49 protein-coding genes, 1 rRNA gene, 1 other RNA gene, 1 pseudogene and 1 riboswitch (2 of these 53 cut by a window edge) are annotated in these 56,461 nt (G+C 66.0%); of the genes and pseudogenes, 29 read left to right on the top strand and 23 right to left on the bottom strand.

The window, feature by feature from the left end; translation table 11 throughout:
- From FLL57_RS17690 to FLL57_RS17670, 4 genes are all read right to left on the bottom strand, one after another.
- Nucleotides 1–159, bottom strand: the 5' end (the start) of a protein-coding gene (locus FLL57_RS17690; protein ID WP_142883562.1) for a small ribosomal subunit Rsm22 family protein. 810 nt of this gene lie to the left of the window's left edge; the window shows 159 of its 969 coding nt (coding positions 1–159); it begins with the start codon at nt 157–159; the stop codon falls past the left edge of the window.
- A 107-nt stretch (nt 160–266) separates the two neighbouring features.
- Nucleotides 267–3,731 (bottom strand): chromosome segregation protein SMC, encoded by a 3,465-nt coding sequence (smc, locus tag FLL57_RS17685; RefSeq protein WP_142884244.1) that lies wholly within the window; start codon nt 3,729–3,731, stop codon nt 267–269.
- Between the two features lie 534 nt (nt 3,732–4,265).
- Nucleotides 4,266–4,469, bottom strand: a complete 204-nt coding sequence (locus FLL57_RS17675) for a type II toxin-antitoxin system HicB family antitoxin (protein ID WP_142883561.1) — start codon at nt 4,467–4,469, stop codon at nt 4,266–4,268.
- 77 nt (nt 4,470–4,546) lie between these two features.
- Nucleotides 4,547–4,861: a hypothetical protein gene (locus FLL57_RS17670; protein ID WP_235677163.1), complete on the bottom strand. Its 315-nt coding sequence runs from the start codon at nt 4,859–4,861 to the stop codon at nt 4,547–4,549.
- On the opposite strand from FLL57_RS17670, the pseudogene FLL57_RS17665 reads away from it, so the two are divergent.
- Together FLL57_RS17665 and FLL57_RS17660 are read left to right on the top strand one after the other, a co-directional pair.
- Nucleotides 4,852–5,288: pseudogene (locus FLL57_RS17665) on the top strand (transposase); the annotation flags it as partial. The gene FLL57_RS17670 and the pseudogene FLL57_RS17665 overlap by 10 nt on opposite strands.
- Before the next feature lie 530 nt (nt 5,289–5,818).
- On the top strand, nt 5,819–6,475 hold the full coding sequence (locus tag FLL57_RS17660) for a hypothetical protein (RefSeq protein ID WP_142883560.1): 657 nt from the start codon (nt 5,819–5,821) through the stop codon (nt 6,473–6,475).
- A 743-nt stretch (nt 6,476–7,218) separates the two neighbouring features.
- On the opposite strand, the gene FLL57_RS17655 is transcribed toward FLL57_RS17660, so the two are convergent.
- Both FLL57_RS17655 and FLL57_RS17650 read right to left on the bottom strand, forming a co-directional pair.
- Nucleotides 7,219–7,452 (bottom strand): hypothetical protein, encoded by a 234-nt coding sequence (locus FLL57_RS17655; protein ID WP_142883559.1) that lies wholly within the window; start codon nt 7,450–7,452, stop codon nt 7,219–7,221.
- A complete protein-coding gene (locus FLL57_RS17650; RefSeq protein WP_142883558.1) occupies nt 7,449–7,682 on the bottom strand; it encodes a hypothetical protein in 234 nt (77 codons plus the stop codon). Before FLL57_RS17650 ends, FLL57_RS17655 begins: the two co-directional genes overlap by 4 nt.
- A 227-nt stretch (nt 7,683–7,909) precedes the next feature.
- On the opposite strand from FLL57_RS17650, the gene FLL57_RS17645 reads away from it, so the two are divergent.
- Nucleotides 7,910–9,079: an IS481 family transposase gene (locus tag FLL57_RS17645; RefSeq protein WP_142884189.1), complete on the top strand. Its 1,170-nt coding sequence runs from the start codon at nt 7,910–7,912 to the stop codon at nt 9,077–9,079.
- 179 nt (nt 9,080–9,258) lie between these two features.
- Here the strand turns inward: FLL57_RS17645 and FLL57_RS17640 are convergent, their stop codons facing one another.
- Together FLL57_RS17640 and FLL57_RS17635 are read right to left on the bottom strand one after the other, a co-directional pair.
- Complete coding sequence (locus tag FLL57_RS17640; RefSeq protein WP_013504334.1) at nt 9,259–9,933, bottom strand: DsbA family protein; 675 nt, start codon at nt 9,931–9,933, stop codon at nt 9,259–9,261.
- Nucleotides 9,934–10,077: 144 nt separating this feature from the next.
- Entirely contained in the window at nt 10,078–10,557 is a 480-nt protein-coding gene (locus tag FLL57_RS17635) for a DUF721 domain-containing protein (protein ID WP_013504333.1), read from the bottom strand.
- Between the two features lie 28 nt (nt 10,558–10,585).
- Here FLL57_RS17635 and mutY point away from each other — a divergent pair, with 28 nt between their 5' ends.
- The 10 genes from mutY to FLL57_RS17585 all read left to right on the top strand — a co-directional run bounded on the left by mutY (nt 10,586) and on the right by FLL57_RS17585 (nt 21,450).
- Nucleotides 10,586–11,719 (top strand): A/G-specific adenine glycosylase, encoded by a 1,134-nt coding sequence (gene mutY / locus FLL57_RS17630; protein ID WP_185966156.1) that lies wholly within the window; start codon nt 10,586–10,588, stop codon nt 11,717–11,719.
- Between the two features lie 205 nt (nt 11,720–11,924).
- Nucleotides 11,925–12,458, top strand: a complete 534-nt coding sequence (locus FLL57_RS17625) for a PAS domain-containing protein (RefSeq protein WP_142883557.1) — start codon at nt 11,925–11,927, stop codon at nt 12,456–12,458.
- A gap of 10 nt (nt 12,459–12,468) precedes the next feature.
- Nucleotides 12,469–13,743: a methyl-accepting chemotaxis protein gene (locus FLL57_RS17620; RefSeq protein ID WP_283811125.1), complete on the top strand. Its 1,275-nt coding sequence runs from the start codon at nt 12,469–12,471 to the stop codon at nt 13,741–13,743.
- Nucleotides 13,744–13,910: 167 nt separating this feature from the next.
- Nucleotides 13,911–14,447 carry a PAS domain-containing protein gene (locus FLL57_RS17615; protein WP_013504329.1) on the top strand — a complete coding sequence of 179 codons (537 nt, stop codon included), beginning with the start codon at nt 13,911–13,913 and terminating at the stop codon, nt 14,445–14,447.
- The gene (locus tag FLL57_RS17610) at nt 14,410–15,732 is read left to right on the top strand and encodes a methyl-accepting chemotaxis protein (RefSeq protein WP_047308915.1); all 1,323 of its coding nucleotides are present in this window, start codon (nt 14,410–14,412) and stop codon (nt 15,730–15,732) included. The genes FLL57_RS17615 and FLL57_RS17610 overlap by 38 nt, the downstream gene beginning before the upstream one ends.
- Nucleotides 15,733–15,948: 216 nt before the next feature.
- Entirely contained in the window at nt 15,949–17,055 is a 1,107-nt protein-coding gene (locus tag FLL57_RS17605; protein WP_142883555.1) for an efflux RND transporter periplasmic adaptor subunit, read from the top strand.
- Complete coding sequence (locus FLL57_RS17600; protein ID WP_142883554.1) at nt 17,056–20,151, top strand: efflux RND transporter permease subunit; 3,096 nt, start codon at nt 17,056–17,058, stop codon at nt 20,149–20,151.
- Entirely contained in the window at nt 20,148–20,453 is a 306-nt protein-coding gene (locus tag FLL57_RS17595; RefSeq protein ID WP_142883553.1) for a DUF3240 family protein, read from the top strand. The genes FLL57_RS17600 and FLL57_RS17595 overlap by 4 nt, the downstream gene beginning before the upstream one ends.
- 108 nt (nt 20,454–20,561) lie before the next feature.
- Nucleotides 20,562–21,038, top strand: a complete 477-nt coding sequence (locus FLL57_RS17590) for a methyltransferase family protein (RefSeq protein ID WP_142883552.1) — start codon at nt 20,562–20,564, stop codon at nt 21,036–21,038.
- Nucleotides 21,039–21,060: 22 nt separating this feature from the next.
- Complete coding sequence (locus tag FLL57_RS17585; protein WP_013504323.1) at nt 21,061–21,450, top strand: rhodanese-like domain-containing protein; 390 nt, start codon at nt 21,061–21,063, stop codon at nt 21,448–21,450.
- A gap of 216 nt (nt 21,451–21,666) precedes the next feature.
- On the opposite strand, the gene FLL57_RS17580 is transcribed toward FLL57_RS17585, so the two are convergent.
- On the bottom strand, nt 21,667–22,215 hold the full coding sequence (locus FLL57_RS17580; protein WP_185966155.1) for a recombinase RecQ: 549 nt from the start codon (nt 22,213–22,215) through the stop codon (nt 21,667–21,669).
- 82 nt (nt 22,216–22,297) lie between these two features.
- Here FLL57_RS17580 and FLL57_RS17575 point away from each other — a divergent pair, with 82 nt between their 5' ends.
- Entirely contained in the window at nt 22,298–22,477 is a 180-nt protein-coding gene (locus FLL57_RS17575; RefSeq protein ID WP_142883550.1) for a cadmium ABC transporter ATPase, read from the top strand.
- Nucleotides 22,478–22,489: 12 nt separating this feature from the next.
- On the opposite strand, the gene FLL57_RS17570 is transcribed toward FLL57_RS17575, so the two are convergent.
- On the bottom strand, nt 22,490–22,954 hold the full coding sequence (locus tag FLL57_RS17570; protein ID WP_013504320.1) for a hypothetical protein: 465 nt from the start codon (nt 22,952–22,954) through the stop codon (nt 22,490–22,492).
- Nucleotides 22,955–23,110: 156 nt separating this feature from the next.
- Here FLL57_RS17570 and ssrS point away from each other — a divergent pair.
- The 3 genes from ssrS (at nt 23,111) to FLL57_RS17555 (ending at nt 24,775) form a co-directional block, all read left to right on the top strand.
- Nucleotides 23,111–23,271: non-coding RNA, 6S RNA (gene ssrS, locus FLL57_RS17565), on the top strand.
- Between the two features lie 81 nt (nt 23,272–23,352).
- Nucleotides 23,353–23,946, top strand: a complete 594-nt coding sequence (locus FLL57_RS17560) for a 5-formyltetrahydrofolate cyclo-ligase (protein ID WP_142883549.1) — start codon at nt 23,353–23,355, stop codon at nt 23,944–23,946.
- 1 nt (nt 23,947) lies between these two features.
- Nucleotides 23,948–24,775 carry a TIGR00282 family metallophosphoesterase gene (locus FLL57_RS17555; RefSeq protein WP_013504318.1) on the top strand — a complete coding sequence of 276 codons (828 nt, stop codon included), beginning with the start codon at nt 23,948–23,950 and terminating at the stop codon, nt 24,773–24,775.
- 80 nt (nt 24,776–24,855) lie between these two features.
- Here the strand turns inward: FLL57_RS17555 and FLL57_RS17550 are convergent, their stop codons facing one another.
- The 4 genes from FLL57_RS17550 to FLL57_RS17535 form a co-directional block, all read right to left on the bottom strand.
- On the bottom strand, nt 24,856–26,334 hold the full coding sequence (locus FLL57_RS17550; protein WP_142883548.1) for a pyridoxal phosphate-dependent decarboxylase family protein: 1,479 nt from the start codon (nt 26,332–26,334) through the stop codon (nt 24,856–24,858).
- Nucleotides 26,331–27,566 carry an ATP-grasp domain-containing protein gene (locus FLL57_RS17545; protein WP_142883547.1) on the bottom strand — a complete coding sequence of 412 codons (1,236 nt, stop codon included), beginning with the start codon at nt 27,564–27,566 and terminating at the stop codon, nt 26,331–26,333. The genes FLL57_RS17550 and FLL57_RS17545 overlap by 4 nt, the downstream gene beginning before the upstream one ends.
- Nucleotides 27,556–29,151, bottom strand: a complete 1,596-nt coding sequence (locus FLL57_RS17540; RefSeq protein ID WP_142883546.1) for a cysteine desulfurase — start codon at nt 29,149–29,151, stop codon at nt 27,556–27,558. The genes FLL57_RS17545 and FLL57_RS17540 overlap by 11 nt, the downstream gene beginning before the upstream one ends.
- A gap of 221 nt (nt 29,152–29,372) precedes the next feature.
- Nucleotides 29,373–31,064 (bottom strand): methyl-accepting chemotaxis protein, encoded by a 1,692-nt coding sequence (locus FLL57_RS17535; RefSeq protein WP_013504314.1) that lies wholly within the window; start codon nt 31,062–31,064, stop codon nt 29,373–29,375.
- Nucleotides 31,065–31,605: 541 nt separating this feature from the next.
- Between FLL57_RS17535 and FLL57_RS17530 the strand changes: the two genes are divergently transcribed.
- The 5 genes from FLL57_RS17530 to FLL57_RS17510 all read left to right on the top strand — a co-directional run bounded on the left by FLL57_RS17530 (nt 31,606) and on the right by FLL57_RS17510 (nt 33,824).
- A complete protein-coding gene (locus FLL57_RS17530) occupies nt 31,606–31,953 on the top strand; it encodes a hypothetical protein (protein WP_013504313.1) in 348 nt (115 codons plus the stop codon).
- Nucleotides 31,865–32,584, top strand: coding sequence for an RNA polymerase sigma factor (locus FLL57_RS17525; RefSeq protein ID WP_049800224.1), 720 nt, complete (start codon nt 31,865–31,867; stop codon nt 32,582–32,584). Before FLL57_RS17530 ends, FLL57_RS17525 begins: the two co-directional genes overlap by 89 nt.
- Nucleotides 32,581–33,000: a hypothetical protein gene (locus FLL57_RS17520; RefSeq protein ID WP_142883545.1), complete on the top strand. Its 420-nt coding sequence runs from the start codon at nt 32,581–32,583 to the stop codon at nt 32,998–33,000. Before FLL57_RS17525 ends, FLL57_RS17520 begins: the two co-directional genes overlap by 4 nt.
- Nucleotides 32,997–33,440 carry a periplasmic heavy metal sensor gene (locus tag FLL57_RS17515; RefSeq protein ID WP_047308929.1) on the top strand — a complete coding sequence of 148 codons (444 nt, stop codon included), beginning with the start codon at nt 32,997–32,999 and terminating at the stop codon, nt 33,438–33,440. Before FLL57_RS17520 ends, FLL57_RS17515 begins: the two co-directional genes overlap by 4 nt.
- Nucleotides 33,441–33,536: 96 nt before the next feature.
- Nucleotides 33,537–33,824 carry a cysteine rich repeat-containing protein gene (locus tag FLL57_RS17510; protein ID WP_234713365.1) on the top strand — a complete coding sequence of 96 codons (288 nt, stop codon included), beginning with the start codon at nt 33,537–33,539 and terminating at the stop codon, nt 33,822–33,824.
- A gap of 48 nt (nt 33,825–33,872) precedes the next feature.
- Here the strand turns inward: FLL57_RS17510 and FLL57_RS17505 are convergent, their stop codons facing one another.
- Both FLL57_RS17505 and FLL57_RS17500 read right to left on the bottom strand, forming a co-directional pair.
- Nucleotides 33,873–34,712: a DUF1499 domain-containing protein gene (locus FLL57_RS17505; protein ID WP_142883544.1), complete on the bottom strand. Its 840-nt coding sequence runs from the start codon at nt 34,710–34,712 to the stop codon at nt 33,873–33,875.
- Between the two features lie 234 nt (nt 34,713–34,946).
- Complete coding sequence (locus tag FLL57_RS17500; RefSeq protein ID WP_142883543.1) at nt 34,947–36,575, bottom strand: fatty-acid--CoA ligase; 1,629 nt, start codon at nt 36,573–36,575, stop codon at nt 34,947–34,949.
- A 117-nt stretch (nt 36,576–36,692) separates the two neighbouring features.
- Between FLL57_RS17500 and FLL57_RS17495 the strand changes: the two genes are divergently transcribed.
- Complete coding sequence (locus tag FLL57_RS17495; protein ID WP_142883542.1) at nt 36,693–37,763, top strand: extensin family protein; 1,071 nt, start codon at nt 36,693–36,695, stop codon at nt 37,761–37,763.
- A gap of 290 nt (nt 37,764–38,053) precedes the next feature.
- On the opposite strand, the gene FLL57_RS17490 is transcribed toward FLL57_RS17495, so the two are convergent.
- Complete coding sequence (locus FLL57_RS17490; RefSeq protein ID WP_013504305.1) at nt 38,054–38,740, bottom strand: L,D-transpeptidase; 687 nt, start codon at nt 38,738–38,740, stop codon at nt 38,054–38,056.
- Nucleotides 38,741–39,086: 346 nt separating this feature from the next.
- Here FLL57_RS17490 and FLL57_RS17485 point away from each other — a divergent pair, with 346 nt between their 5' ends.
- Nucleotides 39,087–40,067 carry a magnesium transporter CorA family protein gene (locus tag FLL57_RS17485; RefSeq protein ID WP_047308932.1) on the top strand — a complete coding sequence of 327 codons (981 nt, stop codon included), beginning with the start codon at nt 39,087–39,089 and terminating at the stop codon, nt 40,065–40,067.
- Nucleotides 40,068–40,218: 151 nt separating this feature from the next.
- Here the strand turns inward: FLL57_RS17485 and FLL57_RS17480 are convergent, their stop codons facing one another.
- The 3 genes from FLL57_RS17480 to FLL57_RS17470 are packed head-to-tail and all read right to left on the bottom strand — an operon-like array spanning nt 40,219 to nt 43,143.
- Nucleotides 40,219–41,160 carry a prephenate/arogenate dehydrogenase family protein gene (locus FLL57_RS17480; protein ID WP_142883541.1) on the bottom strand — a complete coding sequence of 314 codons (942 nt, stop codon included), beginning with the start codon at nt 41,158–41,160 and terminating at the stop codon, nt 40,219–40,221.
- Nucleotides 41,157–42,254, bottom strand: coding sequence for a histidinol-phosphate transaminase (gene hisC, locus FLL57_RS17475; RefSeq protein WP_142883540.1), 1,098 nt, complete (start codon nt 42,252–42,254; stop codon nt 41,157–41,159). The genes FLL57_RS17480 and hisC overlap by 4 nt, the downstream gene beginning before the upstream one ends.
- Before the next feature lie 43 nt (nt 42,255–42,297).
- Nucleotides 42,298–43,143, bottom strand: coding sequence for a chorismate mutase (locus tag FLL57_RS17470; protein WP_142883539.1), 846 nt, complete (start codon nt 43,141–43,143; stop codon nt 42,298–42,300).
- Nucleotides 43,144–43,447: 304 nt separating this feature from the next.
- A riboswitch (SAM riboswitch) is annotated at nt 43,448–43,527 on the top strand.
- Between the two features lie 103 nt (nt 43,528–43,630).
- Here FLL57_RS17470 and metX point away from each other — a divergent pair.
- From metX to FLL57_RS17455, 3 genes are all read left to right on the top strand, one after another.
- Complete coding sequence (metX, locus tag FLL57_RS17465) at nt 43,631–44,833, top strand: homoserine O-acetyltransferase MetX (protein ID WP_142883538.1); 1,203 nt, start codon at nt 43,631–43,633, stop codon at nt 44,831–44,833.
- 2 nt (nt 44,834–44,835) lie between these two features.
- Nucleotides 44,836–45,531 (top strand): methionine biosynthesis protein MetW, encoded by a 696-nt coding sequence (metW, locus tag FLL57_RS17460; protein WP_013504299.1) that lies wholly within the window; start codon nt 44,836–44,838, stop codon nt 45,529–45,531.
- A 222-nt stretch (nt 45,532–45,753) separates the two neighbouring features.
- Nucleotides 45,754–46,500 (top strand): TIGR02594 family protein, encoded by a 747-nt coding sequence (locus tag FLL57_RS17455; RefSeq protein ID WP_013504298.1) that lies wholly within the window; start codon nt 45,754–45,756, stop codon nt 46,498–46,500.
- A 57-nt stretch (nt 46,501–46,557) separates the two neighbouring features.
- Here the strand turns inward: FLL57_RS17455 and FLL57_RS17450 are convergent, their stop codons facing one another.
- Nucleotides 46,558–47,346, bottom strand: a complete 789-nt coding sequence (locus FLL57_RS17450; RefSeq protein ID WP_047308183.1) for an MOSC domain-containing protein — start codon at nt 47,344–47,346, stop codon at nt 46,558–46,560.
- Nucleotides 47,347–47,571: 225 nt separating this feature from the next.
- Between FLL57_RS17450 and clpB the strand changes: the two genes are divergently transcribed.
- Nucleotides 47,572–50,211, top strand: a complete 2,640-nt coding sequence (gene clpB / locus FLL57_RS17445; protein WP_142883537.1) for an ATP-dependent chaperone ClpB — start codon at nt 47,572–47,574, stop codon at nt 50,209–50,211.
- A gap of 150 nt (nt 50,212–50,361) precedes the next feature.
- On the opposite strand, the gene FLL57_RS17440 is transcribed toward clpB, so the two are convergent.
- Together FLL57_RS17440 and FLL57_RS17435 are read right to left on the bottom strand one after the other, a co-directional pair.
- Nucleotides 50,362–51,990: a Vgb family protein gene (locus tag FLL57_RS17440; RefSeq protein WP_142883536.1), complete on the bottom strand. Its 1,629-nt coding sequence runs from the start codon at nt 51,988–51,990 to the stop codon at nt 50,362–50,364.
- Nucleotides 51,991–52,140: 150 nt separating this feature from the next.
- Nucleotides 52,141–54,186, bottom strand: coding sequence for a M23 family metallopeptidase (locus FLL57_RS17435; protein WP_041807536.1), 2,046 nt, complete (start codon nt 54,184–54,186; stop codon nt 52,141–52,143).
- Between the two features lie 947 nt (nt 54,187–55,133).
- Here FLL57_RS17435 and FLL57_RS17430 point away from each other — a divergent pair.
- A 16S ribosomal RNA gene (locus FLL57_RS17430) occupies nt 55,134–56,461 on the top strand (it continues 161 nt past the right edge of the window).

The following is a 56,461-nucleotide window of genomic DNA, read 5'->3' as shown; positions in this document are numbered from 1 at the left end:
CAGCGCGTCGGCCTCGCTGGTGATCGGCGCCGAGGTGCCGCCGCCGCGATAGGTCAGCGAAATCCGCTCCGCCCGCGCGGCCGCGTCGGCACGTTGCGTGCCGTGTAGCAACTGCTCCAGCACGGCTTTGAGATCGGCGGGGAGGGATGGGGGGATCATGCCTGACATGCCTTACCCTCCCCCTCCAGGGGAGGGTGAAGCGAGAGCCGGAGTAATGGCCCGAGGGCTTGCATCTGCGATTGCCCTCCCCAGCAGGGGCGGGGAAATCACGCCACGTTCTGATCCAGAATATCCACCGCGCCCTGCAGGTCGACCGAGACGAGCTGGGAGACGCCGCGTTCGGCCATGGTGACGCCGAACAGGCGGTTCATGCGGGCCATGGTGATCGGGTTGTGGGTGATGATGATGAACCGCGTCTCGGTGGTTTCCCGCATCTGCTGCAACAGGTCGCAGAACCGTTCGACGTTGTGGTCGTCGAGCGGTGCGTCGACTTCGTCCAGCACGCAGATCGGCGACGGGTTGGTGAGGAACACCGCGAAGATCAGCGCCATCGCGGTCAGCGCCTGCTCGCCGCCCGACAGCAGCGACAGCGACTGCGGCTTCTTGCCCGGCGGCTTGGCGATGATCTCGAGGCCGGCTTCGAGCGGGTCGTCGCTTTCGATCAGCTTCAGCTCGGCCTCGCCGCCGCCGAACAGCGTGGTGAACAGCCGCTTGAAGTGACCGTTGACGACCTCGAACGAGGCCAAGAGGCGTTCGCGGGCTTCCTTGTTCAGGCTCTGGATGCCGGTGCGCAGCTTCTTGATCGCTTCGACCAGGTCGTCGCGCTCGGCCGCCAGCGTGCCGTGCTGGGTCTCGACCTCGTTCAGCTCTTCCTCGGCGCGCAGGTTGACGGCGCCGAGCCGTTCGCGGTCGCGGCGCAGCTTTTCCAGGTTCTCCTCGATTTCGGCGAGCGGCGGCAGGTCGGCGCCCTCGGCGATCTCGGCGAGCTGGGCCGCGGCCTGCGGTTCGACCTCGAGCATGTCGCGGATTTCGCGCTCGATGTCCTCGAGCCGGCGGCGGGCCGCCTCCATCCGCTCCTCGGCACGGGCGCAGGCTTCGCGGGCGCTGGAGAGCTGTTCGAGCGAGGCCTTCGCCAGGCGGTCGGTCTCGGCCATCGCCTGCTCGGCGGCGGCCAGGGCGTCGGCGGCGGCGCGGCGGTCGGCTTCGGCGTATTCGATCTCGGTGATCACCGCGCTGCGCTTTTCGGCGAACACTTCCGGCGCGTTGTCCAGCTCGGCGCGCTCGGCGGTGAGTTCGGCGACACGCTCCTCGACGGTGGCGATCTGCGAGGCCGCGCCGGCCTTGCGCTTCTGCCAGTCCATCCGCTCGGCGGCGATCGCCTGCAGCCGCTTGTCGGCGAGCTCGGCTTCGCGCGCCAGCGCCTGGGCTTCTGCGCGGATCTGCGCGGCGATGCGGCGGCGGCCGTCGATGTCGCCGCGGACCGCGGCGAGGCGGGCTTCGGCCTCGGTGTTCGGCTCCAGCTCGGCGATCTGCGCTTCGGCGTTCTCCAGCGCGGCTTCGGCTTCGGCGCGGTCGGTGGCGAGCCGCGACTGCGCCTCGGCCAGCGCCGATTTGCGTGCGGCGTGGCGGTTGACCTCGCGCTCGGCGGCGGCGAAGCGCTCGCGCGCAGCGTCGACCTCGCGGCGGGCGCCGCGCAGGCTCTCACGCGAAGCGGTCTCGGCGGCGGCCGCCATCTTCAGTTCGGCTTCGGCGGTCTCCAGCGCCTGGCGCTTGGCGTTGGCCTCGATCCGGGCCTGTTCCAGCTCGTTTTCGATGTCGGTCAGGCGCGCGCGTTCGGCGAGGCGGCGGGCGGCGCCGGTCGGCGCATGGGCCGAGGCGACGAAGCCGTCCCAACGCCAGACGTCGCCGTCGAGCGACACCAGCCGCTGGCCGGTCTTGAGCTGCTCGCACAGCTCATTGCCGCGCTCCTTGGTCACGACGCCGATCTGGGCTAGGCGGCGCGCCAGCTCCGGCGGCGCGGTGACGTGCTGGGCCAGCGCCTCGACGCCTTCGGGCAGCGCCGGGTCTTCCGGCTGCACGCCGACATCGGTCCAGCGCATTGGCGCCGAGGGATCGACCGGGGCGTCGAGATCGTCCCCGAGTACGGCGCCGATCGCTTTCTCATAGCCCTTGGCGACGGTGATGCCGTCGATGATCGGCGGCCACAGATTCTTGGTCTCGCCGTTGAGAATCTTGCTGATGGTCTTGGCTTCGGTCTCGAGCCGCTGCACCCGCTTGTCGGCTTCGGTCAGCGGGCTGCGCGAGCCATCCAGCGTCTGCCGGGCGGCGACATGGGCGGCTTCCGCGGCCTGCACCGCGGATTCCTGTTCGGCGAGCAGCTCCTGAGCGATCTCGACCGCTTCAGCGAGTTCGGTCAGGTCGCCGGCGCCGGAGGTTTCGGCGGCGAGCCGGTCGATTTCGCTCTCGACGTTCTTGATCTCGGTGTCGAGCCGCGCCAGCCGGTCGCGATGGGTGCGGACGCTCTGCTCGAACTGGTTGCGCCGCGCGGTCAGCTCGGCGAGCTGGGTGGTCAGTTCGGCGAACAACTGTTCGGCCTCGCTCAGCGAGGCATCGGCTTCGGCGACGCGCTCGTCGACGCCGCTGCGCTTCTCGACCCGCTCCAGGATCTCCTCGCGCAGCTCGACGTCTTCGGTGTCGAGCCGTTCCAGTGCGGCGTCGGCGTCGATCGCCAGCCGCTGCTCGCGTTCGACGTCGGAGGAAAACTGCGCCAGCCGCCGCTCCAGTTCGACCACGCGCTCCTTGGCACGGACCTCTTCGCGGTCGAGCTGTTCGCGGGCGTTGATCAGCCGCTGCAGGCCGGCGGCGGCGCGGGCTTCGGCCTCGCGCAGGCCCGGCAACGTGGAGGCGCGCTCGGCCTGGATGCGGGAAGCTTCGGCCTGCACCCGGGTGGTTTCGGCGAGCTGGCGCACGCCGAGATCGTGCACCTCGGCCGCGGCGCCGACCTCCGCCTGGGCGTCGCGCCAGCGCAGATGATACAGCATCGCCTCGGTCTTGCGGACCTTGGCGGCGACTTCGCGGAACCGGATCGCCTGGCGCGCCTGCTTCTTCAGCCCGTCGACCTGGGTCGAGAGCTGGCCGATCACGTCCTCGACGCGGGTCAGGTTGGTTTCGGCCGCTTTCAGCCGCAGTTCGGCTTCATGGCGGCGGGCGTGCAGGCCGGCGACGCCGGCGGCGTCTTCGAGCACGCGCCGGCGCTGCTCCGGTTTGGCCTGGATGATTTCACCGATCTTGCCCTGGTGGACCAGCGCCGGCGACCGCGCGCCGGTGGCGGCGTCGGCGAACAGCAATTGCACGTCGCGGGCGCGGACTTCGCGGCCGTTGATACGATATTGCGAGCCGGCCTCGCGCTCGATCCGGCGCGAGATGTCCAAAGTGTCGGAATCGTTCAGCGCCGCCGGCGCGGTGCGATCGGAGTTGTCGATCGACATCACCACTTCGGCGTGGTTGCGCGCCGGGCGGTTGCCGGAGCCGGCGAAGATCACCGCGTCCATGTCGGTGGCGCGCAGCGATTTGTGCGAGGTCTCGCCCATCGCCCAGCGCAGCGCTTCCACCAGATTGGACTTGCCGCAGCCGTTCGGCCCGACCACGCCGGTCAGACCCGGCTCGATCATGAAGTCGGTGGGCTCGACGAACGACTTGAAGCCGTGGAGGCGGAGACGCGTGAGTTTCATCTGGTCCGATGCTCTATGGGCCGCAGGTTCCCGCGGCTGTGGCGAATCTCTCAAGCAGGACAATACCATAGGTTGTCCCGCCCGGTCGCAACTCGCTCGCAGCCGGTGGCGGCGTTAGCCGGCGACAATGGCCGCCGATTAAGGCATGAGCAACCACGCCAGCGGGCTTTTCCACGGCGGGATTCGCAGGAAATGCGCGATAAATCTGGGGATTTCGCGGGTCCACCAGGGAGCCGAAGCCCCGCTGCTCTGCCCGGGTAGCTCTTGGCTGAGCGCCGAGCGTGCCGTTCCGGTGCCATTCGCATCCGGAGCGCTCGCGGCCTGCACTACGAGTTCAAGTCTTCGTCGCTGATCTGCGCGAGTTTCATCAAGTGACGCAGCAGACCGGTTTTCAAAGCGGTGTTGGCGTGAATTGGAACAGAGAGCAAATAGCGCTGTCCGGCTTGCCGTAAATGCGGTGGCTGCCGCTGACGCGTAGTAAAATCCAGCCACGCTGCTCGATCAGTCGAGCAAATGCGCGGCCGGAGACCGAGGTCACGCCGTCAATTCCAGCATCTGCTCGTTACCACCGGGGGAAGGAGGCGCCACCTCGATCGACAGGCAGCCCTCGACCGCCTCCCGCAGATTGCGCATCAGTTCGTCCATCGTCTCGCCCTGGGTCGCACAGCCCGGAATTGCCGGTACTTCGGCCCAGTAGCCGCCTTCTTCCGCTTCGTGCACCACGATCTTGATCTTCATCATCGATCTCCTTGCAGGCTTGTCGTGCGTTGACGGCGCATCGTCAGCGAGTGACGCAAATGTCGAGACATTGACGATCACAGGTCACCGCGCTCGGCACGCACCGCTTCGGCCGGCGCAACGGAAAGGCGTACTTCAGGTCGGCTGTGCAACCGCACTCGCCATTCATCGAGCGTCGGCCGCTTCGCGCCACGATCAAGCTCGCTGGTTAAGTAGTCAGTCAGCGATAAGCCTGCCAATGCCGCACGCGACTTCAGCCGGCGGAGAAGCGCGGCCCGAACGCTGCGTGGCTTGATCGTTGTCTTCATGCCGAGAGCATAAAGGCTGTCGGCGTCGCTCCTCAATACCGATCTGGAAGCGATGACGCGGACGAGGATCGATTCTCCGGTCATCCGCCGCACCATTGCCTCTGGCTGCGGCCGAAAAGCAGTGCGCCGTCCGCCGTGACGTGGTCTTGACATGCGGACTTGGCCCTTGTCTTCGTCAACGAATCCTTTTCACGAACGTCCAGCGTAAGGCCACGCTGGTTACGGACGAAGCCGGTTTTACAAGAACGTCGGCAAGGCCTACGGCGACCACCAGACCGTGAACCACACCGGCCGCGAATACGTGAACCCTCGGGGCTTCACCACCAACAACGTCGAGAACTTCTTCGGCGTCTATCCATTCTGCGGCGAACAGCACTTGCGGCGGTATCTGGTGAAGTTCGAATTCCGCTACAACAATCGCTCCCGCCTCGGCGTTACCGATGGGGAACGGACGGCTCTTGCCCTCAAAGGTATCGAGGGAAAGCGTCTGACGTACCGGCCGACTAACTAAGATTACCCATAAAACAAGCCGCTAAACGTTTTCGGCTTTGGCGGAGCCGACGGAGCGAATCAGAGTAGATTTCCCAGCGTCGTCATCGGCAAACCTTCTGCAACCGACCGTGAGGTCGGGCTCCTCATCCGGGGACCTGCGTACCGTGGGCCCGAGCTGGCGGGCTGTAACCCGCCAAAGCAGACAGGGAGGCAAGCTATGGGAAACCACCATAGCGGCCGGTCGAAGTCTGTCTTTGTCAGTGCGTACCTCCGTTGGAGGTACGGGAAGTTGGAGCATGTTTGCTCCCACTTCCGTTCGCTGCCGGGACAACTCGACTTCGGCTTTTAGCAACTTGGGCCCGGCCCAAGTTGGCCAATGGCGACACTGGGGATAGATCATCCCCGGCGAGTGTTGCGTAGCGAAGCCCAGCTTAATGGCTGGGTTTCGTTTTCTTCTCTTTGCGTTTCGGCGTTTCGTCCGAGGAGAGGGCCGACTTTGCAAGTTTCATTTCCTCGTGCGGCTTCGGCTTCATACGCACGAGTGCACCCATGAGGAGCGTTGTGCCAGCGAAAGATTCCTTAACCATTAGTCAATTGTCCCGATACGAGCTGCAAATAGCGCGCGGAGTATCTCTCGATGCATACAGCGCATTCGAACAGATACTAATGGAAGTCTTTGCGCACCTCATTGGCGCAAATATGAAGCTCGGCGGCATTGTCTTTTTTCGCCTTACGAACAGCGGATTGCGCCAAAAGATACTGGAAGATTTGATCGATGCCAAATTTGGCAAGCAATACGATCAATACTGGCACGGAACGCCAAAGCAGGCCGGCTTATTCGGGCTAATAAGGCAACTTGAGCAACGCCGAAATGAAATAGTGCACTGGAAAGCTGTCGGGCTAACATCAAAAATGGAATTCGGCCTTGTGGCTCCCAACATCTGGAGCGGGAGAAAGGGCAGTTCCATTTTTATAGACGACGTCTATGAGTTTATCGCGAAGGCCGACTGTCTTCGCCACTACGCCGGGAATTTCAACTGGTGGACGGTTCGAAGAAAGGAGGATGAGCCCCTTCCTGAGAAGTTCGTGCCATGGCGCGATATATTCTCGCGACCACCATCCTATCCTCCTTCCCAGGATCATCCACTATTCCCGGTCTGGAAAGCTCCTCAAAACCGGCGTCTATCATTGCGTCCGAAATTGTAGTCTCCTTGTTTCCATCCATAGCGCTTCACCTTTGTTTGGCGAAACGCACTCATGTCCTTGACTTAGTTTCCTTCGGGCGCGTCAGCCGGGCTTTTCCGGCTGTTTCAGCCTAGGACTATTCGCACATTTGACAAGTATATAAGTGCGATAATATTCCTAAAAAGACTAGAGTCCGTATCGTCCCGTCCGTGAGGGGCGCTTCTCAAGGGCGCTTGGAAGCGGGACAGATCGTCGGCCGGGAAACCGGCCGGCGGGTTCGGCAAGCGGCTGACGTTTCAGCCGAAGCCGGATGACGCGGCGTCCTGCGCGAGCGGCCTCGCAAGCCGATCGTCCGGGAGGCAGAAGGTCAGCGCAAACAAGTTTACGCAGTTTGCGCAAAGCAAACTGCTATGCCGCCGCTACTACGAGCGGCTGCCCTGTGCGTGGCTGGACGGGACGGAACGAGACGGGAGAAATCCCCGTGCTCCCCGCGCCCGGAAGAACGGTCCCGACGCCAAAGATCGCCGCTGGTGGGCGCGCCGCGACGGCGCCTGCGCGATGGTTCGCAAGCCATCGCGATCCAACCACCAATTTGCGCCAAGCGGCGCGCCCCCGCCCCTCGCTGTGATAGCGACGGGCGCACAGCTCGGGCTCAGCGGAGCCGCGAGAACGATCGGGCGTGGCTGTTTGTGATCCTGATCATCAACGTTCCGCCAAGGTGCCGTCGCGAAGCAAGGCTTCGAACATGGACCGCGGAGCAGATGTCAGGCTTGTTTTTGGTTCTGTTCCCGGCGTCCCGAATACGTCACCCGGATTGCCGTGAACAGGTTGTCGCGACCGCCGAACTTGCCCGATTGGAGGAGCGCCTTGGCGTCCTTCGCTTCGGCCTCCGACGCTTGCAACGCGGCGCCAGCTTGCCGGTTGCTGTGCCAGACCACACCGGCTGCCATCAGGGTAACGATGACCGGAACGGTAAGTAGAAAGAGGATATCGTTCATTGAATCCTCCGCAGGGCGCTTCGTCCCAGCAAATGTAGGACGACACCCAAAACAGCACAACGAAGGCCCGCACCCAAGAAGGCCTCCTTCGTGAGCATCGGCCGGTCGGTCAACATCGACAGGCCCGGCGCGATGATCCCGGCGATAATGAAGCCGACCCCAATGTTGTTCACGAAGGTCGCGGCCAGCTTGATCTGCTGATTGGCGGCGCTCTGAATCAGCTTTCCCATGGATGCCACTTACTCCCGGGGGAGGAGGCGATCAGCCTCAGCAGTCGATAGCGTCGCGTTCAATACCCGTGTGAAAATTGCAAGGATGAGGCTCCGGCTTTTGGTATGCCTCACCTCCCGCGGTCATCGCCCGGCTTGATGTTCAGCCCGGAGACATGACCTACGGGTGTTCGGAGACATAGTCGACGCATCATAGTGGCTGGATTTGGCGATTGGAGGCCAAGTCCATGCCCTGGCGTGAGGTGTCGGCAGTGGATCAGAGACGCGAGTTCGTACGGCTTGCGATGCAGGAGGGGGCGAACCGGCGCGAGCTGTGCCGGCGGTTCGGCATTCATTGGACGACCGGCTACAAATGGTTGGAGCGATGGGCGGCCGGAGGTGATCTCGCCGACCTGTCGCGGCGGCCGCAGGACAGCCCGCGGCAGACCTCGGCGGCGTGTGAGGCCCAGGTGCTGGCGGTTCGTGATGCGCATCCGGCATGGGGCGCGCGCAAGATCGCCAGCTCGATGGACCGGTCCGGACAGCACGCTCCGGCGGTGTCGACGATCCACGAGATCCTGCGCCGGCACGGCCGGATCAAGCCTGCCGCCGGCGGTCCACCGGCGACGCTGCGGTTCGAGATGCCGGCGCCGAACATGCTTTGGCAGATGGACTTCAAAGGCTGGGTTCGGCTCGGCAACGACGTCCGCTGCCATCCGCTGACCGTGGTGGACGATCACTCACGCTACGATCTGTGCCTCCAGGCTTGCGCCGATCAGCGCGGCGAAACCGTGCAGGACAGGCTGCAAACGACGTTCCGGCACTACGGCTTGCCCGACACGATCTTCGTCGACAACGGCTCGCCGTGGTCGGACAGTTCCGGCGAGCGCTGGACATGGCTCTCTGTGTGGCTGCTCAAGCTCGGCATCAGGGTGATCCGTAGTCGTCCCTATCACCCGCAGAGCCGCGGCAAGAACGAGCGTTTTCATCGCACGCTGGACGACGAGGTGTTTGCGCTGCGGCCCTTGCGCGACCTCGCCGAGGCGCAACGTGCCTTCGATTCCTGGCGCGAGGTGTACAACTTCGAGCGCCCTCACGAGTCGCTAGGCCAGCTGGTGCCTGCTGATCGCTACCAGCCGAGCCGGCGTTCTCTACCGGACCGCCTGCCGACTCCAGAATACGATGAGCGCGACATCGTCCGATCCGTCTCGAAAACCAAGGCCTATGTCAGCTTCAAAGGTCGTTTGTGGAAGGTGCCGCAAGCCTTCGCCGGAGAGCGCTTGGCCATCAGGCCGCTCTCCACCGACGGCAAATACGGCGTGTTCTTCGCCGCCCACCAAGTCGCCACCATCGACTTGACGGGCGTGGAAAGTGTCGGTCATGTCTCCGAACACGTGTCGACTATGTCTCCGGGCTGAACACTTGTCCGGGCGACCCAGTATTCCAGAGCGATTGTCGTACCGCTCGATGCTGGCCGCGAATGCTCTGGGATACTGGATCCCCGCCTTCGCGGGGATGACGATTGATCAGGTGCGGTTGACTTCAGAGCGGCGGCTCGACGACGCGAGTGGGCCGCTTTGTTACCAGCGCCCCCGCCTCAGCTCTTCTTCGCCAGCAGCGCGTCGATCCGCTTGGCGAATTCTTCGAACGAGTTCTCGCCGCGCAGCATTTCGCCGTTGATGAAGAACGTTGGGGTGGCGTTCACCTTCAGCACTTCGTTGGCGTATTTCTGGTCGGCGGCGATCTTGTCGAGCAGCGCCTGGTCCTTCAGGCAGGCTTCGACCTCTTCGCCCGACAGGCCGGCCTGCTTGCCGATCCGCTTGAGCTGCTCGGTGGTGTCTTTCAGCACCCACTCGGTCTGGCTCTTGAACAGCACGTCGGTGACCGCGAAGTACTTGGCGGAGTCGTCCTTGGCGATGCAGCGCGACAGCATCGAGCCGGCTGCCGCCTTGATATCGAGCGGGAACTCACGGAACACCCAGCGAACCTTGCCGGTGTCGATGTAGGCCTTTTTGAGCTGCGGGAACACCTGCTGGTCGAAGGTGGCGCAATGCGAGCAGGTCAGCGAGGCGTATTCGGTAACGGTGACGGCGGCGTCCTTCGGACCCAGCGCCATGTCGGGCAGCGACATCGGCTTGGCAACGTCGGCGGCAGTGGCGGCCTCCTTGCTCTGGGCGAAGGCGGCGTCGATCAGCCGGAACGGCGAGACGCCGGCGACCGCGACCAAGCCGGTCAGCGACATTGCGGCGGTGAAAGTGCGGCGCGTGATCATCGGCAAACAGCTCCAATCCGGCGGGGCTCGCCGCCGATAGCGACATGTCGAGGCGGCGCCAGCGCCGCACGACTTCCAAGTCTCGCTAGCTTGAAACAGCAATTGTGGCAATGCCGCGCCAGAACAAGTTGAAAAGCGCCGGCGTCACGTCCGCTTGATCGTCGCGCCGAGTCGCGCCAGCGCGTCGCGCAGCTCCTGATCGGCGACTTCGTCCAGAGTTGCGGCTACGCGGGCGACCGCCGACGGATCGGGACCGCGCGGGATCGTCTTGCGCGGACGGCGCGACAGCGGTGCCTGGCGCAGCGCGATCCGCCCGACCGCGTTCCAGCCGAGGAAGCGGTTGACCCGTTCCAGGATCAGGTCGGAGGAATGCTGGATCTCCAGCGCCATCGGTCCTTCGACCCGCAGCACCAGCGTCGCCGGCTCCACCGGCTGGCCGTCGACCGGACGCGGCCACTGCATCTTCAGCGGCTCCGAATGCGCCGCGATCTGCTGCCCGGCGATCTCAGCCCAGCGCGTCACCAGTTCGCGCGCCGCAAAGCCCTGCTTGGCGAACGCTTCGGACAGCGTCGCGCCGAGCAGACCGGACAATGGCTTGGCGGAGATCGGGCCGGGCTTGCTCATGCAGAAACGCTTTGCGACGATACCGGCCATGAGTCTAGCAGGCGCGGCGCCGCGGCGGAAACAATCCCCGGTCATCACAGCAGAACACGACACGGACGGCGACGCCGCGCGCGCCCGGCCGCAAGCGCTGCTGGCCTGGTACGACCGGCATCGCCGCAGCCTGCCGTGGCGGGCACCGCCGGGCGCGAGTGCCGACCCTTACGCGGTTTGGCTGTCCGAGATCATGCTGCAGCAGACCACGGTGCGGGCGGTCGGACCATATTTCGACAAGTTCATGGCGCGGTGGCCGAGCGTGACGGCGCTGGGCGAAGCCTCGCTCGACGACGTGCTGAAGATGTGGGCCGGGCTCGGCTACTACTCGCGCGCCCGCAACCTGCACGCCTGCGCGGTGGCGGTGACGCGCCAGCATGGCGGCCGCTTTCCCGACACCGAGGAGGGGCTGCGAGCGCTGCCGGGCGTCGGGCCGTACACCGCCGCCGCCATCGCGGCGATCGCGTTCAGCCGGCGGACGATGCCGGTCGACGGCAATATCGAGCGGGTGGTGTCGCGGCTGTGTGCGGTTGAGGACGAACTGCCGAAGGCCAAGCCGCGCATCAAGGCGCTGGCCGAGACACTGCTCGGCCCGTCCCGCGCCGGCGACAGCGCCCAGGCGCTGATGGATCTCGGCGCCACCATCTGCACGCCCAAGAAGCCGGCCTGCGCGCTGTGCCCGTTGATGGACGGCTGCGCGGCACGGCTGCGCGGCGACGCCGACAGCTTCCCGCGCAAGGCGCCGAAGAAGACCGGGGCGCTGCGCCGCGGCGCCGCCTTCGTGGTGATCCGCGGCGACCAGGTGCTGGTTCGCAGCCGCCCCGCCAAGGGCCTGCTCGGCGGCATGACCGAGGTGCCGAATTCCGACTGGCTCGCCGATCACGACGAGGCCGCCGCCCGGGCGCAGGCGCCGGTGCTGAAGGGCCTGTCGCGCTGGCATCGCAAACCCGGCGTCGTCAGCCACGTGTTCACCCACTTCCCGCTGGAACTGACGGTGTATGTCGCGCACGCCCCTGCGGGCAGCCGGGCCCCGGCGGGGATGCGCTGGGCCGCCATCGCTACGCTGGCGGACGAGGCTCTGCCCAATCTGATGCGCAAGGTGATCGCCCACGGTCTCGGCGGCCGACCTTAGGCATCGGAGCCGGGCCTCGGCGAGGTGCCTCGTCTTGATACCGTTTCCCTAGTCGGCCAGCGGCAAAGTGAGGCATTTATCGGTATTATGATGGCGTAAATATCCGATTTGTGAACTTTAGTTCTTCACCTTTGGTGGAATAAACCCATTCGCAACTGTTCTGCGAATAACGAGCAGGCGCAAATGAGTTCCATCGAGGTCGTCAATGCGCCACGTCACGCCCAGCGGACGGGAGGCCTTCTTCCCAGCGTCTGAACTGATCGTCTCCAAGACCGACACCAAGGGACGGCTGACCTACGCCAACCGTCTGTTCCGCGACATCTCCGGCTATCGCGAGGCCGACCTGATCGGCCAGCCGCACAACATCATCCGCCACCCCGATATGCCGCGCGCGGTGTTCAAGCTGCTGTGGGATGCGGTGCAGCAGGGCCGCGAGATCTTCGCCTATGTGAAGAACATGACGCGCAGCGGCGACCACTATTGGGTGTTCGCGCACGTCACGCCGTCGTTCGACGGTGCGGGCCGGATCGTCGGCTATCACTCCAATCGCCGTGCGCCGGACCGCGGTGTGCTGGAAGCCGCGATCATCCCGCTCTACGCCGACATCCTCCGCACCGAGAGCAGCCACCCAAACGGCAAGGACGCGCTGTCCGCCGGCTGTCGCGCGCTGTCCGATTTCGTCGCTTCCCGGAAGGCCTCCTATGACGAACTTATGTTCTCTCTCAAGAGCGCGGCTTGACGTCGCCGGATTGATCGTCGCCGCGGGCGCGGCGGTGGTATGCGGCGTGTTCGAGTTCTACGTCGCCGCGATGGTGATCCAAGGCGTCGTGATGGCGTTCGCCGGGCTGGCGCTGTTCCGCATCAGTCAGACGCGCCGGCTGCTCGGCGAGGCCAGTGAGGTCTGCCGTCGCATCGCCGACGGCGATTTCGAAGCGCGGATTCTCGGCATTCCGGACGACGGCCGCACCGGCACGCTGCTGCGCGCCATCAACGATATGATCGACGATTGCGACGCCTTCGTCCGCGAGGCGACCGCGGCGATGACCGCGATGCATCACAACAAATACTTCCGCCGTATCCTGCCGGGTGGGCTGCACGGCGCGCTGCTGCACGGCGCCGGCGCCATCAACGCCGCCGCCGGCAACATCGAAGGCCGGATCAACAGTTTCGCAGGCCGCACCGCGGAGCTGGAGGCGACGACGAGCGCGATCGTTAGCGCGCTCGATCGGGGGTCGACGCAGATGAAGCACACGGCCGGCACGCTGACGGTCGGCGCCTCGTCGGCACGGGAACGGCTGGCGTCGGTCGCCGCCGCCTCCGAGCAGGCGACCGCCAACATGCAGTCGGTCGCTTCCGCGACCTCCGAACTGACCTCGAGCGCCAGCGGCGTGCGGACCGAGATCGATCGCTCGGCCGCGATCGTGGCGCGGGCGGTGAGCAGCGTCGGCGAGGCCAGCGGCAATGTCGATGCGCTGCAGCGGGTCGCCGACAATATCGGCGAGATGGTCAAGGCGATCCAGGCGATCGCCAGCCAGACCAACCTGCTGGCGCTCAACGCCACGATCGAGGCGGCGCGGGCCGGCGATGCCGGCCGTGGCTTTGCCGTGGTGGCGCACGAGGTCAAGGCGCTGGCGTCGCAGACCGCCCAGTTCACCGGCGAGATCGAGGCCCAGATCGGCCAGGTCCACGGCGCCGCCGGCGCTGTCAGTCATTCGATCGGTGAGATCGGCACGGTGATCGCCGAGATCGACAGCATCACGCGTCAGGTTGCAGGCGCCGCGGGCGCGCAGTCGCAGTCGACCGCCGAGATCGCACGTAATATCGACGAGGCGTTCGCGGTGGTGCGTGAGATTTCCGAGACCATCCATGTGCTCGCCGGCAATGCTCAGGACAACGAACGCGCCGCCGCCTCGACGATGACGACTTCGGCCGAGCTGTCCTCGCAATCGGAACAGCTCGCGCAGCAGATCAACGGCTATCTCGGTCAGGTCCGCAAGGAACTCGTCGAGCAACGTGCAGCGTGAGGGTAGCGGTTCGGCGAACTAATCGGTCAGTCTTGTGCGGTTCCAATTCGAGGCTTCGTACAACTACGTATTTTGCCGCGATGATGCGGCGTGGGGTCGGGCTTTAAGACAAATTCAAATCCCTGATCCTACGAGAAACCGAGGCGTGCCCTCCAAGGAGACAGGCGATGGCTGTCCAAATCCGCCCGACCGGCAAGGAAGTGTTCTTTCCGGCAGGCGAACTGATCGTGTCCAAGACCGATCTGAAAGGCCGTATCACCTACGCCAACCGCACGTTCTGCCACATCGCCGGCTATACCGAAGCGGAACTGCTCGGCCAGCCGCACAGCCTGATCCGTCACCCCGACATGCCGCGCGCGGTGTTCCGCCTGGTGTGGGACACGATAGCCGCGGGCCGCGAGATCTTCGGCTATGTCAAGAATATGGCGCGCAGCGGCGACCATTATTGGGTGTTCGCGCACATCACGCCGTCGTTCGATGAGCACGGCAACATCGTCGCCTATCACTCCAATCGCCGCATGCCGGATCCAAGCGTGGTCGCGAGTGCGATCGCGCCGCTTTACGCCGAGGTGCTGCGGGTCGAGCAGGGTCACGCCAACGGCAAGCAGGCGGTCGAGGCGGGGCTCAAGGCGCTGACGGATTTCGTCGCCTCCAAGAAGGTCAGCTATGACGAACTTATGTTCGCTCTCCAAAGCGCAGCTTAATATCGCCCTCATCATCGTCGCGTCTTCAATCGCGCTGGCGCTGGAGGCGCTGGACTATCGCTCGGCGGCGATGACGATCCAGAGCTTCGCCATCCTGGCGACTTGCGTTGCGCTGTACCGCATGGTGCAGACTACGCGGCTGATCGGCCAGGCGCGTGACGTCTGCCAGAGAATCGCCGCCGGCGACTTCGAGGCGCGCATCCTGAATATTCCCGATAACGGCCGCACCGGCGACATGCTGCGCGCCGTCAACGACGTGATCGACGGCTGCGACGCGTTCGTGCGCGAAGCCACCGCGGCGATGGACGCGGTGCAGCATCGTCGCTACTTCCGCCGCATCCTGCCGGGCGGGTTGCACGGCGCGCTGCTGCGCGGCGCCAAGACCATCAATGCCGCCACCGACAGCATCGAGGTGCGGATCAACAGTTTCGCCCAGCAGGCGGCGCAGCTCGAAGCCGCCGTGAGCGACGTGGTGTCGTCGCTCGACGAGGATTCCCGCGGGATGCGCGACACCGCCGGCAGTCTGACCAGCGGTGCGTCGCTGACCCGCGAACGCCTGACCAGCGTCGCGGCCTCCGCCGAGCAGGCCAGCAGCAACATGCGCAGCGTCGCTGCCGCCACCACCGAACTATCGGCCAGCGCCCGCGAAGTCGGCGCCGAAATCGGCCGTTCCGCCGAAGTCGTCGGACGCGCGGTGAGCCGGGTGTCGGAAGCCTCCGCCAACGTCGCCAGCCTGCGCAGCGTTGCCGAGCGGATCGCCGAGGTGGTCAAGTCGATCGAGGTGATCGCCGGTCAGACCAATCTGTTGGCGCTGAACGCGACGATCGAGGCGGCTCGCGCAGGCGAGGCTGGTCGTGGCTTCGCAGTGGTCGCAGCCGAAGTGAAGGCGCTGGCCGAGCAGACCGCCAAATTCACCGGGGAGATCGAGGCACAGGTCGAGCATGTCCACGGTGCCGCCGACCTCGTCAGCCGTTCGATCGGAGAGATCGGTGTGGTGATGACCGAGGTCGATGACATCACCGCGGCGGTGGCCGGCGCCGCAGAAGCGCAGTCGGCCGCCACCGCCGATATCGCCAGGAACATCGAGCAGGCCTACGACGTGGTCAGCGAGATTGCCGGCAGCATCCAGGCGGTGACCGCGAGCGCCCGCGACACCGAGCAGTCCGCCGCCTCGACCATGACCGCCTCGACTCATTTGTCGTCGCAGTCGGAGACGCTGGCGCACCGCATCCGCGATTATCTCGGCCGGGTCCGCGCCGACATGCTGGCCCAGCGCGCGGCCTGAAGGACGCAGGGCGGCGTGGGACGGGAGAGAGCCCTGCCGCGAAACACTGGCAGTCAGCTTCTGCCGGCGCATACCGGCCGTTGACGCTGGCGGCGGATGGCCCTGTCAGCGTCCTGTCAGCCGCGCTAGCATAGGCAAGCAGCACGTTTTGCGGCGGCTGCGGGGAGCCGGCGCGTCCGGCATCTTTGGGCCGGCACAGGTGCCAGTGACAAACCCATGCTCCGCTTTTCGACCATTTGGCTTTTGCTGATTGCCGCCGTGCTGGCGTGCGGGACCGCGCGCGCCGGCGACGAGCTGTCGATCTCCAAGCAGCAGGCCGAACGGGTCGGGATCGAGACCTCGCCGCTGGAGAAGCAGCCGGCCGCGGCCGGCCTCAGCTTCCCCGGCAAAATCGCGGTACCGCCGGATCGCAGCCGATTGATGAATGCGCCGCTCGGCGGCCGGATCGAGCGGCTGCTGGTGCGAATCGACACGGTGGTGAAGGCCGGCGATCTGCTCGCCGAGATTCAGAGCCCGGCGCTCGCCAACGCCCAGGCCGAATATCTCGTCGCCTACAACAAAGAGCGGCTGCTCAAGACCAATCTCGACCGCGAGACGCAGCTCGCGCCCTACGGTGCGGTGACCAGGAAGCAGGTCATCGTCACCCAGAGCGAATACGAACAAGCTCGCGCCACCGCTGCCGAGCGCCGCCAGGCGCTGCTGCATGTCGGGATGACCGAAGCCGCGGTCGACAAGCTGGCGGCGAGCCAGAAGCTTGATCCCAGGCTGACGCTGATCGCGCCGATCGATGGCGTGGTGCTGGAAAGTCCGACCACGCCCGGCCAGACCGTCGAGGCGCTGGCGCTGGTGTTCAAGCTGGCGCAGCTCGCGCCGCTGTGGGTCGAAATCCAGGTGCCGGCGCTGCGCGCCGACGAGTTCGCAGTCGGCGCCCGGGTCGCGCTGCGCGGCCATGAGTGCGTCGGCAAGGTGGTGTCGATCGGCTCCAGCGTCGAGCCGACCTCGCAGACCGTGATCGTCCGCGCCGAATTCGACGAGCCCGATCCCGACCTGCGGCCCGGCCAGGTGGTCGAAGCGCAGATCGCTCCGATCACCAGCGGCTCGGCCGAATGGCGGGTGCACAGCGGCGCGATGGTGCGGCGGGGCAAGGACGCCTTCGTGTTCGTGCAGACCGACGGCGGTTTCGTCGCGACCCCGGTCGAGATCCGCGAGGAGCTGCCGCAGTTCGCGGTGGTCAGCGGCAGTTTCCGCGGCGACGAGCGGATCGCGGTGCGCGGCATCGCTGCGCTGAAGGGCGCCTGGCAGGGACTCGGCGGGGTCGAGTAAATGCTGACCCGTCTCGTCGAGTTCTCGCTGTCGCATCGCCTGCTGGTGGTGCTGGCCACGCTGCTGCTGATCGGCGCCGGCGTGCTGGCGTTCCGGCATCTGCCGATCGATGCGTTCCCGGACGTGTCGCCTGTCCAGGTCAAGATCATCATGAAGGCCCCGGGCATGACGCCCGAGGAAGTCGAGACCCGGGTGACGATGCCGCTCGAGCTGGAAATGCTCGGCATCCCCAACAAAACCATCCTGCGCTCCACCACCAAATACGGCCTCGCCGACGTCACCATCGATTTCGCCGACGGCGTCGACATCTATTGGGCGCGCAATCAGGTCGCCGAACGGCTCGCTTCGGCGATGAAGGACATGCCCGACGGGCTGACCGGAGGTCTGGCGCCGATCACCACGCCGCTCGGCGAGATGTTCATGTTCACCATCGAGGGCGGCGACCTGACGATGGCTGAACGGCGGACGTTGCTCGACTGGACCATCCGTCCGGCGCTCCGCACGCTGCCCGGCGTCGCGGACGTCAATTCGCTCGGCGGCTTCGTTCGCAGCTTCGAGATCGTGCCGGACAATCTGGCGATGGCCTCGCACGGCATTACCATCGATATGCTGGAGAAGGCGATCGAGAAGAACAACCGCAACGGCGGCGCGGGCCGGCTGTCGGCCGGCGAGGAGGTGCTGCTGGTCCGGGTCGACGGTCAGGTCCGCACGCTCGATGATTTGCGCGACATCGTGCTGGCGTCGCGCGACGGCGGCATGGTGCGGGTGCGCGACGTCGCCGAAGTGCGGATCGGCAGCATCACCCGCTACGGCGCAGTGACGCGCGACGGCCAGGGCGAGGCGGTGCAGGGCCTGGTGCTCGGCCTGCGCGGCGCCAATGCGCGCGACGTGGTCGAAGGCGTTCGCGCCAAATTCAAGGAGCTGGAGCCGACGCTGCCGAAGGGCGTGACGCTGAACGTGTTCTACGACCGCGGCGACCTGGTCGGGCGCGCCGTCGGCACGGTGTCGAAGTCGCTGCTCGAGGCCGTGGTGCTGGTGATCGTGCTGTTGATCCTGTTCCTCGGCGATTGGCGGGCCGCGCTGGTGGTGGCGCTGACGCTGCCGCTGTCGGCGCTCGCCACTTTCGTGCTGATGCGCTTCGCCGGCATGTCGGCGAACCTGATGAGCCTCGGCGGCCTCGCGGTCGCGATCGGCATGCTGATCGACGCCGCCGTGGTGGTGGTCGAAAACGTCGTGTCGCATCTGGCGCATGATCGCCACGCCGCGCAGGTGCCGCTGCTGCACCGGATCTATCAGGCGCTGCGCGAAGTCGTGGTGCCGGTTACCTCGGGCATCGGCATCATCGTCATCGTGTTCCTGCCGCTGCTGACGCTGCAGGGGCTGGAAGGCAAGCTGTTCATCCCGGTAGCGCTGGCGATCGTGTTCGCGCTCGGCTCGTCGCTGCTGCTGGCGCTGACCGTGATTCCGGTGCTGGCGTCGCTGCTGCTGAAGACCGCCGGTCACGGCGACACCTGGCTGGTGCGCAAGATCAGCGCCGGCTACACGCCGGTGCTGCGGTTCGCGCTGAATCACGAGAAGGCGGTGCTGGCCGTGTCGGCGCTGGCGCTGGTCGCCACCGTGTTCGCCTATGCGCAGCTCGGCAAGATCTTTATGCCGACGATGGAAGAAGGCACGCCGATCATCAGCGTCGAGAAGCTGCCGTCGATCGGGCTCGAAGAAAGCGTCAATCTCGATCTCCGAATCCAGCAGGCGGTGATGGGCGCGGTGCCGGAGGTGAAGAGCATCGTGGCTCGCGTCGGCTCCGACGAACTCGGCCTCGACCCGATGGGGCTCAATCAGACCGACACCTACATTATCCTCAAGCCCGAGGCGGAGTGGCGCCGGCCGCACGACAAGGACTGGCTGATGGGCGAGCTGCGCAAGGCGCTCGCCGGGTTCCCGGGGATCGGCTTCTCGTTCACCCAGCCGATCGAGATGCGGGTGCAGGAGATGATCATCGGCGCCCGCGGCGATGTGGTGGCGAAGATCTTCGGCACCGACATCCCGACGCTCAACAGGCTGGCCGAACAGATCACCGCGACACTGAAGACGCTGAAGGGCGCCGAAGACGTCCGCACCACGCTGAACGAAGGCTTCGAGTACTACAATGTCGCGATCGACCGGCTGCAGGCCGGCCGTCTAGGGCTCGACGTCGACGCGCTCACCGAGGCGCTGCGCACCCAGATCGAAGGCCGGCAGGCCGGTATCGTGGTCGAACAAGGCCGCCGCACGCCGGTGCTGATCCGCGGCACCGAGTCGCTGCGCGAATCCCCGGCGCGGCTCGCCGGCATCAATCTGGTGCTGGCCGACGGCAAGTCGGTGCCGCTCGCCAACGTCGCCAGACTCGAGCGGATCGACGGGCCGGTGAAGATCGACCGCGAGAACGGCCGCCGGCTGGCGCTGGTGATGAGCAACGTGTCGGGCCGCGACCTGGTCGGCTTCGTCGACGAGGCCAAGGCGGCGGTCGCCGAGCGGGTCAAGCTGCCGGAAGGCTACAGCATCGTCTGGGGCGGCCAGTTCGAGAACCAGCAGCGCGCCGCGGCGCGGCTCGGCATCGTGGTGCCGATCGCGCTCGCGCTGGTGTTCCTGCTGCTGTTCGTCACCTTCTCGTCGCTGCGGCAGTCGCTCTTGGTGTTCATCAACATCCCGTTCGCGCTGATCGGCGGCGTGTTCAGCCTGCTGATCACCGGCGAGTATCTGTCGGTGCCGGCCTCGGTCGGCTTCATCGCGCTGCTCGGCATCGCGGTGCTGAACGGCCTGGTGCTGGTGTCGTATTTCAACATGCTGCGCAGCCAGGGCCTGCCGCCGGATCAGATCGTCGAGCTCGGCGCGCAGCGCCGGCTGCGGCCGATCCTGCTCACCGCCAGCATCACTGCGTTCGGCCTGGTGCCGCTGCTCTACGCCACCGGTCCGGGCGCCGACGTGCAGCGGCCGCTGGCGGTGGTGGTGATCGGCGGTCTCGTCACCTCGACGCTGCTGACGCTGGTGATCCTGCCGGTGCTGTATCGCCGCTTCGGGATTCCGCCGGCTCCGAAGACGCAGGAGGCCCCGCGATGAGCGCGATGGTGCTGACGCTGCTGGTGCCGATGGCGCTGAAGGACGACGTGATCACCGCGATGCTGGCGCACGAGCCGACCGCGCGCACCGGCTTCACCGCCCGCGAGGTCGAAGGCTACGGCCGCGATGTCGACTACGACAGCATCGTCGAGCAGGTCCGCGGTCACACGCTCTCGGTCGAGATCATCGTCACCGCCGAAGCTGCGGAACTGCGCGCGTTGCTCGATGCGCTCGGCGACGAACTGGCAGGCCGCGGTGTGCGCTGGCGGATCGTCGCGGCGACGGCGGCCGGGGCGCTGTGACGGATGACGTGATCTCGGCCCGAACGGCCTGATCGAATCATGGGCGGCTGGTCTATCCGCACGACCTTCGATATATTCGACCGACCGAATGTTTGCCGACGAGTTGCGATGACTGGTTCCGAGGGCACCCGCCCGAACAGACTGCCGTGGCCGCCGATGCTGCTGGCGATTGCGGCTTTGGCCGCGATCGGGCTCGGCGTCGTGTTGCCGTTGCCGCTGCCCCGCAGCGAGCTGGTGGTATGGACGGGCTACGTGCTCGTCGCGCTGGGGTTTTCCGGCGACGTCTGGGCGATCCTGACAATGCGGGCCGCCCGCACCAACGTCTTGCCGCATCGCGCCGCCGACCGGCTGGTCACCTGGGGACCGTTCCGGTTCAGCCGCAACCCGATCTATCTCGCCAACACCCTGCTGTTGACCGGCATCGGCCTTGCGGTCGGCAACGGCTGGTTTGTGCCGCTGGCGCTACTGATGGCGGTGCTGGTCGACCGGCTTGCGATCCGCCGCGAGGAGCGGCATCTGGCAATTCGTTTCGGCAACGCCTGGATCGAGTATGCGTCGGTGACGCCACGCTGGCTGATCCGCTGAGCCATCCACGAGGGAGAACCGAATGACGACGTTGAAGCAGATGATGGAAGCCGCCAACGCGGTGGTGCCGCGGGTGAGCGTCGATGACGCGCGCCATTTGATCGAGCAGGGCGCGCTGGTGGTCGACGTCCGCGACGCGCCGGAGATCGGCAACACCGGCAAGGTCGCCGGGTCGCTCAACATCTCGCGTGGCATGCTGGAATTCCGCGCCGATCCGGATTCGCCGTTCCACGATAAGCATCTCGCCAAGGATCGTCCGGTGATCGTGTACTGCGCCTCCGGCGGCCGCTCGGCGCTGGCCGGCAAGGTGCTGAAGGATCTCGGTTACGAAAAAGTGTTCAACCTCGGCGCTTTCAAAGACTGGGCCGAAGCCGGCGGCGCAATCGAACAGCCGATCGAACGCGGCATGTAATTTCCACGACTAATATCCACGACGATTGATCCCGACTCATTCACGGCGTCATGGCCGGGGTGTCCCGGCCATCGAGGTCTTTGATCTTGTGCGGGGTTCAAGACGACGATGCCCGCGCCAAGCGCGGGCATGACGGGTGCGAAGGCCGAAGGAAGCCGGACGAGGCGCCTATTGCGGCTTCTTTCCGGCGTCGGTCGGCGCGTGCCCTCGCCAATTTCACCGCCTGCTCGGCTTTGCGGTCTTCTTTGATGTCGAAGCTGCCGACTTGGTCGTCTTGGCCTTGGCGCTCGAAGCCTTCGCCGTTTTCGACGACGAGGTTTTTGGCTTTGCAGCTTTGGCCTTTGACGTGCTGGCTTTGGAAGTCCTGGCTTTGGAAGTCTCGGATTTGGAAGTCTCGGCTCTGGAAGTCCCGGACCTGCCGACCGCCGCCGACTTCGCCGAGGTCTTGGCAGCCTTTTTTGCACGGGACGCCGCGCCGGCAGTGGTTGCGGTCTTGGACTTGGTCCGCGCCGGCTTGGCCAGCGGCTCGGTGAAGTCGGCGAGACCGGCTTTGGCGGCGGCTTTGGTCACGGTGGTCTTGACCGGGCCCGCGACCAGCCGGCGCACCGCGCGCTTGGCTGCGACCTTGGTGATCTCGACCGCGCCGTCCACCACCATGTCGATCAGATTGTCGACCAGCGGCATCCGCTTGTCGGAAGATTTGCGCGGCGCTGCCGCGGCCTTGTCCTGGTTCGGCGCCTGATCGCGCCCGCTGTCGTCGCTCACGCTGCTGTCTCCCGCGTTCGGCTCGGCTGAGGAACGTTTCAGTCGACCTGTCTTTGACCTTCTTTGCAGAAGGTGTCGGCAGATGACGGGTGAAGACCTGAATTGGTTCCAGATCGCGGTCCGGATACTGTTCCTGGCGGCGCTGTTGTCTTACGTGGCAGTGGCCAGCGTCCGGCTGCTACGCCGGCTCGGCGGTCTGATCCGCAATGGTCCCCGCGTGGTTCGCCTCGGCAAGTCCCGAGCGTTGGCGCGCCGGCGATGAGCTGCGGCTGCGTTATTTGGTCAGAAACTTCCACGCCACCACGATCGCGCACAGCGCGATGAAGATCAGCAGCGCCGGCACCCGTCGGCGGGGAGCGTTCGGCGGCATGGGGCGGGCGCCGCGGTCGGCGACCCGGGTCACCTTCGGCTTCGGCGGTTTCCTGAACCGCACCACGTTGTCGGTCGCTGCATCGCCGCCTTCGGCCGGCGGTGCGGCGCGCGGCTCGGGCTCCGGCGCTTCGCCGGTGCCGCCCATGTCGCTGTAGTAAGCTTGGTAGGTCTCGCGCACCGCGATCGCCTTGGATTCGATCTCGCTCATTTGGTCGAGCCGTTCGCGGTAGCCGTTCAGCACCTTCTGGGCGTTCTCCGGCAGGCCGTCGAAGCTGCCGAGCTTGGCCATCATCAGCCAGGTGGCGAAGTCGGCTTCGGCACGGGTGCGGGCTCTGCGGGCGATGGTGGTGCTGGATTTCGAGGCCATGGCGATCCGGGTTGAGCGTCCTGTGGGATGCTAAGGGCGATCGGGGGACAGCTCTTGATAGCCGAAACGGCTGTCCACGTCAGGTGGTTCATCGGGCCGTCGAATTCCACCCCTCACGGACTGGCGAACCGGCGGTATGATCGCTACATTGGCACGGCGAAGCTGCGGGACGCGTCAGGAGCCATATATCCCCGGGGCCTTATCGATCCTTTCGGGAACTGTCCCTGGCCGGGTCCGTGGACCCGGACATATGGTGCCCACCTACTTTCGTAGGGAACTCCGGGATCGAGTGCTTCAACGGTCACTGTGGCTTCGCACTTTAACCTCATCTCCCGCTGCTTCCGGCCTGACGGTCGCCCGAGCTTCATCCGCGCGCCGCGGCCGCCTATAACCCGCCGATGTCCGATCTCCCTGCCGCCTCCAGCGATGCCAAGACCGCGTTGCGCGCTGCCGCTTTGGCGCGGCGGTCTGCGCTGAGTGAGGACGATCGCCGCGCCGCCGCAACCGCCATCGCTGCGGGTGGGGTGCCGGTTTCGTTGCGGGAGGGCGCTGTGGTCGCCGGCTATGCGCCGATCCGTGGCGAGCTCGATCCGTTTCCGCTGATGCGGGCGCTCGCCGCCGGCGGCGCCAGGCTAGCGCTGCCGGTGGTGGCGCGGCAGGGCACGCCGCTGACCTTCCGCGCCTGGCGCGACGGCGATGGTTTGCAGCGCAGCGCTCTCGGCATTCGCGAGCCGTCGCCGGATGCGCCGGAGGTGACGCCGGACATCGTGCTGGTGCCGCTCGCCGCGTTCGACGCAAGCGGCCATCGCATCGGCTACGGCGCCGGGCACTACGACTGCACGCTGGAATATTTGCGCGCGCAGGGGCCGGTGGTGGCGATCGGGCTTGCCTTCGCAATGCAGCAAATCCCCGCCGTTCCGGCTGCGTCCCACGACGTGGTGCTGGATTATGTGCTAACGGAGCAGGGCCTGCTCACTTTCCGGAGTCGATAGTTTGCGCATTCTGTTCATCGGCGACGTGGTCGGAAAATCCGGCCGCACCGCAATCGCCGAGCATCTGCCGGGCCTGATCCGCGACTGGCAGCTCGATTGCACCATCGTCAATGGCGAGAATGCCGCCGGCGGTTTTGGTATCACCGAGGCGATCTACAACGATTTCATCGACGCCGGCGCCGACGCGGTGACGCTCGGCAATCACGCATGGAATCAGAAGGAGGCGCTGGTGTTCATCGAGCGCGCGCCGCGTCTGGTCCGCCCGATCAACTTCCCGCGCCATACGCCCGGGCGCGGCGCCGCGCTGGTCGACACCCGCAGCGGCGCCCGGGTGCTGGTGATCAACGCGATGGGCCGGGTGTTCATGGAGCCGCTCAACGATCCGTTCGCTGCAATCGCGCGCGAACTCGAAGCCTGCCCGCTGCGCGATGCTGCCGATGCCATCGTGGTCGATTTCCACGGCGAGGCGTCCAGCGAAAAGCAGGGCATGGGCCATTTCTGCGATGGCCGCGTCAGCCTCGTGGTCGGCACCCATACGCATGTTCCGACCGCCGATCATCAGATCCTGCCGAACGGCACCGGCTACATGACCGACGCCGGCATGACCGGCGACTATGATTCAGTGATCGGCATGCACAAGGACGAGCCGGTGCATCGCTTCCTCACCGGGATTCCGCAGGGTCGGTTCGAACCGGCCAACGGCGACGCCACGCTGAGCGGCGTCGCGGTCGAAACCGACAACGCCACCGGCCTCGCCATCAAGATCGCCCCGGTCCGGATCGGCGGAAGGCTGGAGCCCGCCAAGCCTGCGTTTTGGACGGCGAACTGATAACCTCTCCATCGTCATTCCGGGCTTGCCGCTGCGCAGCGCCCTGGAATGACGAACGAGAGAGCCTGCTCCTCGGCACTTCACCAGCGGAAAGCTGACGACCCAACCCGCTGCTTCCCGAACCGCAGCACCGCATCCACCATCCGGCCGACATCCGCAGACGTCGTGCGATGATTGACGATCGCGGCGCGGATCGCGAGCCTGCCGTCGATCGTGGTCGAGGACGGCGCGGCGATTCCCGACTCGTGCAGGTCGGCGACGATCTCGGTGTTGAGCGCGTCCACCACGTCCGGAGCCGCCCGATAGCGGAAGCAGACGATGTTCAGCGTCACCGGTGCCAGCATCTCCAGCTCCGGCTCGCGCTCGACGCGGGTTTCCAGATCGCGTGCGATCTTGCAGGTGTTGGCGATCATCGCGCCCATGCGGTCGGCGCCGAAGGTCTTCAGCGTGAACCAAGTCTTCAGTGCGCGGAAGCCGCGCGACAGATCGGGACCGTAGTCGCACGGCCAGGGCGAGCCGCCGGCCAGCCCGCGGGTCTCGCGGCGCAAGTAAGCGGCCGGCGCCGCAAACGTGTCGCGGTGCTGCTCGCCGTCGCGCACGATCAGGAAGCCGGCGTCGTAATTGACCTGGCCCCATTTGTGGAAGTCGAGGGCGATCGAATCCGCCTCCGACAGTCCCTTCAGCTTCGGCGCAATTTCGCCGGACAGCATGCCGAGCGAGCCGTAGGCACCGTCGACGTGAAACCACAGCCCTTCGTCGAGGCATAGTTCTGCAAGCGCCGCGAGATCGTCGATCGCGCCGACATCGACGGTGCCGGCCGAGCCGGTCACCAGGAACGGTTGACAGCCGGCGGCGCGATCTTCCGCGATCCGTCGCTTCAGCGCGTCGAGATCGATGCGATGATCCTTGCCGAATGGAATCCGCCGCAGCGCGCCGCGGCCGAGGCCGGCGAGATCGGCGGCCTGCACCACGCAGCCGTGCGCCGCGGCCGAGGCGTAGGCGGTGAGCCGTTCGCCCGGCAGCCCGCCCTCGCGCACCTGCGGACCGACCGCCGCGGTGCGCGCCACCAATAGCGCCATGAAATTCGCCATCGACGAGCCGGTGACGAACACGCCGCTGGCGGTGGCGGGAAAGCCGAACAGCTCGGCGATCCAGCGCACGATCTGGCGCTCGACTTCGATGCCGATATGGTCGCGGCCGCCGCAATTGGCGTTGAGCCCGGCCGCCAGCATCTCGGCCAGCATCCCGACCGCGGTGCCGCCGCCATGCACCCAGCCCATGAAGCCGGGATGGACGTTGCCGGTGGCGTAGGGCGCGATCTCCTCGGTGAAGCGGCGATACACCTCCGGCAGCGGCGTGCCCTGGCGCGGCAGCGGTTCGGCGAAGCCGGCGCGGACCGTTGGCGGGATCGGCTGCCACACCGGGCGGTCGCGCACCCCGGCGATGTAGTCCAGCATGTCGTCGAGCATGTGGTGCGCGTCGGCGCGCAGCGCGTCCCAATCGTCGGGATCGAGGCTGGTTGCGCCGGCATTCGCGCCGGCGCGGATCGCGTCGCTCACGCCACGCTCGTCAGACGGGAGTCGACCCGGCGCTCCAGCATCGACGCGAAGGCGTCGAAGATCTTGTGCATCTGCGGCGGCTTGTAGGGATAGAGTTCCGGGCTGTCCATGTCGTGCACCACCGAGGTGTTGTCGATCTCGAACACCAAGAGGTCGCCGCTCGGCATCTGGGCGCAGTCGATGGTGAAGTAATCGAGCCCGATCCGCTCGATCATGCCGTCGAGCGCGGTCTTGTGGCGGAGCGCGAAGCCGAAATCGAAGGTGTGGAAGAACGCCGCCTCTTCCAGCCGTTTGAGCTCGCTCTCGGCCATTCCTGCGTTGAGGTACCAGATGTCCCAGCGGTCGGCGATCGCCATATGGCAGGCGTAGGGTTTGCCGTCGACCACCACCACGCGATACTTGCGGAATTGGCCGTCCTCGCTGGCGTAATCGACGTAGCGGGCGATGAAGTAGTCGCTCTCCTGGCGGTCGCGCAAGTAATCCAGCAGCCCGGCGCTGTCGGCGATCCGGGCGAGGCCGAAGCCGGCATGCGAACCGCGCGGCCGCGCGATGATCGGGAAGTCGAGGCCGCCGGCGACCTCGGGCAACGCCGCGGAGCCGTTGGCGGCGGCCATCAGCGCGTCGCGGCCGACCGGAACCGTGGCGGGGATCACCAGTCCGTCGACGTCGCCGATCAGCCGGTACAGCTTGTCGCGGTCGAGATGCCGGATCAGGTGCGGCGGATTGAGCAGCGGCGCCGGCCAGTCGGCTGCGCGCGCCGCGATCGTGGCCAGCGCGCCGCGGCATTCGTCGGAGTCGGAGGCGATCACGATCGCGACGTCGTGGGGCGGCAGTGGATCGGGCAGGGGGATGCCGTCGATCACATACAAAGTCAGAAGCTCGAGTCCGGAATCCTGCAGCAGGAATTCGATCGGCGTATTGCCGCCCATGTCGATGTCGGCGGCGAGCGCCAGCACGCGCAGCCGCGGATGGTCGCTGGCGCAGGGCGAGCGGAACAGTTGCTGTTGCTTCAGCGTCTCGGTCTGGATCGACAGGCCTGCCGGTTTGTGGCCGAACAATTGGGTGATCAGTGCGAGGTCGAGCTGTTCGCCGGAGCTCGCCGTGCCGGCGTCGACCCTGCCCATCAGCTCCCGCCACAGCGGGTACAGGTTCTCGCCGTCGAAAGCGCGCTTGGTCAGGCGGGCGAAGCCGATGCGATCGGCGGCGACGGGCTGGGTGATGTCAGTGGACATGGCGTTCCTCGGCAGCGGTGTCGGTGAAAACGGAGGGCCGGTGCAGTAGCGCATCGAGCGTGGTCATCGCGGCCGCCGCATCGGCGAGAAGGCGGTCGCGCGCGCTTGCGTCGGCATGAATGTCGATGACGTGCCGGGCGCTGATGCACAGCCGCAGCGCTGCGACGTCTTCGTCGGTGCGGCCGCCCCAGCCGACCGGCTGGCCGAGCAGGCACGGCGCATCACCCACGGTGCCCTCGGCCAGAGCGCGGTGCAGCATGCGGCATTCGGCGAGCGACAGGGGGCGGGCGTCCCGGTGCAGGGTGAAGCCGAAGATCGTCGGGCGGGCGAATTCGTCGCCGCGCGCGGTGTGCGATTGCGGCGGCAGCAGCCGTACCGATGGCGAAGCGGCGATCAGCTCGGCGAATCTCATGCCGAGTTGGCGGATGATGTCGCTGCGGACTTTCGCCGGCACCGCCATGTAGGCGCGGATTTCTTCGAGCGCGGCCTCCCAGCGCAGCCATTGGCCGAAATTTGGCTGGACCGGAAACTGTTCGCGCAAGGAGGTCAAGCGCATCGGCCAGTCGCTGCGTCCGAGATAGTCCGTAAGTCCCGGTGCCTGCCGCGGCAGCGCCTCCACCGCATCGGCAAGCTGCGGCGGCAGCAACACCGCGCCGCTGAATGCGGGACCGGCGAAGTATTTCGAGCCGGTCAGCAGCACCATGAAGCCGCGGTCGAGCAGCGTCGCGATCCGGCGGTTGCCGAGTCGCGCCTGGCAGGCGTCGACCACGATCTGCACCCGGCCGGGCCAGCGTGCCGCGATCTCGGCGAGGCAGCGGTCGCTCGGCGCGGCGTGGCCCAGCTTGGAGCAGTCCATCGCTTCGAGCATCACCCGCGCGCCCTGTGCCACGGCGGATTCGACCATCTCGAGCGTTTCGGCGTCGAGCGCCGAGGGCGAGCGCAGGCGGCCGTCGGCGTCGCGCAGACGTAACCCGACGCTGCGGATCGGCCCGAGCCCGGCGATCGGACCGCCGCGCGTCGCGGTGACGCCGCTGGCGGTGCGGGCGCCGAAATGCAGACCGCGGGCCGTGAAAGCGGTGCCGGTGCCGGTCTGATCGGCGGCGGTGATCACGCTGACCAGGTCGTCGCCGTGCAACGCGCGGGCGACCGCCAGGGCGACGAGCTGGGCGTCGGTGCCGGAGGAGGTGAATACGATCTCGGCACCGGTTTCTTCGAGTCCCAGCAGCGTCTTCAGCTCGCCGCGCATCTCCTCAACCCGGTCGTCGAAGCATTCGACGAGGCCGTGCAGCATTGCCGACGACATCAGCGCGTCCCGGGCGCGGCTGGCGGCCTCGTAACCGCGCGGCGAGATCGTGCTGGCCGTGCAGGACGAGAAGAGCGCCATCTCGGGCGCCGGCGAGGGGCTGCAGCCATAGCCGTTTCGGCCGGTGGCCGGATCGAGATCAATCCGGGTGTCGCCGCCGCAGGCGAGCAGCAGGTCGAGGGGGGCGAACAGTTCGCGGAGCGGCGATTGCGGCCGGAGAGCCGGGGCGATCGCCGGCCGGCGGCCGTTCGCCGGGCGAATGAGACTTCCGGGATGGGCCATCGCTCGCTTACCTCGCCCGGCGCTGGTCCGCCGCCCCGAGAGGTGCGGCAGTGGAACCTGCTTCGAGCTGTAAGCCGGCTTGGTTAATGCCGCCTTTACCAAAACCTCGTGCGGTTACGGGTACGGGCGGTGGCGGGTGCGATCGCTGCATCAAAAGCACAATCGGCCGGCGCTCTGTGGGCGCCGGTCGAGGTGATGGGGAGGCGGGATCGGAAGGGCGGTCAGGCCGCGCGGACCGACTCCAGGAAGTTCGAGACTTCGACCTTCAGCCGGGTGGAATCGCCGGAGAGCGACTTCGCCGCCGCCAGCACCTGGGCCGAGGCCGCGCCGGTCTCGGTGGCGCCGCGCTGCACGTCGGTGATGTTGGACGACACCTGTTGGGTGCCGAGCGAGGCCTGCTGGACGTTGCGGGAGATCTCCTGCGTCGCCGCGCCCTGTTCTTCGACCGCCGAGGCGATCGTCGAGGAGATTTCCGACATCTTGGCGATGGTCTCGCCGATCTCCTTGATGGCGGCCACCGATTGGTCAGTCGCCGCCTGGATGCCGTTGATCTGCTGGGTGATCTCGCCGGTCGCCTTGGCGGTCTGCTCGGCCAGCGCCTTGACCTCGCTGGCGACCACGGCGAAGCCGCGGCCGGCTTCGCCGGCGCGCGCCGCCTCGATCGTGGCGTTGAGCGCCAGCAGGTTGGTCTGGCCGGCGATGTTGCTGATCAGTTCGACGACGTCGCCGATCCGCGAGGCCGCCTTGGCGAGTTCTTCGACCCGGCCGTTGGTCTGGCGCGCCTGGTCCACCGCCTCGTGGGCGATCCGGGCCGATTCCTGCACCTGGCGGCTGATCTCGTTCACCGAAGAGCTCATCTCCTCAGCGGCCGAGGCGACCGATTGCACGTTGGTGGAGGCTTCCTCGGACGCTGCAGCCACCGCGGTCGCCAGTTCCTGGGATTGATCGGCGGTGCGGGTCAGCGTGGTAGCCGAGGCTTCAAGCTCGTTGGAGGCCGCCGACACCGTCTCGACGATCTCGCCGATGGCGCGTTCGAAGCTGTCGGCGAGGTGGCTCGCATGGGCCTTGCGCTCGGCGTCGATGCGCGCCTCGGCTTCCTTCTGTTCGGCTTCGAGCCGCTGCCGCTCCAGCGCGTTGAGTTTGAACACCTCGACCGCGCCCGCCATCTCGCCGATCTCGTCGTGGCGGCCGATGCCGGGCACCTCGACGTCGAGACGGCCGCCGGCGAGATGCTTCATCGTCAGCGTCATGGCGTGGATCGGTTTGGTGATCAGCCGCGCCATCACCACCGAGGCGATGATGGTGATCAGCAGAACCAGTGACGCCGCGATCAACGAGCGCTGCATCGAAGTCCAGGTCTGCGCGTCGAGGTCGTCGATATAGACACCGGTGCCGACGATCCAGTTCCAGGGGCCGAACCCGGCCACATAGGTCAGCTTCGGATACGGCTGGTCGGAGCCCGGCTTGGCCCAGACGTAGTCGACGAAACCGCTGCCGTTGCGGCGAACGGTGTCGACCATTTCGGCGAACAGCATCTTGCCGTTGGGGTCCTTGGCGTTCGATTGATCCTGGCCGATCAACTGCTTGGCGATCGGATGCATCAACATCCGGCTCTGCATGTCGGTGATGAAGAAGTAATCGTTGCCCCCGTACCGCAGCTTCGAGATCCGCGCCTGGGCGCGCTTCTGCGCCTCCTCGGTGCTGATCTCGCCGCGCTGTGCGGCATCGTACTCGTCCTTGATGAAGCTGATCGCCAGCTCGGCGAGGTGCTTTAGCTCAATTTGTTTCTGCTGCTTCAGACCGTTCGCCAATTCGCGCGAATCGAGCAGCGAGATGCCGAGAAGACCGGCGAAGCCGAGGCCGATCAGCAAGTAGATTCGGCGGCCGATGGTCATACGAAATTTGGACAGCATGAATTCTCGTCTCCACAATAGCGGTCGTGCAGGGGCGAGCCCCGTCCACGCCTTCGCGTCGATTTCCGATGGGTGGTGTCGCGGGCCGCAACGGACGGCCAGCGTTTTGCCTGTCGTCCTCTGTCCGGACGCACCGACCTCGTGGTGCTGATCCGATCCGCCTGCACCGACCGTGGCCTGCGCTCTGCCCGGCCGATGTAGTCGAGGACTCACCCGCGCCACCCATGGGTGCCAGCAGGTCGGCTGCTGCTCCGCATCCGCGTCGCAGTTGCCGTTATCTGCATGGAACCATGCGTTGCAAAACTATCGTTTTAGTAAAGACGGCTTACAACCTGCGAGAGGCGTTGCTCATTCCCGCCTGACAGCGATAGCAAATCCAGCACAAGAATACCGGGCAGCAGCAAGATACCTGGGCATTCTACTAAGTGATACCATTGGCCGCAGCCTTGCCCCGCCCCGCGAAGGAAATCCGTCGTGTCTCCGTATTCCCGACATCGGCCCGCCAGGACGGGCCACGCTCCGAACAGGAAAGGATGTCGTGATGCGCAAATGGATGATCGCCGCGTCGCTTGCCGTCGCTTCGCTGGCCCCCATCGGTTCCTCCGCAGGCGCGGCGCCGCTGGCGCCGGCGGCTTTGAATGCGACCGCCGCGGCGGCGCTGCCGGTCGAGACCGTCGCCTGCGTCCGCGGCGGCTGGCGCGGCGTCGGGGTCTATCCGGGCTGCGGCTATTATCGCCGGCCGTATTACTATCGGCCATATCCGTACTACGTGGCGCGGCCTTATCGGGTACCGCCGGTCTATGTCGCGCCGCCGGTGGTGGTCGCCGGGCCGGCGGTGGTGCCGGCGCCGCGGCGCTGCTGGGTCGCCGGCGCCTGGCGGCCGTGCTGATCGGATGCCGGCGGGGCTTGCCGGGCCGGACCGCCGCCCGGCGGCGTCGCCCGGCGGATCGGAATCGGTGAGCGTCGCGGACGACAGCGACGAGGCGCTGATGGCGGCGGTGGCGGCGCGCCGCCAGCAGGCGTTCCGGGAGTTGATGACCCGGCACATGCCGCGCGCCATCCGCCTCGCCCAGCGCATCGTCCGTGATCCCGCCGAAGCCGACGATATCGGCCAGGAAGCGTTCCTGCGGGTCTGGAACAAGGCGTCGTCGTTCGATCCGGCCATCGCCCGGTTCACCACCTGGCTGTATCGGATTGTGCTCAATCTCGCCTTCGATCGCACCCGCAAGCCGCGGCACGCGCCGATCGAAGATGCCGCCGAGGTGGCGTCGGCGGAGCCCGCGCCGATCGAGACTCTGATCGCTGTGCAGCAGCGGCGTCTCCTGGAGGCGGCGCTGGCGGAGTTGCCGGAGCGGCAGCGCGGTGCGATCGCGCTGTTTCATATGGAAGGGCTGTCCGGCGAGGATGCGGCGCGCGCGATGAGTCTCAGCCCCAAGGCGTTCGAATCGCTGCTCGGCCGCGCGCGGCTGGCGCTCAAGAAAGAAGTCGAAAGACGTCAAGACGACAGGAGGCGGGCATGACGCTCGATCAGTTCAGGGATTTGGCCGACGTCTGGGGTGGCGACATCGAGCGCTGGCCCGCAGAGGTGCGCGGCGCGGCCCGGGTACTCGCCGCCGGCGATCCAGGTGCGGCGGTGCTGCGTGAGGCCGCTGCGTTCGATGCGCTGCTGGCGATCCCGCCTGAGGTGGCGCCGGCGCGGGCAGGGCGGGTCGCGCTGGGTGTACTGCATCGGATCGGCGCCGGCGAAGCGCGCGAGCATTGGTATCGCCGGCTGCTGCAGCCGGCCTCGCTGCTGCCGGCCGGAAGTCTCGCCTGTTCGGCGCTGGTCGGCATGTGGCTGGCCGGCACGCTGCCTTATCAGCATTCGCAGGAAGCGCTCGCCGCGGTCGACGCGGTGTTCGATTCTTCGGTCGTGACGCTGTGGAGCCCGCAATGAGGATGTCGTTCGGTCGCTTCACCGCCGGGCGCTGGCTGTTGCTGGGCTCGCTCTGCCTCAACGTCGCGCTCGGCGCCTATGTGGGCGCGCAGTGGCTTCGCCCGCAGTGGACACCGCCGCATGCGGGGATACCGATGCGGCTGATCGAACGCGTCGCCTCGCGGCTGCCGCCCGCCGATGCCGAGATTCTGTGGCGCAACTTCAACGCCCGGGAAGCTACGCTGAAGCCGTTGCAGCGCGACTACGTTGCGGCGCTGCGGGCCACGTTGAATGTGGCGGCGCAGCCGGAGCTCGACAAGGCGGCGCTGCGTGCCGCTGTCGAGAGCACCCGCGACAAGCGCAGCAAGGTCGGCGACGCGATGATCGACACCTTCGTCGAGACGCTGGAGCAGATCTCGCCCGAGGGACGCCGGCAACTCGCCGGCGGGCTGTTTCGCTGAAGCGCGGCGCGAAGGATCGGGCCGGCTCGAGGGTATCAACTACATTCGCCTCGACGGCGTCCACTTCGAACCCAAGGATTCGCCATGGTGCAACGAATGAAGACTTCGCCCCGCTCCGGCCACCCCGCCCCGCTGTTTCGCGCGCCTGATGTTCTGGTGCGGGCGACGCTCGCTGCCGCCTGCGTCGTCGCCGGTCTGATGCTGACGCTGCAGATCGCCAGCGCGCAGGACAGAGGCGCTGCGCGCGAGGCCTGCAAGGGAGATTATCAGAAGTTCTGCAGCGGCGTGACGCCGGGTGGCGGCCGCATCAAGAAGTGCCTGAACGACAATTTCAGCACGCTGTCGGAGCCGTGCAAGCAGGCGATCGGTGGTGCCGGCAAGTGATGTCGTTCGGCGGGGGCCGGCCTTGTCGCGGCGCGGCCTTCTGCCCGGTCATTTCTTGCCCTTCGCCGCCGGCTTCGGTGCCGGCTCGGGTTTTGGAGCGGGGGCGTTCTCGGCCGCGGTGGTGATGTCCTCGCTCAGCTTGGCGATCCGTGCCGCGTTGCTGCCGAGGTCGCTCTCGAAATAGCGCGACGACGAGCGGATATCGATCCTTGTGCCGTCGCCGTCCGGCCGTAGCCGGATCACCACGTCTTCGGGCAGGCTCAGGATGGTGGTGCGCGCCACCGCCTCGATATGGCCTTCGCGCTTCGGCGGCTGCGGCGGGCGCTCGTCAACCACCCGCCATTTCCGCCGGTTCACCAGTTGCAGCACGATGTCGTAAGCGCGCTGCACCGGCAGTTCGATCTGAATCGTCTCGATGTTCGGGTAGGCGGCGCGCTGCTGCTCGGCGGAATACAGCCCGGCATAGACCGCGGTGTTGACGTCGTCGCCGACACGCAGCCGCGCCAGGGTCTCGAATTTCGGTGGGTCGATCGAATCGGTGGTGATGTCGTGGATCGCCGGCAGGATGCGGTACTGCCAGCCGAGATAGGCCGGGTAGGCCAGGATCAGCACGTCGAGCAGCAGCGCCAGCAGGATCCGCGGGATGCCGCGCGAGCCGTTCTGCCAGATCGCCGCGAAGCCTGCGAGCGCCAGCAGGATCGACACTCCGGCGAGCGCCAGCGCACCGAACCAGGTCGCCATCGCCGGGCGCATTTCGAGAAAGCCGAATCGCACCACCCCGATCGACACCAGCGTCGCCACCGCGGAGAACACCGCGAGATTGCGCGCCCAGGTCGCGAGTCCGGAGACGGGCTCCTTGTGATAAGGAGCGTAATATCTGCGCGCCATCGCCTCACAGCCGCCGGGTTGATCGCGGCAGAGATCGCGCCGCAGGAGCCCTCGTTGAGATCACGGGCCGCAGCCGAATTCAAGGCCGGAGACCGAACCGGCTGTCTGCCGAATGAGCCGGGCTGTGCCAATCCGATTGCCGTCCGGCAGGGCTGCGCATCGCCATGCCCGCATGCGGATTGCTGCATGATCTGACCTCTCCCCGCTTTTGGCGGGGAGAGGTCAGCAAGGTGACTACGCCGCCGCGCCCGGCAGCGTGTAGGTCTTGAACTGATCGCGCAGCGCGGTCTTCAGGATCTTGCCGGTCGCGGTGTGGGGGATCGCTTCGACGAATACGATGTCGTCGGGCATCCACCATTTGGCGATCTTGCCGTCCATGTACTGCAGGATCTCGTCCCGGGTGCAGGTGACGTCGGGCTTGAGCTGGCAGATCAGAAGCGGGCGCTCATCCCATTTCGGGTGATACACGCCGATCACCGCGGCTTCCGCCACCTTGGGATGGCCGACCGCCAGATTTTCCAGGTCGATCGAGGAGATCCACTCGCCGCCGGACTTGATCACGTCCTTGGAGCGGTCGGTGATCCGCATGTAGCCGTCCTGGTCGATGGTGGCGACGTCGCCGGTGTCGAAGAAGCCGGCATCGTCGAGGATCTCGCTGTCGACCCGGTAGTACTTCTTGGCGATCGCCGGGCCCGATACTTTCAGCCGGCCGAAGGTCTTGCCGTCCCAGGCGACGTCCTTGCCGGCGTCGTCGGTGATCTTCATCTCGACCCCGAACGGCGGATAGCCTTGCGTCGCCAGCACGTCGAGCCGGGCGTCGCCGGTGGTCTGGTCGAACGGCGGTTTCAGTGTGGCGAGCGTGCCGAGCGGGCTCATCTCGGTCATGCCCCAGGCGTGGCGCGCCTCGGCGCCCATGTCGACGAACGCCTTGATCATCGAGCGCGGCATCGCCGAGCCGCCGCACACCACCATCTTCAGATGCGGCAGCGTCAGCTTTTCCTTCTGCATGTATTGCAGCAGCATCAGCCACACGGTCGGCACGCCGGCAGTGTGCGTGACCTTCTCGGTCGACAGCAGCTCATAGACGGACGCGCCGTCGAGCTTGGCGCCGGGCATCACCAGCTTGGTGCCCATCGACGGCGCCGAGAACGCGATGCCCCAGCTATTGGCGTGGAACAGCGGCACGACGGGGAGCATGGTGTCGGCGGCGCGGGTGCCGAGCGCGTCCGGGTTGTTGGCCATCAGCGCGTGCAGCACGTTGGAGCGGTGCGAATACAGCACGCCCTTCGGATCGCCGGTGGTGCCCGAGGTGTAGCACATCGCCGCCGCGGTGTTCTCGTCGAAGGTCTTCCATTCGAAGTCGCCGTCGGCTTCCTTCAGCCACTCCTCATACGCGACCGCGTTCTTCAGCGTGGTCTGCGGCATGTGCTCCTTGTCGGTGAGCACGATGAAGCGCTCGACGCTCGGGATCTGGTCGGCGATCTTCTCCAGGATCGGCACGAAGGTCAGGTCGGTGATCATCACCCGGTCCTGGGCGTGATTGACGATCCAGGCGATCTGGTCCGGAAAAAGCCGCGGATTGACCGTATGGCAAATCGCGCCGATTCCCATAATACCGTACCAGCATTCCAGATGCCGGGCGGTGTTCCAGGCGATCGTCGCGACGCGGTCGCCGAGCTTGATGCCGGCGCGGTCCAGCATCTGGCTCACTTTCAGCGCCCGTTGATGGATCTGCGCATAGGTGGTGCGGACGATCGGTCCCTCGACCGAGCGCGTCACCACCTCCTGGTTGCCGTGGATCCGGGCCGCGTGCTCGATGATCCGATGACACAGCAAAGGCCAGTCTTGCATCAGTCCAAGCATTCGAAATTTCCTCCTGTTCGTTATCCCCTTGGGATTGGTGCCGACTTTAGCGCTTACCCGCTTTGCGGAAAACGGTCTTGTTTTCAGGCGCTCCGCGGCAAAGCGCCATTTTGGACGATGCTGATCGCGCTGGTTGTAGGCGGGGCGGCGTCCGCCGCGGCGCGGGACATCGTACCGCTGCCGAAGCCGCGTCCTGCTGCGGCGCCGGCGCCGGTCGAGCGCGGAACGGCACCGGCCGACGACGAGTCCGCGCCGGATGCCGCATCGCCGGAAGCTGCACCCGCCGCTGCGGCTGAAGCGCCCGCGCCCAAGTCGCCATCGGCGTGCCGGGTGGCGCTGACCGAAGCGATCGCGATCGCGCCGAGCATTCCGGACATCACCGGGCCGGGAGCCTGCGGCGGCACCGATCTGGTGCGGCTCGAAGCGGTGGTACTGCCGGACGGCGGGCGTGTTGCGGTGTCGCCGGCCGCGACCGTTCGCTGCGGCATGGCGCGGGCGCTCGCCGACTGGGTGCGGGCCGACATTGCGCCGCTCGCCGCCTCGCTCGGCAGCCGGGCCGCTGCCCTGGACAATTTCGACGCCTATGAGTGCCGCGGCCGCAATCGCGTGCGCGGCGCCAAGCTCAGCGAGCACGGCCGCGCCAACGCGATCGACTTGCGCGGCTTCAAGCTCGCCGACGGCCGGATGATCTCGCTGACCGACCGCGAGGCGCCGCGGCAGGTGCGCGAGACCGTGATGCAGTCGGTGTGCGCGCGCTTCACCACCGTGCTCGGCCCGGGCTCGGACGGCTATCACGAGGGCCACATCCACCTCGATCTCGCCGAGCGGCGCGGCGGCTACCGGATGTGCCAATGGGAGCTGTACGAGGGGCTGCCGACGATCGCCCTGGCGATGCCGCTGCCGCGCCCGGCCGAGGCGCCGCCGCGCCAGGTCGCAGCCGACGACGACCGCGCGCCGCAGCAGGCGGCGCCGCTCCGGCCCGAGGCCGTCGAGCCGGCCCCGGCCGAGGCGGCCGAAACGGAGCAGGCCGAGCCCGCTCCGCCTCCGCCGCCGAAGCCGGCCAAACGCGCCAAGCCCAAGGCCGCCGCAGCGAGGCCGGCCGCCAACAAACCGATCGATCTCACACCCTCGAATTCGCCGGCCGCAAAGCCGCCGGCTCGCAGCAAGCCGGCGCAACCACCGACCTGACCTCTCCCCACGCGCGGGGAGAGGTCAGGTCGGTGAGCGAAGCGAAGCCGGTCGGGTGAGGGGGCGCGTCCGCAACGCCGAGCCTTTGTGCTTGCGTCCGCCCCTCACCCCAACCCTCTCCCCGCGAAAGAGCGGGGAGAGGGAGCTCTCGGTGCCCGATGCGCTGCCCAGCTCGGCCGCGGATCAACGCGCAGCACCGACACGGGCGCCAACACCAGATCTCTGCGCAATAAAAAAGCGCCGGCGAACCGGCGCTTTTCGAAACTCTGGCGCGATGAGCCGCGTCGCGGTTATTGCGTGGCGGTGCCGCCGCTGCTGCCCTGCAGGGCCATCTTGGAATTGAACGGCGAGTCGCCGTGCTTCGGCTCCAGAACCACCACGATGGTGCCCATCTTGGCCCGGTTGTACAGGTCGATGACGTCCTCGTTGGTCATGCGGATGCAGCCCGAGGAGATCGAGGCGCCGATATATTCAGGCTGGTTGGTGCCGTGAATCCGGAACAGGGTGTCCTTGTTGCCCTGGTACAGATACAGCGCACGGGCGCCGAGCGGATTGTCGATGCCGCCGGGCACCGAGGCCGGCAGGCCTTCGATCCGCTTGTGGATGTCCGCGGTCGGAGTCCACTTCGGCCATTCGGCCATGTTGCCGACCCGGGCGATGCCGGAGAACGCCAGCGCCTCTTCGCCGACGGTCACGCCGTAGCGGATCGCCTTGCCGTTATCGAGCACGTAGTACAGAAAGTGGTTGTCCGAATCGACCACGATGGTGCCGGGGGCTTCCTTGCGATGATAATCCACGATCGCGCGGCGAAACGGCTCCGGCACCGACACCTTGGCGTAGCGCGCCTTGGCGAGTTGGGCCTTGTCGTTAGGTTTGAGGTTGGCTTCCGGGGCGGCCTGGTAGGTGGTCTGCATGCAACCCGACAGCAGCAGGCCGGCGAGGGCCAGCAGTCCCAGCTTGGTTCCGTTCAACGCCATTCTGAATTCCAATCACGATCTGGCGCACGTCGGCACGCCGGGAGGCATCGCAAAAATCAACGATTCTTGCTGTTAGTATCTCGCAAACCGTCCGGTTTGCCAGCACTACGGCGAGTGGTTCGTAACGAGATGCCGGCGATGTTGCATTTCTGCCGCATAGAATCCGACGCCCGGTTAATTTTCGGGCAACGGTTGTGGCGCCAGGTGCGACATTGTCATGTCGCTGCCACGCCATGGCCACAAAATGCATGGGAGCTCGCGCCGTCTCCGAGTTCCCTTCCTGCCGGCGGGCTGTGATCCGCGCCTCGCCACCTCTCCTTCTGTCGTCACCCTGCCTGGAGCGCCCATGCTTGCATTCTTCGTCCCCGCCGATGCCACCCTGAAGCGCGCCACCGCCGAGGATCTGGTGGCGCTTCCGGAGGCGACGGTGTGGGTCGATCTCGATCGGCCGACGCCGGACGAGGACAAGGCGGTGGAGCGGTTGGCGCGGGTCGAGGTGCCGACCCGGGAAGACATGCAGGAGATCGAGATCTCCAGTCGTCTCTATATCGAGAACGGCGCCCGCTACATGACCGCCAGCTTGATGTGCGGCGCCGATACCACCTCGCCGCGGCTGTCGCCGGTGACATTCATTCTGGCCGGCCGCCGGCTGGTCACGGTGCGCTACGACGAACCGCGGCCGTTTGCGGTGGTGGAGAGCCGGCTGGCGCGGGCGCCGGGGTCGGGCGCCAGCGGCGAGAGCGTGCTGATGGAACTGCTCGATGCGGTGATCGACCGCTGCGCCGACATCCTGGAGCGCGCCGGCGCCGACGTCGACGATGTCAGCCGCGACATCTTCGAGCCGGAAGGAGCAGCCCGCACCGGCCACCCCAAGCGCTATTCCGACATCCTGATTGCAATCGGCCGCAAGGGCGACCTGGTGTCGAAGGTCCGTGAAAGCCTGGTCTCGATCGGCCGGGTGGTGGCGTTCCTGTCGGTAGAGGGCGACGGCATCAAACGGCCGAAGGAGATGCGCACCCAGCTCAAGACCATGCAGCGCGACGTGCTGTCGCTGACCGACCACGCCAGCTACCTGTCGAACAAGATCACCTTCACGCTCGATGCGATGCTGGGTGTCGTCAATCTCGAGCAGAACAACATCATCAAGCTGTTCTCGGTGATGGCCGTCGTTCTGATGCCCCCGACCCTGATCGCGTCGGTCTACGGCATGAACTTCCGGATCATGCCCGAGCTCAACTGGGAGCACGGCTACCCGATGGCCCTGTTGATGATGCTCTGCGCCGCGATCGGGCCGTACATGTTCTTCAAGTGGAAGAAGTGGTTGTGAGCCGGAGAGACCCGGCTGCCGCTTGAGTGCAGCTCGTAGTCCAGAGCGTGCGTTGCATCATGTGCAGCTCGCCGCAGGCGCTCTGCGATACTTGGTCCCCTCCGCCTGCGCGGGGGGGAGGCACGTGAGACAGGGGACGGCGGTTGCCGGCTTACTCCGCCGCCTTGCCGAGCTGCTTGTGCCGTCGTCCGAAGTCCGGCGCCGCTTCGTCCTGGCCGATCTGGACGATGCCGCGGCGGATCGCGCGGGTGCGGGTGAAGTGCTCGAACAGCGCGTCGCCGTCGCCGCGGCGGATGGCGCGGGTCAGTTTCGACAGGTCTTCCTGGAATTCGCCGAGCATCTCCAGCACCGCGTCCTTGTTGGTCAGGAACACGTCGCGCCACATCGTCGGATCGGACGCGGCGATGCGGGTGAAATCGCGAAAACCGCCGGCGGAGAATTTCAGCACTTCCGACTGCGTCACGCCTTCGAGTTCTTCCGCGGTCGACACGATGGTGTAGGCGATCAGATGCGGCAGATGGCTGGTCACCGCCAGCACCAGATCGTGGTGCTCGGGCGTCATGATCTCAACATTGGCGCCGAGCGCGCGCCAGAACGCGGCGAGCTTCTCGGTCGCCTCGGCATTGGTGCCTTCGGGCGGCGTCAGAATGCACCATCGATTGATGAACAGCTCGGCGAAGCCGGAATCCGGGCCGGAATTCTCGGTGCCGGCGACCGGATGCGCCGGAACGAAGTGAATGTCCTCCGGCAGATGCGGCGCCATCGCCCTGACCACTGCGCCCTTGACCGAGCCGACGTCGGAGACGATCGCGCCGTGCTGCAGATGCGGCGCGATCTCCTGGGCGACATCGCCGCAGGCGCCGACCGGAATGCACAGAATGACGAGATCGGCACCCTCGGCGGCTTCAGCGTTGCTTTCGACCACCCGGTCGACGATGCCGAGTTCGCGCACCCGCGCCCGGGTCTCGGCCGAGCGCGCGGTGGTGACGATCTCGGCGGCGAGGCCGAGCGACTTCGCGCCGCGCGCGATCGAGCCACCGATCAGGCCGAAGCCGATCAGCGCGACTTTGCGAAACATCGGCGCAGAATTCATGGCTGGCCCATGAACTCGCGCAAGTTTTCCAGCACCAGCGCGTTGGCTTCGTCGGTGCCGATGGTCATGCGCAGCGCATGCGGCAGGCCGTAATTGTTGAGCGCGCGCAGCACCAGGCCACGCTTGGTCAGGAACGCGTCGGCGTCCGCCGCGGTCTTGCCCTTGGTTGTCGGGAAGTGGATCAGCACGAAGTTGCACACGCTCGGCGTAACGGTGAGGCCGAGCTTCGGCAGTTCTTCGGCGAGCTGATTGCGCCATTTGTCGGTGTGGGCGCGCGAACGCTCGACATGGCCGGTGTCCTGGATCGCCGCGACCGCGGCGAGCTGCGCCGGCACCGAGACGTTGAACGGCCCGCGGATGCGGTTGACCGCGTCGACGATGTTGGCCGGGCCGAACATCCAGCCGATCCGCAGCGCGGCCAGCCCGTGCACCTTGGAAAAGGTGTGGGTCAGCACGGTGTTCTCCGTAGTCGACACCAGCTCGATGCCGAGCTCGTAGTCGTTCTTCATCACGTAGTCGGCGTAAGCGGCATCCAGCACCAGCACGACATGGCTGGGCAGACCCGCACGGAGGCGCTTCACCTCGTCGAACGGGATGTAGGTGCCGGTCGGATTGTTCGGGTTGGCGAGCCACACCAGCTTGGTGTTCGGCGTCACCGCCGCCAGCATGGCGTCGACGTCGGTGGTCAGGTTCTTCTCGGGCGCCACCACGTTCTTGGCGCCGTTCGCCAGTGTGGCGATCGGGTACACTAGGAAGCCGTGCTGGCTCGAGATCGCCTCGTCGCTTGGCGCCAGATAGGTGTGCGCCAGCAGGTTGAGGATTTCGTCCGAGCCGGCGCCGCAGATGATGCGGTCGGGATCGAGACCGTAGGCTTTGCCGATCGCCTCGCGCAGGATCCGCGAGGTGCCTTCCGGATAGTCCTCGAGATGATCCGCCGCGCTCTTGTAGGCCGCGATCGCGTGCGGCGACGGGCCGAACGGGGTTTCGTTGGCCGAGAGCTTGAACACCTTGCGGCCGGGTTCGGCCACCGGGCTTTTGCCAGGGGTGTAGGGCGCAATATCGAGGATGCCGGGATTCGGCACGGGACGGGACATCGTCAACTCCGGAGAAAATCGTCGGGCGGCTGAGGGCCGGTAATTACGCGGACTTGCCGCTCGGGGGCACCGTATAGCGCCTTGCGTGGCTGCCGACGAGGCCCGACGAACGGACCGAGGCCCCCGCTGCGATCAGGGCAGCCTTGATCTGATCGAGGCCGCCGGGTGCCGGGATCGACACCAGCAGCGCGGCGCCGTCAAAAGCGGTATCCGGCACCGCGACGACGTCGGCCAGCGGCGACAGCGCCCGGGCGGTATCGGCGTTCCAGCCCGAGACCCGGATGCTCCAGGTCTCGACCTCGGTCACCATGGCGCTGTCGGCGACCCGCGACACCACGAAGACCGGCAGCGCGGCCGGGTGGTCGGCGCGCTCGATGAAGGGCAGGCGGGCGATGATCTTCGGCGCGCCGTCGGCTTCCAGCGCCAGCCACCACGGATTGTTGCCCGAGGTCGCCGACACCAGCGCCAGATCGCCCTTGGACTTCGCCACCGCTTCGACCGCGGCCGAGGCCGAGAAATGCGCGACGTAGGGCACCGTGAAGCCGAAATGGAAACGGGCGGAGTCCCGCATCGCGCTTTCGCCGAGCGACTGGTCGGCGTGCACCGAGAACGGCGCCTGCACATAGGTAAAAGTGGCGATGATGACCCGCCAGATGCTCTCGACGGTGTCGAGCGGCAGGATGCCGTGATGCCGCTGCACCAGGCGCCGCATCATGTCGGCCTCGCGCGCCGGGCGGAACGCCGAGCCGACCTCCTGGGTCTGCTTCACCGCGATCAGCCGGTCGATGATGTCGCCGCGCTGCATCAACAGCCGGTGCACCTGCTCGTCGATGCTGTCGATCTCCTGGCGCAGCTCGGCGAGCGACGGCGGCGAGGGTGGCTGGGTCATTGCTTTGAGAACCTTCAGGCGAGACGCGATACGACCTTCTGCTTAGGAAACCAGACGATTGAACGCAAAGGAATTTGGATTTGGGGCAGGCGCGACCGCGAACCGCAGCAGGCTCCCTCTCCCGCCTGCGGGAGAGGGCTGGGGTGAGGGCGCCACAGGCAATGAGCCCGCGACTCGCGGAGCGGAGTGCCCTCACCCGGATCGCTGCGCGATCCGACCTCTCCCGCAGGCGGGAGAGGTGCGCCGCGCTCGGCGCACGCGCTATCCCAAATATTGACGGCCCGGCCCTTCATGACTACAGTCCACGCGGTCCCGTGGTCATTTGAGCCGGCCGGCTTGCAGCCACGTTAAACAACTCGCTAAACAGGCCGGGGACAGTTCCGATCCCGGCCGAACCAATGTTCAGGCCGGGTTTTTTATTCGCCCTGCCGTTCTTATCTGAGGTCGAACCGGGGTGTCCCGGGATGTCGAGGCCGTTGGCAGGCGTATGATGAATATCCATTCGGTGAAGGGGCAGAAGATCGCCGCCGGCGAGCGGACCCAGGAGGTCGACCACCCGCATTCGCTCATCGCGCAGTTCGGGGCCGACCAGCCGCTGCCGCTTGACTGCGGCATCGAGCTCAGCCCGTTCCAGATCGCCTACCAGACCTACGGGACGCTGAACGCCGACAAGAGCAACGCCATCCTGGTCTGCCACGCCCTGACGATGGATCAGCACATCGCCAACGTGCATCCGATTACCGGCAAACCCGGCGGTTGGCTGACCCTGGTCGGCCCCGGCAAGCCGATCGATACCGACCGCTATTTCGTGATCTGCTCCAACGTGATCGGCGGCTGCATGGGCTCGACCGGTCCCGCCTCTACCAACCCCGCCACCGGCAAGGCCTGGGGCCTTGATTTCCCGGTCATCACCATTCCCGACATGGTCCGCGCTCAGGCGATGCTGATCGACCGGCTCGGCATCGACAAACTGTTCTGCGTTGTCGGCGGCTCGATGGGCGGCATGCAGGTGCTGCAATGGTCGGTGGCGTTCCCCGAGCGAGTGTTCTCGGCGCTGGCGATCGCTTGCGCGACCCGGCACTCGGCACAGAACATCGCCTTCCACGAGCTCGGCCGCCAGGCGGTGATGGCCGATCCGGATTGGCAGCACGGTCGCTATTTCGAGCACGGATGTTTCCCGCATCGCGGACTCGCGGTGGCGCGGATGGCCGCGCACATCACCTACCTGTCGGACGCGGCGCTGCATCGCAAGTTCGGCCGCAAGATGCAGGATCGCGACCTGCCGACGTTTTCGTTCGATGCCGACTTCCAGGTCGAGAGTTACTTGCGCTATCAAGGCTCGTCGTTCGTCGAGCGGTTCGACGCCAACTCCTATCTGTATCTGACCCGCGCGATGGATTACTTCGATATCGCTGCCGATCATGACGGTGTGCTGGCCGCTGCATTCCGCGGCACCCAGACGCGGTTCTGCGTGGTGTCGTTCACCTCCGACTGGCTATTCCCGACCTCGGAGTCGCGTGCCATCGTCCATGCGCTGAACGCCGGCGGCGCACGGGTCTCGTTCGCCGAGATCGTGACCGACAAGGGCCACGATGCATTCCTGCTCGACGAGCCGGAGTTCATCGATATCGCGCGCGCTTTCCTGCAATCGGCGGGCACTGCGCGCGGCCTCGGCAAGGGGGAGCACTGACCATGTCGGTGCAGGAAGGCTTGCCGCTGGAAGATCACGCGCGCCCGCAACTGCGCGTGCATCGCGCCGACCATCTGCTGGTTGCCGACATGGTGGAGACCGGCTCGAAGGTGCTCGACGTCGGCTGCGGCGAAGGCGACCTGATGCAGCTCCTCGAATCCCGCGGCGTCGATTGCCGCGGCATCGAGCTGTCGCGCGAGGGCGTCAACCGTTGTGTTTCGCGCGGTCTCGCCGTGGTGCAGGGCGACGCCGACACCGACCTCGATCACTACGTCGACGATGCGTTCGACTACGTGATCCTGTCGCAGACGTTGCAGGCGACGCGGCAGCCGAAAGAGGTGCTGGAGAATTTGCTCCGGATCGGACGACGCGCCATCGTGTCGTTTCCGAACTTCGGCTACATCAACATGCGGCTGCAACTCTTGATCCACGGTCAGATGCCGCGGACCGAGAACCTGCCGGCCACCTGGTACGACACGCCGAACATTCACTTCTGCACCATCAAGGATTTCGTCGGGCTGTGCGACGAGATAGGCGTCAAGATGGAGCGTGCGGTGGCGCTCGACCGTTACGGTCGGCCGCTGCGGCTGAACGCGCCGTGGTGGTTCTGGAATATGTTCGGTGAGCAGGGGGTGTTTTTGCTCAGCCGCGCGCAGAAAAAACCCCCGCTGCAGGCCGCCGACTACGTAGCACCTTAGTCCTAGTTAATAAGTCGTTAATACGTGCGGTGATCAGTTCGCCGCACGCGATGCGTGTAAAAATGTTGCGTATCATGAAATTTCCTCGAAATTTCCCCTAAAATCCGACTCTCGCTATCTCAAAGCCATCCTCTCGCCATCCCCGATCGATTAACGCGTCGACCCCGATGTCGGCCCGTGCGGGCCGGCGCGTCTCGAGGAGTTCCGGGAGAGAGAGTCTGTATGGTTGTGTTTTCTGCGTTTGGATTGTTCCGCTTCGTCGCTGCCGCCCTGTCGTTCGTGGCGCTCGCGTTGATCACCGCTCCCGCATCGGCCAAGCCGCTGCATCGTCATCACGCTCACGCGTCCAAATATTCGCATCACACCGCGTCTCGTCACGCGCACCATCATCGCCGCTCGCACGCTTGGCGCCGTCACGGCCGCATTGCGCAGCAGCAGGCGGAGGTCGCGCCGTCGGCTTTCGGTTTCCCCGCTAACGATCCGGCCATGGATGTCTCGGCCGCGATGGCGCAGCCGCAGCTGCAGCCCGCGACGCAGAAGCGCTCCAGTCGGCGTCAGCGCCTCGCCGCCCAGCAGCAGGACTTCCAATCGCAGTCGTGGACCGGCGGCGGTGCGGGGTCGAGCCTGGTGGCCGCAGCGCGGAGCTACATCGGCAGCGGCAATCCGACCGGCCGGCGCGCACTGTGGTGCGCGCGCTTCATGAACATGGTGCTGGAGCGCACCGGCCATCAGGGCACCGGATCGGACATGGCCAGCTCGTTCGCGCGCTACGGCCAGCGCATCTCCGGTCCGCAGGTCGGCGCGATCGCGGTGATGTCGCGCGGCAAGCGTGGCGGCCACGTCGGCGTGGTCAGCGGCATCGATGCGAACGGCAACCCGATCGTAGTCTCCGGCAATCACGGCCGTCGTGTTGCGGAGGCGGTGTATTCGAAGAGCCGGATCTACGCCTATGTGATGCCGTCGAGCTGAGGCGAGGCGCTTCCCTCAAGGCCGACGTGCGGTCACTCACGCTTTGCGCGGGCAGTGTTACGCGAACAGCTCCGCCTGCTCGATCTGCACCGCATCGCCTTGGGCGATGGAGCCGGCTTCGATCACTTCGGCGTAGACCCCGCAGTCGGCGTGGCCGAGGTTCTGCTGCAGGGTCTCGGGGATCGCCATGTCGCGGGCGGCGGTCTGCGGGTCGACATTGGTGGCGGCGCAGCGGACGATGCGTTTGACGATCCTGAGCCGGGCGCTGCCGATCAGCAGCGTCTGGTCCATCAGGTCGAATTCGTGCCAAGCGGGCCAGCCCTCGACATATAGATTGCCGCGAAAGCGCAGCGGATCGACCGGGCGGCCGATCATGGCTTCCAGCGCCGTGACGCTCGACAGGTTGATGATCGACACCACCTTGCGGGCGACGTCCGAGAAGCTGTGGCCTTGGCCGGCCAGCAGCTTCGGCGGGCCGCGTAGCTCGTCGGCGCAATAGCCGGCGAAGAACTGCTCGATCGCGGCGCGGCCGGCATCGGTCTGTAGGTCGCCGCGAACGACCTCGGTACCGTCGCGTGTGATGCTGAGCTCGCCGGTCGCGGCGTCGTAGCGGCTGCGCAAGGCGGCAAGCCGCTCGTTGCGCATCAGCATCAGGAACCGGATCTTCGGGAAGTAGCGGGGATTGGCCGGGTCGAATCCGATCGGCCCGTTCTCGATGGCGAATGTCCGGTCGCCGGGCAAGGTCTGGCCGACATCCAGAGCCACGGTGGGTAACGGCTCGGGCGACAAGCCCTTGACCGGATAGCGGTAGATCGAGGCGACGGAGGCGAGCGCAAGGTCTGTCATGGCAGGTGTTTAGGGGATCGCGATGGCTTCGGCAGCCCACGAAAATGTGAGCCGGGGTCTTTCGTTTGCCGGAACAGATGCCCACATTTCCGTCAAGCCGTCGCGGTCCGCACGGTGACGACCGCCCCCGGCTGAGGAATGTCAGCGCGGCCGGCGGAACCCCAATGAAGATGTCGACGCGCGTGCTTCTTGAAGGCGCCGGGGACAGGCTGAGGGACCAAAACAATGAACGTAGAAAAATACACCGAACGTGTGCGCGGCTTTATCCAGTCGGCGCAGTCGCTTGCTGTCCGCGAGGGGCATCAGCAGTTCTCGCCGCTGCATATTCTCAAAGTTCTGCTCGACGATTCCGAAGGGCTCGCGGGCGGTCTGATCGACCGCGCCGGTGGCAATTCGCGCGCGATCCTGAAGGCGACCGAAGACGCACTCGGCAAAATGCCGAAGGTGTCCGGCTCGGGCGCCGGCCAAGTCTATCTCGATCCGGCCACCGCGCGGGCGTTCGACGCTGCCGAGAAGGCGGCCGAGAAGGCGGGCGACAGCTTCGTCACCGTCGAACGGCTGCTGCTGGCGCTGTCGCTGGACAAGGACAGCGAGGCCGGCAAGCTGCTCGCCAAGGGCGGCGTCACCCCGCAGAACCTCAACGCCGCCATCAACGCCCTGCGCAAGGGCCGCACCGCGGATTCGGCGACGGCCGAGAACGCCTATGACGCGCTGAAGAAATACGCCCGCGACCTGACCCAGGCGGCGCGCGACGGCAAGCTCGACCCGGTGATCGGCCGCGACGAGGAGATCCGCCGCACCATCCAGGTGCTGTCACGGCGCACCAAGAACAACCCGGTGCTGATCGGCGAACCCGGTGTCGGCAAAACCGCGATCGTCGAGGGGCTGGCGCTGCGCATCCTCAACGGCGACGTGCCGGAGAGCCTGAAGGACAAGAAGCTGCTGGCGCTCGACATGGGCGCGCTGATCGCGGGTGCGAAGTATCGCGGCGAGTTCGAGGAGCGGCTGAAGGCCGTGCTCAACGAGGTCACCGCGGCCGAGGGCGGCATCATCCTGTTCATCGACGAGATGCACACCCTGGTCGGCGCCGGCAAGGCCGACGGCGCGATGGACGCGTCGAACCTGCTGAAGCCCGCGCTCGCCCGCGGCGAGCTGCATTGCATCGGCGCGACCACGCTCGATGAGTATCGCAAGCACGTCGAGAAGGACGCCGCTTTGGCGCGGCGCTTCCAGCCGGTGTTCGTCAACGAGCCGACGGTCGAGGACACCATCTCGATCCTGCGCGGGCTGAAGGACAAATACGAGCAGCACCACGGCGTGCGCATCGCCGACTCGGCGATCGTCGCCTCGGCGACGCTGTCGAACCGCTACATCACCGACCGCTTCCTGCCCGACAAGGCGATCGACCTGATGGACGAGGCCGCGGCGCGGCTGAAGATGCAGGTCGACTCCAAGCCGGAAGAGCTGGATTCGATGGACCGCGAGATCGTGCGGCTGAAGATCGAGCAGGAGGCGCTGAAGAAGGAGAGCGACGTCGGCTCCAAGACCCGCCTGGTGGCGCTGGAGAAGGAGCTCGCCGAGCTCGAGGAGAAGTCGGCGGTGCTCACTCAGCGTTGGAGCGCGGAGAAGAACAAGCTCGCGGGTGCCCAGAAGCTGAAGAGCGAACTCGACGGCCTGCGGATCGAACTCGCCAATGCGCAGCGTCGCGGTGAATATCAGCGCGCCGGCGAACTGGCCTATGGCCGGATTCCCGAGCTGGAAAAGAAGCTCGCGGACATCGAAGCCCACGAGAACGCCGGCGAGATGGTGGAGGAGGCGGTCACCGCCGACCACATCGCGCAGGTGGTGTCGCGTTGGACCGGCGTGCCGGTCGACAAGATGCTCGAAGGCGAGAAGGAAAAGCTGCTGCGGATGGAAGAGCAGCTCGGCCAGCGTGTGGTCGGGCAGTTCGAGGCCGTGCACGCGGTCTCGACCGCGGTCCGCCGCGCCCGCGCCGGCCTGCAGGACCCGAACCGGCCGATGGGCTCGTTCATGTTCTTAGGGCCGACCGGCGTCGGCAAGACCGAGCTGACCAAAGCGCTCGCCGAATATCTGTTCGACGACGAGACAGCGATGGTCCGCATCGACATGTCGGAATTCATGGAGAAGCACTCGGTGGCCCGGCTGATCGGCGCACCTCCCGGCTATGTCGGCTATGACGAAGGCGGCGTGCTGACCGAAGCGGTGCGGCGCCGGCCGTATCAGGTGATCCTGTTCGACGAGATCGAGAAGGCGCATCCGGACGTGTTCAACGTGCTGCTGCAGGTGCTCGATGACGGCCGTCTCACTGATGGACAAGGCCGCACCGTGGACTTCCGCAACACGCTGATCGTGATGACCTCCAACCTCGGCTCCGAGTATCTGGTCAATCAGCCCGAGGGCGAGGACACTGGCGCGGTGCGCGAGCAGGTGATGGGAATGGTGCGGGCGCACTTCCGCCCCGAATTCCTCAACCGCGTCGACGAGATCATCCTGTTCCACCGCTTGCAGAAGAGCGAGATGGGCCGGATCGTCGACATCCAGTTCGCGCGGCTCACCAAGCTGCTCGAGGACCGCAAGATCGTGCTCGATCTCGACGCTGCGGCCCGCGACTGGCTGGCCGAAAAGGGCTGGGATCCGGCTTACGGCGCCCGCCCCTTGAAGCGGGTGATCCAGCGCAGCGTCCAGGACCCGCTCGCCGAGATGATCCTGGAAGGCTCGGTCAAGGACGGCGACCACGTCGCGATCTCAGCCGAAGGCGGCGTGCTGACCTTCAACGGCAAGCCGCCGCCCAGCGCGGACATCGAGCCGTTCACGGGACGGCCGCCGAAGCGGATGCTGAACTGACGCGCGTCGTCATTGCGAGCGCAGCGAAGCAATCCAGAGGCTCCGTGTACCGAGCCTGGATTGCTTCGACGCTTCGCTCCTCGCAATGACAGGATAAGAGGTTGACGACGTGCTCCGCAGGGATCGCTGCGGAGCACGTCGCGTTTTGGCTTACTTCTTCTCGATCTTGTAGATCGCGTTCTCGATATCGGACGACACGTAGATCGTGCCGCCGGCGCCGACACCGACGCCGGTCGGCATGTTGGTCGGCGGCAGGCCGGGCGCGCCGACGAGACCGATCGGCAGATTGCCGGCGATTTCGGTGACGCTGCCGCTGGCCGGATCGACTTCGACCACGCGCTTGGCGCCGACTTCGGCGACGATCAGTTTGCCGGATGGCGCCAGCGCGATGCCTTCGGGCATTTTCAGGTCCTTGGCGACGACGGTCTTAGCGCCGGTCGCCGGATCGATCTTGCTGATCTGTCCGGCGAGCGCTTCGCTGACATACACCGCGCTGTCTTTGCCGAGCACCAGGCCGACAGGGCCAGCAAGATCGGACGCGATCGCCTTGCGGTCCTTGCCGTGCTCGCCCGAGACTTCGATCAGCGACTTGGTACCGAGTTCGGCGACCAGCAGCCTGCCATCGCCGAGCCGGATCGCGTCGTACGGCGCCTTGAAGCCGTGCAGCATGTCGCGGCTCTGGCCGGTCTTGCGGTCGATCGTCTGCACCGTGCCGGTGAACCAGCTCGACAGGATCACCTCGTCGCCCTTGGCGGTGGCGCTCATCGGATATTCGAGCGTGGTGCCGTCGGCGTGCATCCGCGCCACTTCGCGCACCTCGCCGCTGGCGCCGTCGACGGTGCGATAGGCGAACACGTCGGCGACATAGATGGTGTCCTTGCCGCCGTCGGAAACGACGCCGATGCCGCCGGGGAACGCAAGCTTGCCGATGATCACTTGCTTGGCCGTCCCGGTGGCGGGATCGACTTCCTGGATGCCGTTGTCGGCCATGTTGGAGACGAAGATGCGGTCGTCAGCGTCGATCGCGAGGTTGTCGAGCGACGGTTTGAGCTGGGCCGCCACCTGCTTGGCGCCGGTCTTCGGATCGATTTTGACGAGCTGACCCAGCGCCGTATCGAGCGCCCACAGATTGCCCTTGGAGTCGAAGTTCGCGGCTGCCGGCACCTTGAAGCCGTCGGCGAGGACGCTGAGCTCGCCCTTGTCGACGTCGACCCTGACGATCTGACCCTTGAACCACAGCGGGCCGTACAGCTTGTCGTCGGGCCCGAACTCGAAGCCGTTCAGGCCGCCCATCTTCTCCATGATCTTGCGTGGCGGCTTGGCACCCTCGACATCGATCTCGTACAGCGCGTCGCCGAGAAACACCTGGGTGGCGTACAGCCGCCCGTCCTTGCGGAACGCGAGCGAGTTGATGCCGGGCAGGCCGGAGGCGAGCTTCCTGATCGGGCCGTCGCCCTTGCGCGCATAGAGATCGCCGGTGAGGAACGCGGTCCACGCCATCGTGCCGTCCGGCGCGATCGCGATGTCGTCGGCCATGCCTTCCGGCGTCGGCACCGCGATCTTGGCGGTACCTGCGGTGCGATCGACCTCGTACAGCGCCGCGCCGGCGACGCTGCCGGCGAACAGCTTGCCGGCCTTGTCGACCGCAAGGCCGTGCACGCCATGAAACGCCGAGCCCTGGACCAGTCTGGTGACCTGATAGCCGTCGGCATGTGCGCCGGACAGCGTCAGCAGGCCGATCGTCAACGCACTCGCGCCGAGCGCAAGTTTGCCCTTCATTGCATTCCCTCCGAGATATTCTCGTTGTTATGGCGAGAGTATTCGGCGGGGGGCGGAGGTTGGCAAATGGAATCGAAGCCGCGCTGCAGCAGATTCCTCGCCGCGGAATGCGTGCGAGCAGAGAGGCCTTAGTATAACACTAAGCGCGGATCAGCGTCGCGCCTGCGACGTCGACGAGGTTCGCACCGGGGCCGACGCGGTGAGGTCTTCGGCGAGACGTCCGCCGCCGCGGCCCGTCATCATTGCGTCGAGCCGGTCGCGCTCTTTTTCAAATGCGGCCAGCATCTGGCCGTCGAGCGAGCGGCCGCGCGGCAGGCGGACGCGCATCGGGTCGACGAAGCGGCCGTTGACCAGAATCTCGTAGTGGACGTGGGCGCCGGTCGACAGCCCGGTCGAACCGACGAAGCCGATCACCTGACCCTGACGGACGCGCTTGCCGGGCTCCATGCCTTTGGCGAAAGCCGACATGTGGCCGTAGGCGGTCTCGTAGCCGTTGGCGTGTTTGATGCGGATGTATTTGCCGTAGCCGCCTTCCCAGGCTGCCTTCTCGATCACGCCGTTACCCGAGGCGAAGATCGGCGTTCCGTAGGGCGTCGACCAGTCGACGCCGGTGTGCATCTTGACGTAGCCGAGGATCGGATGGCGGCGTCCGCCGAAGCCGGAGCGCATGATGGCGTTGTTGACCGGCTTGCGCACCAGGAACTTCTTCGCGCTCTTGCCGGTCTCGTCGTAGAAGTCGACCGCGGCGTCGTCCGGAGTCTGGAAGCGATAGTATTTCTTGGTCTCGCCGCCGACCGTGAGGGCTGCGAACAGCACGTCGTTTTTTTCGATCGTCGCGGTGGTTTCGTCGTCTCCGGCGTAGAACACTTCGAACGAATCGCCGGCCTGCACGCGGCGCTGGAAGTCGACATCGTAGGAGTAGATCCGGATCATGTCGTCGATCACGGTCTGCGGCACCTTGTTGCGGAGCGCTGTCTCGTAGATCGACTGATAGAGCCGGACGCCGCTGCCGTCGTCCTCGTCGTCCTCGCTGTTGTCGGCGGTGTCGCTGACGGTGTTGAGGCTCTGCACGTCGACCGCGACGTAGCGGCCGAGATCGGAAAGCGCCGCCACGGCTTCGACCGTCGAATCGCCCGCGACGATCACCCGGAACGGCTGCTGCGGTTTGCCGGGGCCCGACGATTCCATCAGGATGCGCAGCTTCTGGCCTTCTTTCAGGCCGCCGTCGCGGCCGCGCGCACCGAGCGCGGCTGCGACCGCACGGGCATCTTCCTCGGCGGCCCCCTGGTCGCGCAGCACCGATACGACGCTGTCGCCCTTCTTGACGATGTGGGTCCGCTCGCCGGTCGGGTTGCCGCCGGTGACCTGCTCCTTGGTCTTCGGCAGCAGCGTGACGTTTTCCGGCACGATTCGCGTTTCGAAGCCGGCGTAGGGATCGGCCGAGGGCCCTTCCGGCGCATAAGCCAGTTTGACGTCGCCGCCGAAATCACCGGCAGCGGCGCTGGCGTAGCGCACGCCGCTGTTGCCCTTCCAATTGGCGGCGTCCCGAACCCGCATCAGGATCTCATCGGGCGCGATCTGCCCGGCGATCTTGGCCCGCGGCAACACCGTGCCGAGATCGCGGGTCACGAAGGAGACTTCGGCGTCGGGTTCGACAGCGTCTGGATTCTGCGCGTCTTCGGCGCTTTGCGCCGGAGCGCCGACGTCGCTCAACATGCGCTGGGCATTGAAGGCGGGAATCTTGGCGGACAGATCGCTGGTGGTCAGCGACAGGTTGCCGGAAATCTTGACGAAGGGGCGAACGCGGACGACGTCGCGGTGGCCAATGCGCGAAACGGTGGAGACCCTGATCACGCTACGCGCCAGCGCGGCTTCACTCGGTGGCGGCAGCCGGTCGCTCTTGTGCAGGGCGGCGGTCTTGTCGGCCCCGAAGGCGCCGCGCAGCGCGGCCTGCACCAGTTCGGGTGCCTTTGCGAAAGTGGTCTCGCCGTCGAGCGAGGCGAACACCGCGCCGCCGATCAGCGCCGCTCCACACAGGCCAGTCAGGATCGTACCGCTGAACCATTGCACCGAAACGCGTCGGCGGTCGATGACCGCGGCCTCGGAGCCGTCGACGGAAAGCGGCGGCTCGTGACCAAGGTCGATATAGCCGACCTCGCGCCCGGTGCTGCGCCCGCGTGACACCCTTTGGCTCAATCCGTCGTCCCCCGATTTCGCAATCGGCCGCGCAAGCGGCCGGTCGGCTAGTCTGAACGATCAGGCCATTGGCCGATCAACGTCCCCGTTCCGTCACGCGGACCGGAGCCTTCTACCTGATTGCCGGCGGCTTGTCCGCCCCGGAAGGCGTACGCCAGCGGCCACACGCTTTAGACGCTGACGGCCGGCGGCCAGATCTCCAGCGCCGACATTCGCATCAATCAGAAGCGGCCGATGCCGCATTCCGCAAGTTCGGAACCGAACGGCCTTGCCCGAGGCGGCCGAAGTAGGCCCGAGCGCCGGTCGACCGGCATGGAGAGCCGAACTTCTTTTCGGTCAGCTTGGGGAGAACGCCTCCGGAATGTGGCCTGAGTACGGCGCCCGGCCTGAGAAAGCATTGGGAAAACTACAGAAAATGAAAACCATCCGGTTGCACGACATTTTTCTGACGAAGCCGTTGACAGCTCCCGAGGGGTGGGCCTATAAGACGGCCACTGAGCGCGGCGCCGCTGAGCCCCACGGGCTCCAGCGAGTTTTCGCGCCTCTGGAACTTCATCGAGTTCGATGAGTGCATCAGCAGCCGATCGTTGTCGGTTGCCAATCGCCGTCGGTTCGGGAGTTTCTTGCTCCTCTTAAGTGTAGGAGTTGAGGTCCTGAAGGCTTTCGTGGCCTCGGGCTTCGTTGAGGTCTTCGGATCTCGGGCTGTTTGACAAGTGAAGATGAAGAAAGAGAAACGTGGACGGCGAAGTCCTTGCGGGTCTCGATTTTGAGGGGGCTTCGGCTTTCTTGGGGTTGGGGCCGGACGAAAGACTTCGGCGGTACACGTTTTAAAGGAACACCATGTTCGTCAGCGCTGTGAAGCGCGGCGACGAGTTCTTGATTTTCGGATCGAGGACGATGGTGGGACCTCGTCAAACGTTGTGATCAGCCGGTTCAAAGTTCAAGTCCAACTTGAGAGTTTGATCCTGGCTCAGAGCGAACGCTGGCGGCAGGCTTAACACATGCAAGTCGAACGGGCGTAGCAATACGTCAGTGGCAGACGGGTGAGTAACGCGTGGGAACGTACCTTTTGGTTCGGAACAACACAGGGAAACTTGTGCTAATACCGGATAAGCCCTTACGGGGAAAGATTTATCGCCGAAAGATCGGCCCGCGTCTGATTAGCTAGTTGGTGAGGTAATGGCTCACCAAGGCGACGATCAGTAGCTGGTCTGAGAGGATGATCAGCCACATTGGGACTGAGACACGGCCCAAACTCCTACGGGAGGCAGCAGTGGGGAATATTGGACAATGGGGGCAACCCTGATCCAGCCATGCCGCGTGAGTGATGAAGGCCCTAGGGTTGTAAAGCTCTTTTGTGCGGGAAGATAATGACGGTACCGCAAGAATAAGCCCCGGCTAACTTCGTGCCAGCAGCCGCGGTAATACGAAGGGGGCTAGCGTTGCTCGGAATCACTGGGCGTAAAGGGTGCGTAGGCGGGTTTCTAAGTCAGAGGTGAAAGCCTGGAGCTCAACTCCAGAACTGCCTTTGATACTGGAAGTCTTGAGTTCGGGAGAGGTGAGTGGAACTGCGAGTGTAGAGGTGAAATTCGTAGATATTCGCAAGAACACCAGTGGCGAAGGCGGCTCACTGGCCCGATACTGACGCTGAGGCACGAAAGCGTGGGGAGCAAACAGGATTAGATACCCTGGTAGTCCACGCCGTAAACGATGAATGCCAGCCGTTAGTGGGTTTACTCACTAGTGGCGCAGCTAACGCTTTAAGCATTCCGCCTGGGGAGTACGGTCGCAAGATTAAAACTCAAAGGAATTGACGGGGGCCCGCACAAGCGGTGGAGCATGTGGTTTAATTCGACGCAACGCGCAGAACCTTACCAGCCCTTGACATGTCCAGGACCGGTCGCAGAGACGTGACCTTCTCTTCGGAGCCTGGAGCACAGGTGCTGCATGGCTGTCGTCAGCTCGTGTCGTGAGATGTTGGGTTAAGTCCCGCAACGAGCGCAACCCCCGTCCTTAGTTGCTACCATTTAGTTGAGCACTCTAAGGAGACTGCCGGTGATAAGCCGCGAGGAAGGTGGGGATGACGTCAAGTCCTCATGGCCCTTACGGGCTGGGCTACACACGTGCTACAATGGCGGTGACAATGGGAAGCTAAGGGGTGACCCTTCGCAAATCTCAAAAAGCCGTCTCAGTTCGGATTGGGCTCTGCAACTCGAGCCCATGAAGTTGGAATCGCTAGTAATCGTGGATCAGCATGCCACGGTGAATACGTTCC

Source organism: Rhodopseudomonas palustris (genome assembly GCF_007005445.1).
Classification (GTDB): domain Bacteria; phylum Pseudomonadota; class Alphaproteobacteria; order Rhizobiales; family Xanthobacteraceae; genus Rhodopseudomonas; species Rhodopseudomonas palustris_G.
The sequence above is the reverse complement of the archived record's forward strand: the minus strand, read 5'-3'. Positions and strand labels throughout refer to the sequence as shown.

Coding starts and splice junctions, on each gene's coding strand:
- smc (WP_142884244.1), bottom strand. CDS start 3,731: ATGAAACTCACGCGTCTCCGCCTCCACGGCTTCAAGTCGTTCGTCGAG.
- FLL57_RS17675 (WP_142883561.1), bottom strand. CDS start 4,469: ATGAAGATCAAGATCGTGGTGCACGAAGCGGAAGAAGGCGGCTACTGG.
- FLL57_RS17670 (WP_235677163.1), bottom strand. CDS start 4,861: ATGACCGGAGAATCGATCCTCGTCCGCGTCATCGCTTCCAGATCGGTA.
- FLL57_RS17660 (WP_142883560.1), top strand. CDS start 5,819: ATGAGGAGCGTTGTGCCAGCGAAAGATTCCTTAACCATTAGTCAATTG.
- FLL57_RS17655 (WP_142883559.1), bottom strand. CDS start 7,452: ATGAACGATATCCTCTTTCTACTTACCGTTCCGGTCATCGTTACCCTG.
- FLL57_RS17650 (WP_142883558.1), bottom strand. CDS start 7,682: ATGGGAAAGCTGATTCAGAGCGCCGCCAATCAGCAGATCAAGCTGGCC.
- FLL57_RS17645 (WP_142884189.1), top strand. CDS start 7,910: ATGCCCTGGCGTGAGGTGTCGGCAGTGGATCAGAGACGCGAGTTCGTA.
- FLL57_RS17640 (WP_013504334.1), bottom strand. CDS start 9,933: ATGATCACGCGCCGCACTTTCACCGCCGCAATGTCGCTGACCGGCTTG.
- FLL57_RS17635 (WP_013504333.1), bottom strand. CDS start 10,557: ATGAGCAAGCCCGGCCCGATCTCCGCCAAGCCATTGTCCGGTCTGCTC.
- mutY (WP_185966156.1), top strand. CDS start 10,586: ATGAGTCTAGCAGGCGCGGCGCCGCGGCGGAAACAATCCCCGGTCATC.
- FLL57_RS17625 (WP_142883557.1), top strand. CDS start 11,925: ATGCGCCACGTCACGCCCAGCGGACGGGAGGCCTTCTTCCCAGCGTCT.
- FLL57_RS17615 (WP_013504329.1), top strand. CDS start 13,911: ATGGCTGTCCAAATCCGCCCGACCGGCAAGGAAGTGTTCTTTCCGGCA.
- FLL57_RS17610 (WP_047308915.1), top strand. CDS start 14,410: ATGACGAACTTATGTTCGCTCTCCAAAGCGCAGCTTAATATCGCCCTC.
- FLL57_RS17605 (WP_142883555.1), top strand. CDS start 15,949: ATGCTCCGCTTTTCGACCATTTGGCTTTTGCTGATTGCCGCCGTGCTG.
- FLL57_RS17600 (WP_142883554.1), top strand. CDS start 17,056: ATGCTGACCCGTCTCGTCGAGTTCTCGCTGTCGCATCGCCTGCTGGTG.
- FLL57_RS17595 (WP_142883553.1), top strand. CDS start 20,148: ATGAGCGCGATGGTGCTGACGCTGCTGGTGCCGATGGCGCTGAAGGAC.
- FLL57_RS17590 (WP_142883552.1), top strand. CDS start 20,562: ATGACTGGTTCCGAGGGCACCCGCCCGAACAGACTGCCGTGGCCGCCG.
- FLL57_RS17585 (WP_013504323.1), top strand. CDS start 21,061: ATGACGACGTTGAAGCAGATGATGGAAGCCGCCAACGCGGTGGTGCCG.
- FLL57_RS17575 (WP_142883550.1), top strand. CDS start 22,298: ATGACGGGTGAAGACCTGAATTGGTTCCAGATCGCGGTCCGGATACTG.
- FLL57_RS17570 (WP_013504320.1), bottom strand. CDS start 22,954: ATGGCCTCGAAATCCAGCACCACCATCGCCCGCAGAGCCCGCACCCGT.
- FLL57_RS17560 (WP_142883549.1), top strand. CDS start 23,353: ATGTCCGATCTCCCTGCCGCCTCCAGCGATGCCAAGACCGCGTTGCGC.
- FLL57_RS17545 (WP_142883547.1), bottom strand. CDS start 27,566: ATGTCCACTGACATCACCCAGCCCGTCGCCGCCGATCGCATCGGCTTC.
- FLL57_RS17540 (WP_142883546.1), bottom strand. CDS start 29,151: ATGGCCCATCCCGGAAGTCTCATTCGCCCGGCGAACGGCCGCCGGCCG.
- FLL57_RS17535 (WP_013504314.1), bottom strand. CDS start 31,064: ATGCTGTCCAAATTTCGTATGACCATCGGCCGCCGAATCTACTTGCTG.
- FLL57_RS17530 (WP_013504313.1), top strand. CDS start 31,606: ATGCGCAAATGGATGATCGCCGCGTCGCTTGCCGTCGCTTCGCTGGCC.
- FLL57_RS17525 (WP_049800224.1), top strand. CDS start 31,865: ATGTCGCGCCGCCGGTGGTGGTCGCCGGGCCGGCGGTGGTGCCGGCGC.
- FLL57_RS17520 (WP_142883545.1), top strand. CDS start 32,581: ATGACGCTCGATCAGTTCAGGGATTTGGCCGACGTCTGGGGTGGCGAC.
- FLL57_RS17515 (WP_047308929.1), top strand. CDS start 32,997: ATGAGGATGTCGTTCGGTCGCTTCACCGCCGGGCGCTGGCTGTTGCTG.
- FLL57_RS17510 (WP_234713365.1), top strand. CDS start 33,537: ATGAAGACTTCGCCCCGCTCCGGCCACCCCGCCCCGCTGTTTCGCGCG.
- FLL57_RS17505 (WP_142883544.1), bottom strand. CDS start 34,712: ATGGCGCGCAGATATTACGCTCCTTATCACAAGGAGCCCGTCTCCGGA.
- FLL57_RS17500 (WP_142883543.1), bottom strand. CDS start 36,575: ATGCTTGGACTGATGCAAGACTGGCCTTTGCTGTGTCATCGGATCATC.
- FLL57_RS17495 (WP_142883542.1), top strand. CDS start 36,693: ATGCTGATCGCGCTGGTTGTAGGCGGGGCGGCGTCCGCCGCGGCGCGG.
- FLL57_RS17490 (WP_013504305.1), bottom strand. CDS start 38,740: ATGGCGTTGAACGGAACCAAGCTGGGACTGCTGGCCCTCGCCGGCCTG.
- FLL57_RS17485 (WP_047308932.1), top strand. CDS start 39,087: ATGCTTGCATTCTTCGTCCCCGCCGATGCCACCCTGAAGCGCGCCACC.
- FLL57_RS17480 (WP_142883541.1), bottom strand. CDS start 41,160: ATGAATTCTGCGCCGATGTTTCGCAAAGTCGCGCTGATCGGCTTCGGC.
- hisC (WP_142883540.1), bottom strand. CDS start 42,254: ATGTCCCGTCCCGTGCCGAATCCCGGCATCCTCGATATTGCGCCCTAC.
- FLL57_RS17470 (WP_142883539.1), bottom strand. CDS start 43,143: ATGACCCAGCCACCCTCGCCGCCGTCGCTCGCCGAGCTGCGCCAGGAG.
- metX (WP_142883538.1), top strand. CDS start 43,631: ATGATGAATATCCATTCGGTGAAGGGGCAGAAGATCGCCGCCGGCGAG.
- metW (WP_013504299.1), top strand. CDS start 44,836: ATGTCGGTGCAGGAAGGCTTGCCGCTGGAAGATCACGCGCGCCCGCAA.
- FLL57_RS17455 (WP_013504298.1), top strand. CDS start 45,754: ATGGTTGTGTTTTCTGCGTTTGGATTGTTCCGCTTCGTCGCTGCCGCC.
- FLL57_RS17450 (WP_047308183.1), bottom strand. CDS start 47,346: ATGACAGACCTTGCGCTCGCCTCCGTCGCCTCGATCTACCGCTATCCG.
- clpB (WP_142883537.1), top strand. CDS start 47,572: ATGAACGTAGAAAAATACACCGAACGTGTGCGCGGCTTTATCCAGTCG.
- FLL57_RS17440 (WP_142883536.1), bottom strand. CDS start 51,990: ATGAAGGGCAAACTTGCGCTCGGCGCGAGTGCGTTGACGATCGGCCTG.